Source organism: Rhizobium sp. YAF28 (genome assembly GCF_052113285.1).
In the GTDB taxonomy this organism is placed as follows: Bacteria; Pseudomonadota; Alphaproteobacteria; order Rhizobiales; family Rhizobiaceae; genus Rhizobium.
Window position 1 is genome coordinate 57,423 of sequence record NZ_JBFRCX010000017.1, and the last position, 56,238, is coordinate 113,660.

Here is a 56,238-nt window from a genome sequence, read left to right on the forward strand (position 1 = left end):
ATTCCGGACCGATCACTCTGGAGCTCGAGGATGCACCGGGCGCATCGCACTGGACCCATTTCCGGGAAGCCACGCCGGAATTCGATTCCGAAATGAAACGCGGCATCCGCTACCTGCGCGACTGCGCTGCCGAACTCGACATCATCATCGCCTGAGGAACACAAATGAGCGGGAACAGCCCCATGAAGGTCGGCATCGTCGGTGCCGGGAATATCAGCGCCACCTATGTCGCGACGCTGCATATGTTCGATTTCATTCGCGTGAAGTCGATCTATGATCTCTACCAAGAGCCCGCGCGCAAGCTTGCCGAGCAGTTCGGCGTCCAGTCGGTGTCGCTCGATTCAATGCTCGCCGACCCCGAAATCGGCCTCATCATCAACTTGACCACGCCGACCGCTCACTATTCGATCAGCAAGAAGGCGCTGCTTGCCGGCAAACACGTCTACTCCGAAAAGCCGCTCGGGGTTTCCATGGAAGAAGCCGAGGAACTGATGGCCCTTGCCCGCGCTGGCGATCTGCGGCTCGGCTGCGCGCCCGATACTTTCCTTGGCGGCGGTCATCAGCTGACGCGGCGTCTCTACGATGAAGGCCGCATCGGCACGGCGATTTCCGCAACCGCCATGCTGCTTCTGCCTGGTCACGAGCATTGGCATCCCAATCCGGCCTTCTTCTACGGTCGCGGCGGCGGGCCGATGCTCGATGTCGGCCCCTATTACGTCACCAATCTGATTGCTCTTCTCGGGCCGGTTCGCGAAGTCTTCGGCGCTGCCAAGGTCACCCGCATAGAGCGGACTGTGAAGACGCAGCCACGTTTCGGCGAGACGATCAAGGTGCTGACGCCGACGCATCTGACCGGCGTCATGGAGTTCCATAGCGGAGCGACGGTGACGATCGCCACGAGCTTTGACGTCATCAAACACAAGCACAACCAGATCGAAATCTACGGTTCCAAGGGCTCGATGGTAACGCCGGACCCGAACAACTTTACGGGCAAGGTCGAGATCTTCGCCGAGGGAAATGAGGCCTGGGAGGAGGTGGCGGTCGACCATCCCTATGTCGAAGGCGTTCCCGGTCACCTCGGCCTGAGAGGACTGGGTGCTGCCGAGATGGTGGATTCATTGCGTTCCGGCAGGCCACATCGCGTCTCGTCGGAACTCGCTTTTCATGCGCTCGAGGTGATGACCGCCTTTGAACGGTCTGCCCAGTCGAAACGCCCGGTTGCCATCCGCAGCAGCTGCGGGCGCCCAGATCCGATCCCGAAGCATTTGAAGGAAGGCAGGTTCACGTAGGGCTCCTCCCGGCCGGTCGGGCGATGCGCGAATGCACCGTCCGCCGAGGGAGAGGCCTTAGGCCGCTAGACGTCTATCGCTGTTTCGGGTTTGCCACCGTCTTCTGAGCCGAACGTTTTGGTGCAGGCTTCTCTGTGGCGAGCCCCGCCGCTGGCGCCGCGGGCGTTGCGGATCGGATATCGCTGGTGATCGATTGCGCTGCCGCGATCACCGCCTGTTTGATGTCTGCTACGCGCTTTTCGTCGACGCCTGTGACGAAAGGAACGCTGACAGCTGCAATGACGGTGTCCTGATGATCCCTGACCGGCGCTGCGATTGCGTGAACGCCGGACATCTGCTCGCCCATGTCCCGCGCCCAATTCTGCTTGCGGATCTGCGCAAGCTCTTCAAGCATCTGCTTGGGATCGGTAATCGTCTGGTTGGTGAAGCGCTCGAGCTTGGTCAGGCGCCGCTCGATGTCCTCCTGCAGTGAAAAGGCAAGCAGGATCTTGCCGGCGGCACCTGCATGAAACGGCAGGCGCTGGCCGGCCGTCGCCGATAGCGCATATTGGCCATGCCCCTGCGCCGAGGCGACAACCAGAATATTGTCGCCCGATGGTAGCGTCAGCTTGCTGCCTTCACCCAGAAGCTCGGAGATCTTGTTGAGATGCGGCTGCGCGATCGCCAGCAGGTCGTAACTCGCAACGGTCGGCGCGACATGGGCCGCAAGTGTCAGGAGGCGGCGGCCAAGCGTATAGCTTCCCGCTGGCGAGCGATGCACGAAATCGTAGGCGCTCAGCGTGTTGAGCATCCGGTAGACGGTGGTGCGTGACAGCCGTACCGCTTTGACCACGTCGCGGATCGTCGCGCCTTCCGGCGTTCGTTCCAGAAGCGCGAACACCTCCACCATCTGCTCGATGACGGGGATACGATATTTCTGCGCGGCGTCTTCACTAATGTCGGTCATTGAAAATCCTGCTAGGCCCATCAGGCAATGCTTCGCCTTCCATAAGCAATGCGTGGAGTTCACGCAATCGCGGCTCCTTTCGATTGACTCCGGCACGCGAATGCCGATAAATTCTTACGTGAACTTATATCAGTTCAAATACGAAACGTCACGTCGATTTATTCCGCACGCGGCGTTCCGAAAAGATGCCGGATCGGGAGGTTCGGCGAGTGGCTGCGCCAGTACGCGCCGTGAAACGGAAAGACGGAGGAGGATGCAATGAAGAGTGTGAAATCGATCGGACACGTGGCCGTCAGTGTGAAGAACATCGACAGCTCGCTCGACTTCTATGTCAACAAGCTCGGCTTCGACGAAATGTTCCGACTGGAGCGCGACGGCCGCCTGTGGATCGTTTATCTCAGGATCACCGACACGCAGTTCATCGAGCTGTTTCCGGAAGGTGTCGGCGACAGCGCGCCGCCTTTTGCCAATGTCGGCTATAACCATCTTTGCCTCGAAGTCGAGAATATCGACGAGGCGATCGCTGATATCACCAGCCGCGGCGTTGTCCTGACGGCTGAAAAGAAGCTCGGCGTCGACAACAACTATCAGGCCTGGATCGCCGACCCTGAAGGCAACCGCATCGAACTGATGCAGCTTGGCACAGATGCGATGCAGACGGCAGCCGTTCGCCGCATCAATGGACGGGGCTGAGCCATGGATCTTTTCAATCATCTCGGCCATATCGCATTGCGCGTCAACGACCTCGACAAGTCGCTGGCCTTTTATCAGAAGCTCGGCTTTCGCGAGATGACGCGCCTGCTCAACGATCAGGGCGAGGCATGGATCGTCTATCTGCGCATCAACGATGATCAATACCTCGAGCTTTTCCCGAAGGGCGTGAAGAGGCCGGAATCCGGCCCTGACGTCATCGGCATCTTCCATATCTGCCTCACCGTCGAAGATATCGACAAGACGTTCGAAGAGCTTGCGAAAGTTGGCATCCAGCCCAGCAAGCCAAGGCCGACCAAGCTCGGCATCGACGGTAATCGCGGCGCTTGGATCGAGGATCCCGATGGCACGCAGATCGAGGTCATGGAGATGGCGCCGGATTGCATTCAGCGGCAGGCCATCAAAAGACTGCATAAAGAATCAGTCTGAACCAACTGTTTCTGCGGTAGTGGCAAATAACGAGAGAGAACCCGGCAGTCACCTGCCGGGTTCTTTCGTTGCGAGATGTCAGAAGATCTGGTCGTAGGCGTCCTGCATCGCCTGCACGAACTCGTCATCCGTCCGCTTCGGATCGCTCCAATATTTGTCGGCTTCCTGCCAGATGGTGCGATACCAGTCAGCATCTGCCATATTGAAGGGGTTGGAAACCTGCTTCGTTGGATCCTTCAGCGTCTCCAGAACGAGCTTGTTGCAGGCATCAAGGTTCGTCGTATCGGCATCGGTGCGAACAGGGCTTGCACCCTTCTTCAAGACGAACTCGGCATTGAGCTTTGGATCGACATCGAGCTTGGCGAAGTCTTCCTGGGCTTTTGCGGTGTCAGCATTGTTGGTGTTGAGGAAGCCCCAGGAATCGACGGTAACGACGACAGCCTTGGTTCCCGGGATGTTGATGCAGTCGAAATCCTCGCCGAGCTTCTTCTGCGCGGCCATGAACTCGCCCTTCATCCAGTCGCCGTGGATCTGCAGCAGGGCCTTGCCGGTAATAACGAGATTGGTCGTGTCGTTCCACTGGCGGTTCGGGGAACCTGGATCGGTGTGGTCGGCGATCTGTCGGAAGCGTTTCAGCGCCGCCCGCATTTCCGGCGTATCGATCACCGTACGGTCGGGCTTTTCACCATAGAACCGATTGTAGATGTCAGGACCTTCTTCCGAGGCGATCAGGGCCTGCAGCAGATAGGCCTTTTGGAACTGATCGCCGCCCTGGGCGATCGGGATATAGCCGGCGGCCTTGACCTTGTCGAAGGCTGCGAAGAGGTCGTCGAGCGACTTCCAGGATTTCGGGTCGACGCCTGCGGCTTCGGCGACATGTTTGTTGTAGTAAACCATCCCGTCGATATGCACCGTTGCCGGCGCCTTCATGATCTCGCCGTCGACAGTAATGTTCTTGAGAACCGAGGGCGGGAAGTTCTTCGTGGCGCCGATGCTGTCGAACAGCTTGGTGAGCGGCACGCCGAGGCCCTGCTTGTTCAGATCCCTATAGATGCCGGGATCGGAATTCATGAAGATCGCAGGCGGATTGCCGCCGGTGATCATGTTCATCAGGCTGACATTGGCGCCGGAGTCATGCGCGATCGACAGGTCTTTCCATTGGTGACCGTCCTTTGCCCAGGCATCCCTGAGAACGCCGAGTGCGGCAATCTCGGATGGCTTGGACCAGGTGTGATAGACGACGACTTCATCTGCCCAGGCGTTCGCGGCAAGTGTGGTCGCGGCAAGCAGGAGCGATAGTCTCTTCAGCGATTTCCATTTTGTCATGCAACATTCCTCCCTTTGTAATCTCATCAGATTGTTCTGATCACAGGCGCTGGCCGGTCGGCGCATCGAAGACGTTGAGTTTGGTCAGCGGCAGATAAACGGGCAGAGCCGGCTGGCCGCGATAGCGGTTGGCATCGCGCCCATCGATGCGCACGGCGATGCTCTTTCCCGACATGGTCAGGAAGGCGAAAGCGTCAGGTCCGGATTTCTCGAAATATTCGACAGGGCAATCGAAGCGCACGGTATTGCCGGCATCCTGGCGCTCCTCGACCAGAAGCTCCTCTGCCCGGAAGCCAATCTTGACAGGCTTGCCTTCAGCAGCTTTTGTCTTCCACTTGTAGTCGCCGAGGCTGATGCGGATGCTGTCCTTCTCATCCACCGCAACGAGATCGCTGCCGTCACGCCTGACGACACAATCGAGCAAGTTCATGGCCGGCGAGCCGACAAAGTCGGCGACGAAGAGATTGGCCGGCTCGTTGTAGATCTCATCGGGTGTGCCGAATTGCTGGATGACGCCTTTGTTCATCACCGCAATCTTGGTCGCCATGGTCATGGCCTCGACCTGATCGTGGGTCACATAGACGACGGTATTTTTGAGCTGGTTGTGGAGTTTCTTGATCTCGATGCGCATCTCGTTGCGCAATTTGGCGTCGAGATTCGAAAGCGGCTCGTCAAACAGGCAGACGCCATATTGTTTGACCAGCGCCCGGCCGATCGCAACGCGCTGGCGCTGGCCGCCTGAAAGCTGGGACGGCTTGCGGTCAAGCAGGTGCTCGATCTGCAGCAGTTTGGACGCCCAGTCGATCCGCCTATCCGCCTCCGCCCGCGTAATGCCGCGGGAGGACAGCCCGAAATTCATGTTTCCGCGCACAGTTTTGGTGGGGTAGAGCGCATAGGACTGGAAAACCATGGCGAGGCCCCGATCCTTGGGATCGAGATAGCTCACATCCCGCTCATCGATGAGGATTTCTCCGTCGTCGATTTCGAGCAGCCCGGCCAGAAGATTGAGAAGCGTTGTCTTGCCGCAGCCGGAAGGTCCGAGCAGCACCAGAAACTCGCCGTCGCCAACGCTGAGGTTCAGGTTCTCGATGACCGTCAGCGCACCGAACTTCTTGACGATATTGTTGAATGCGATGGAAGGCATGCCTCTATCCCTTGATGGCGCCGGCAGTGATGCCCTGCACGAAAAATCTGCCGAGAACGAAGTAGATGACCAGCGGCGGCAACGCGGTGAGCAGAGCCGAGGCCATGTCGACCGCATAATTCTTGGCACCGGTCGTCGTCACCGTGATGTTATTGAGCACGACCGTCATCGGCTGCGTGTCCTGCGCGCCGAAGGTCAGACCGACCAGAAAGTCGTTCCAGATGCCCGTGATCATCAGGATCAGCACGACGATCATGATATTGCCGGACATCGGCAGGACGATCTCGAAGAAGATCCGCCAGAAGGAGCCGGAATCGATCATTGCCGCGGCGATGATCTGCGGCGGCATTCCCTTGAAATAATTGCGAAAGATCAATGTGAGGAAAGGCATCGACAAGACGCTGTGAATGACCGCGATGCCGAATGTCGTGCCGTAGATATGCAGTGAGCCGGTGATCTTGATCAGCGGATACATGATGATCTGAAACGGCACGAAGGCGCAGATGAAAAGCACGAAAAGAAAGGCGTTTGCCCATTTGACGTTCCAGAGCGCCAGCCCGTAGCCGGTGACGATCGAGAGCGAGATCGTCAGCACCAGACTGGGGGCAAGGATATAAAGCGAGTTGACGAAGCCGACGCGCACGCCGTTGCAGTTCATGCCGGAACAGGCCTGCATCCACGCATAAGACCAGGCATCGACCGTCCAGGGCGAGGGTAGCGAGAAAATCTGTCCCTCGCGGATCTGATCCATCGTCTTGAAGGATGTGACGACGACCACATAGAGTGGAACCGCGAAGAAGGCGGCTGCCATCAGCAGGAAGACGAAGATCACCACCCGGCTTGGCCGGATCAGCGGGCGCCGGCGCACTTTCGTCGCGCGGCCGGGTTGCGATGTAGCGGATATCGCCGTCATGCGTCCCTCCTTTGCCGGATTGCGGTGATGATGACGAGCGGCAGGAAGAGGACGAGTGTCGTCAAAAGCATGACGGTGGCACCCGCCGAGGCGAAGCCGAGATTTTGCTTCTGCCAATAAGCATCGATAACGAAATAGGCCGGCATGACCGATGCCCCGCCCGGTCCGCCATTGGTCATGGCGACGATGATGTCATAGGCCTTCACAACGCCGATGCAGAGCAGGATGATGCAGGTCAGGAAGGTGAGTTTCATCATGGGAATGATGACCTCGATGTATAGTCGCCAGAAGGGCACGCCATCGAGGCGCGCGGCCTGCCAGATCTCGGTATTGATCGACTTCAGGCCAGCCAACATGAGCGCCATGAAGAAGCCTGTCGATTGCCAGACCGCCGCCAGAATGACCCCGAACATGACGGTGTCCTGGCTCGCAAGCCAGTTGAAGGAGGCGCTCTCCCAGCCCATCGAGTGCAGAACATTTTCGACGCCAAGGCCCGGATTGAAGAGCCAGCGCCAGACGAGGCCGGTGACGATCAGCGAGACCGCAAGCGGATAGAGAAAAACCGTGCGGAAGATGCCTTCGCCATGCACCTCCTTGTCGATCAAGGCTGCGAGAATAAAGCCCATCACGATCGACAGCAGACTGCCGATGGCAAAGATGACGAGGTTCTGAAGCGACAGGGTCCAGGACGGATCGTGAAACAGCCGCCAATACTGCTTCCAGCCGACCAGTTCATAGTCGGGAAAGCGCCTGGATGCCGTGAAGGAGAGATAGACGGTCCAGCCTATCGCCCCAATGAAAAAGACAAGCGTCAACAGCGCAGCAGGCGTAACGGCCAGATGCGGAATGACGCGGCTCCATCGGATTCCCATGAGCCTCCTCCTCCTCCTCAGGTTGACAGCGCTCCGCTCCTCCGGATCGCTGCTATCCTGTTTCTATATGAACTATATGCAGTTCATAACGGATCAACTATAGGAATCAAAAAATTGCGATGTCAAATAACAATTGGCTGCGCCCTTCGGTATTGTTCGCGCTCAAGTTGGAAAGGTGAGGGCTCTCGGACCACCGATCAATCGAAGAACATCTGCTCTTCTTCCGCGAGATACTGTCTTGCCCGTTCGGGCACGAGGTCGACGCCCATGCCCGGCCGTTCGATCACATCGACAAAGCCATCCTTGACGATCGCCTGCGGCAGCCCTTCGACGATGTCGTACCACCAGTCCGGATCGCCGGTCGTATATTCGAAGGCGATGAAGTTACGAGGGAGGGTGGCGCAGACCCGGATGAGCACCGACGCCAAGCAGCACCTGGAACGAATTCATCTTCGCGCTCTGATTTGCGACGCATTCCTCGGTCAAGACCCTGCCGATCGGGCTTGCCGAATTCTCGACCGAGTTCAACACCGATTGGGGAGCGGTTATGGCCGCCTCCATGGTGATGACGGTGCCGATCGCTCTCCTGTTCCTCTTCTTCCAGAACCTTTTCGTCGGCGGGCTGACGGCAGGAGCGACCAAGGGCTAATTGGCCTTCTGCTCAGAGTGAGGATTGCGCGCGCTCGACAGGTTCGGCTTCAACCGAAAGCGCTTCGCCAATCGCATAGAAATGGCCACCCGCGACGTGGTGCAGGCTGCGCCATTCAGGGCCGGCCGTTTCAAAATGCCAGTGTCCATCGCGGAACACACGATCGTCTGCCCATGCCGCCGTTACTTCACCGATGAACAGGTCGTAGGCATGCTGGATATGAGGCTCATTGATCAGGTTGCAGGCGAGCCAGGCAGAGCAGCCTTCCACGAAGGGCAGGTCCTGTCCCGGCACGTCGAAAATAGAAACCCCCGACTTCTGCAGCTTGTCCGGCTCCTCAAACAGGCTGCGGTTCCCGACCTCGCGCGTCAGCGACAGCTGGGCAACCGTTGGCACCTGTATGAGGAAACGCCCGCTCGCCTCGATCAGCGTGCGCGTTTGGGCACTCTTGTCGACGACGACGGTGAGCTTCGGCGGATCGATGTCGAGCCCGCAGCACCATGCGGCAGCCATGACGTTGTCGATGCCGTCGTGGCGCGCCGAAACCAGGATCGTTGGCCCGTGGTTGATCAGGCGAAAGGCCTTCTTGAGTTCAACAGCCTTCATATGCTCGTTCATTTGAAGCCCACAGTGGTGAAGTTGTAGTTCGGGTATTTCTCCGCGCACTAAGACGATGTGAGGCGCTGCGAAATTGCGTGATTTCCTGATGACGTTTGGAGAATCTGATCGCAGTGCATCATAGCCGGTTTGCAAGGGTAGGGGATCAGGCTCCCTCGTGCAATTATGCCACGAACACCTCGGCCGGGGGTGCAGCGGAGGCGGGGAGGATGACATTCCGACTTTGCGAGATCAGGACATTCTAACTTTGCGGTGGAGAAGCTGTCGGCCAAAAGACGTCTGGCGATCTGCTCCGGTGACCAGTAAGTCTCCAGTTTCTCAATGACCAATGCGATGCAAATGCGGATGGCGCCGAAGCTTTCTCAAACGCCGTCGCCGTTCCCTGGCGATGCCATCGGCAACGATCGAGAAACAGGGGTCGAGGGGGCCTGCGGCTCTGGGACGAGGAAGAGAAATCCGACGAATTCCAGCCTCAGAACGAGCACCGGCGTCTTTCGAGAAATAGCAGCCAAGCGATCCCGAGAAGACCAGAGAGCGCACTGACCACCGCAGTGCCGGAATAGCTGGTGATGGCTGTGCCGGCGGCAAAGAGAAGGGCGCTCAGTCCGGCGCTGAGGAAGATGTTGACGGAAATCAGTGCGCTGCCGAGACCGGGCCGCTCGGCAATCAGATCCTGCAGATAGGTGATGGGAATAGAGATCAGTGACGCCGCGCCGATGCCACTGATCAAGGTGAGGGCATAGACATGCCAAGGCTCGTGGGCAAAAGCCAGAAGCAGCAGGTAGACGGCATAGATCAATGCCCCGGCTGCAAGGGCTGCGAGTTGGCTGATGCGGCGCAGCAGGCGCGACCAGACGATGATGAAGATCACCTCGAGGAGAGCGACGATCCCGACCAGAATACCGATATCAGCGACAGTGCCGCGGGCGGCGCCGGTTACGACGAGGGGGAAGATTGCATCGTTCACATGCAATGTGCTGCTGATCAGCGCGATGGCCGTGATCCGGCTGAAGATTTTCGGGGAAATCACCTGGCCGAGTGCGGCGAGATAGGAGAGATGGTGGGTGGCAGCGCGATCCGTGCCGCTCTGACGGGGCAATAGGAAGCCGACGAGCCCCACACAGACCAGACAGGAAATCGCGGCGAAGAGATAGGCTGGCAGCATGGTCGAAGAGGAGGAGAGCAAAACCCCCGTGAGCCCAGGAACCAGGACCCAGGAAAGCGAGATCATCGCCCGAACGCCGGAATTGACTGTCGCCACGTCAGCCGGCGCCATTCCATGGGCTGCGGCCCGGACATTGGCAAAGAGCAACGAGTTCAGGCAGCCATAGACCGGCAGTAGCAGAAGCGCGCTGAGGACAAATATGTCCTGCGTCGGGAAGAAGAAGACCGCGCCATAACCGACAACGCCGAAGGTCGCCGCAACAAGCATCATCGAACGATATTCACCGAGCCGGTCGGCAAGATTGCCAAGCAGAATGCTGACGATCACGTTGACCGCCGCTGCGGCGAAGATCAGCGCCGCATAGAGTTCATTCGACAGGCCGAGCTCGCGGATGCCGACCACGGACCGATAGGGGGTCGTCGTCGCTCCGGCAAATCCGAACGTGAAGATGGCGATCATGCTCACCCGGATTGCAGGATTACGGAAAACGTCGGGTATCAAGCGGTTCATTATCGTCGCCAGCTGGCTTTGAGGCGATCCTTGTGCGGAGGGGGAAACCGCGTCCGCACAAGGATCGTCATGATCAATCTCGGTCGCGCCTGAGGGTGGGAAGGCGCGCATGCGGCGTGTAGCCGAAATCCTGATTCAAGGGAAAGACAAAGCGGGCGGCCTGATGCTCATCCGATACTCGATGCCTTGACCGACCAAACCCTCGGTAAGGGCTGGCGATTATCACCCCGATGTCAATCTTCATCGTTGCCAGCTCAAAGCTTCGGGCTAAGCGCCACGATCGCAGCGAAACGGTCCCAATCCTTCGACGCTTTCGGGGTCCAGGCAGCTTCGGCAATTGCCGGAAGACGTGGGAAGACGAGGCGGTTGAAATAGCCGCGCGACAGGAAGTGCTCCGACCAGATGCAGGCCTGGACGCCTTTCAGCTTATGCTTCAATTCCTCCGGGAATTCGCCGGCTGCCTCATAGGCATAGGTGTGGGCCGGCGGCACCGTACCGGCCCAGCTCGCGCCCGGTTCTTGGAAGGCTTCGGCCTGGACCATGTCGAGATAGTAAGCCTGGCCCGGCGTCATGACGACGTCATAGCCTTGTTCGGCAAGCTCGATGCCAACCTGAGGATTTTCCCAGGCCATCAAGAGGCTGTCCTTTGCCGCGACCCCGCCGCCATGAGCGACCTCGTTCCAGCCCGCAAGCTTGCGGCGGCGCTTATCGAGCATCGTCTTGATCTGCTTCAGGAAGTAGGACTGCAGACCGAACGTGCCGGAAATGCCTTGTTCCGCCATCAGCCTCCTGGCAAGGGGCGAGGCGAGCCAGGAGCCGTTCGCCACTTCATCGCCGCCGATATGGATGTAGGATGAGGGGAACAGCTCGACCATTTCGTCGAAGACCTTTTCCAGGAATTCGTAGGTCAGCGGCACGGCCGGATTCAGCGCATTGTTCGGATAGCCCTGAACCGAATGGTAGCTCTCCGGTGCCTCCTGGCCATCAGTCAGTTCGGGCAAAGCAACCAAAGTCGCCGCGTTATGGCCGGGGATGTCGATCTCCGGCACGACCTCGACATGAAGGGCGCTTGCATGCGCGACGATGTCTCTGACATCGTCCTGCGAGTAGAAGCCGCCCACAGGCTCCGCGCCATTGCCAAGCTGCGGGAGCAGCGGTTCGTCCGGGCCCCGCAACACGCCCGTTGTCGTCAGCTGCGGATAGGCCTTGATCTCCAGACGCCAGGCCTCGTCATCGGTCAAATGCCAGTGGAAGATGTTGAGCTTGAACCAGGCAAGGATGTCGAGCAGCCGCTTGACGTCATCAACCGGATAAAACTGCCTGGAAACGTCGAGATGGCAGCCGCGCCAGCTATAGCGGGGCCGGTCGGAAATCGTTCCGGAAACCGGGAATTGGAATTTGCCCTTGCTGACCCGCGCCCCGTTCAGCATTTGCGCGAGCGAGGTCAGGCCATACTGGCGCCCAGCGGCGCCGGAATAGGAAAGTGTCACGCGATCGGCCGAGAAGGTCAGCCGGTAGGCTTCGGCGTCGAGCGAGGCGTCCTTGCTGAACGTAAGGGTGCGCCCCTGCGGCGAGGCGACCAGATTGAAAACTGAATGGTCGCTTTCGAAAAGGCGGCGGGTTAGCGAAATGCAGGCGGATATTGCCGACAATTCGTCTGCGCTGGCACCCTCCGGATAGAGAATGACCGGAAAACTATCGCCCGGTTTCGCATCGATTTCGGCCGGCCACGGCTGTAGCGCAAAAGGCAGATCGAGCCGGCCCTTGGGCAAAAGCGCGGGCGGAGGCTCGCTGGCGCGGCCCTCAAGCAGCAGATCGGAAACGGCGACCGGCACATGTTTACCGGATGACAATGTGAGATAGGCGGACTTTGCTCCATCAGTGCAATGCCGTGCCGGCCGATGCAGGCCGGCAACCGTAAAGATCCAGCTTTCGCCGGCAGTGAGGATCAGTCCGGCCGGCGGTTCGAATTCATGAAAATTGGCGTTGCGCCTTAGAAAGGTGGCATTGTCGCATGCGGCGGCATCGATCACCCGTGTGAGCGAGGTGTAGACAAGCTTGAAACCGGAAAGCGCCTTGCTGGAAAGATTGAAAAGCGTGAAAGTAAAGGCGCCATTCGGTCCGCCATTGGGGTTCCAGCTGCTTTCCAGGCGATAGTCGGCCGGTTTCATATCTCGTTCCTCTCGGTGTATCCTATGAATTTCAGTAGTGCTCGGACTGGGAAAAAGTACGGGCAAGCTCGGCCTGGCCGGCTGTCAGGCCGCAATCGACCGGCAGGCAGACGCCGGTAATCGCCGCAGCCTGGGGACTAGCCAGGAAGGCGACAGCATTGGCGACGTCTTTCGGATCGACCACGCGCTGCAGCGGATACCAGCGACGGGCATCCTCGAACACATTGGGATTGGCTGCAGCGCGAACTTCCCAAGCCTGCGTCTTCACCGTTCCGGGGGCAACGGCATTCGCGCGGATGCCGAATTTTCCATATTCAACGGCGACCAGCCGGGTGAAATGCAGAAGGCCGGCCTTGGCGGCGCTGTAGGCAGGATGCCCGAACACGTTCATACCGTTGACCGAGGCAATGTTGACCATGGAGCCCCGCGACGCTTTCAGCTGGTCTTCGACGGCGCGAAAACAGAGAAATGCCGCTTCGAGATTGAGTGCATTGTCGGCACGCCAGATCTCAGGCGTCGTATCATGCAGGCTGACGGCGCGGGCTGCACCCGCATTGTTGACGAGCGTGCGTAGGCTGCCGAGCTGAGCTGCGCGCCCGGCAAGAGCCGCAACGCTCGTCTCGCTGGTTACATCGCATTCGACGGCGACGAAACGATCGGCCGGTCCAAGCCTGCCGGCAACGGCTGCCGCAGTGGCGGGATCGATATCCGCAAGCAGAATGACGTCATGATCGGCGGCGAGTCGATCGGCGATCGCCGCGCCGATATCGCCTGCTGCTCCTGTCACAATGGCCACTGATTGCGTCATTGTCGCTCCCTCTTGTTGATCAGTCTCCTAGCAGCTGCTTGTCATCCCCATCGCGGTGTGTGACCAGCTGCTGCTTGATGCGTCTCAGCGTCGTCGCCGCCTTCGGTTGGATGGCGTAGGCGACGAGGCTCGCTAGGATATCGATGGTTGCGATATAGGCGATACGCGTCGATGTCGGGCGGAAGATGTTCGTTCCTTCCGGAAGATCGATCGGCACGACGATCCCGGCGGCTCTCGCGACCGGGCTGTCGGTTTGCGTCAGCGCAATGGTCCTGACCTTGGCCTCGCGTGCCAGTGCAAAGGCCCGCACCAGCTCGGCGTTGCGCCCTGAAAAGGACGAGCCGATGATCACATCGCCAGCCTTCGCTGCCGCCGCCATCATCAGCTGCATGCTATGGTCGGAACTGGAGGTGATCCTGAGACCAAGGCGAAAGAGCCGATTCTGTAGTTCATCGGCGATCATCGAAGAATTGCCGCCCGATCCGAAGGCGTAGATCATCTCCGCTTTGGCGATCTGCGCAACAGCGGCCTCGATTGCGGTCAGGTCCAGCGAGCGGTGCAACAGAAAAAGGGCGTTCTGCGCCTTGGTGATGATATCCTGAGCGACATCGGCCGGATCGCTGCTCTTTGATTCCGGCTTCAGGTAACGCACGCCGACATGGGCGGTGCGGGCAAGCTGTACCTTGAAATCGGAAAAGCTGTCGCAGCCGAGGCGGCGGCAGAAACGTGTGACCGTCGGTGGCGAGACTTCTGCGCGTTCGGCAAGCTCGATGATCGAGGCATTCACGGCGAATTCGAAATCGTTGACGATGATGTCGGCGATGCGGCTCTCGGAGGCGGAGAGGCGGCTCCTGTCTTCCTGCAATGTGGAAAAAATATCCAAGCCTGTCCTCCCGCCGATCCGTCAGTCAACTCTTCTTCTTGTAGGCAACGCAGTCGATTTCGACCTTGCAATCCACCATCATGGACGATTGGACGCAGGCGCGGGCCGGCGGATGTGCGCCGAAATAGTCCTGATAGATTTTGTTGAATGTCCAGAAATCGCGCGGATCGTCCAGCCAGACGCCGACGCGCACCACGTCCTCGACGCCGTATCCGGCCTCGTCGAGAATGGCGAGCACATTGGCGATCGTCTTGTGCGTCTGGGCAATGATATTGCCGTCGATAATCTCGCCGTTTTCCATCGCCACCTGACCGGAAACATAGAGCCAGCCATCAGCCTCGACCGCGCGCGCGAAAGGCAGCGCCTTGCCGCCGGCGCCGGTCTGAACAGTGCCATATCGCTTGATGGACATGTCGGGATCCCTGCAAATTATTTTCTTGATAAGTTGACAAGGGACCATAGAAAGCAGATTTTGACCAGTGAAAAACGCCATTTATGAAAAGAATTTAAATCGGGAGCGAAGATGCGTGATCCTTTCAAGAATCCTTTTCCGTCCTCCGATACTGCACGGCACGCCATCTGGGAGATGCTAGTGCCCCGCGACATCGACGCATTTCTGGCAGCCGACTGGTCGATGGTCGAAGATGATTTCGTTGAGGAAGGCTTCATCGGCATCGATGGCCGCAAGCAAGTCAGCCCCGACAGGTGGCGTCTGGCGTTTCCCGCACTTTCGGCCTATCGCGACGAGTGGCTGAGACAGGCAAAGGATTTTGCCACACAGAGCTTCGCGGAGGATACCCGCACCGCGATCTTCACCACCACGACGCTCGAGGACATCGAGATCGAGGGCGACATGGCGCTTGTCCGCAAGAAGTTCGACGGAGGCCTGACGAAGAGTGATGGCACCCGCGATATTATGCAGTGGCAGACGCTCTACTATTGCAGGCTCCACGAGGGGCGGTGGAAGATCTGCGGATTTACCGGCTACCTGCCGAACCCGATGGGTTGAGGCGGGACCGCAAAACAAGGCCAACTCATTTGCGCATTTTCACGGCAGCACTGGCGACCGAAACCAATACGTTTTCCCCGATCTGTGTGGATCGCCGCGCTTTCGAAGCGTCTCTTTATGCCCCACCCGGCCAGCATCCGGAAACGCCCACACTCTGCACCGCGCCGATCACTGTCGGTCGCCGCGTCGCCGCTGAAAAGGGCTGGGAGCTGATCGAGGGCACGGCAGCCTGGGCAGACCCGGCCGGCCTCGTCAACCGTCAGGCCTATGAAGGGCTGCGGGACGAAATTCTCGACCAGCTCCGCGCCGCAATGCCTGTCGATGCCGTGGTGATGGGGCTGCATGGGGCAATGGTGGCCGCGGGATATGAGGACACGGAAGGCGATCTCCTGACGCGCATCCGCGACATCGTTGGGCCTGACGTATTGATCTGCGCTGAACTCGATCCGCATAGCCATCTGACCCGGAAGCGCATCGCGGCGCTGAATTTCGCGATTTATTTCAAGGAATTTCCGCATACGGATTTCGTCGACCGCGCCGAGGATCTCTGGCGCATCGCCGTCGATGCGCTTGAGGGCAGGGTCGAGCCGGTCAATTCCGTATTCGACTGCCGGATGATCGATGTCTTCCCGACCTCGCGCGATCCGATGCGTTCCTTCGTCGACAAGATCATGCGGATCGAGAAGGAAGATCCGGAAATTCTGTCGATCTCCGTAGTCCACGGCTTCATGGTCGGCGATGTGCCCGAGATGGGCACCAAGCTGCTTGTCGTCACCGATAACAATCCGGAAAAGGGTGCGGCGCTCGCGCGCGACCTCGGCATGGAGCTGTTTTCCAAGCGCGGCACCTTCATGGTGCCGCAGATCGACGAGAAGGAAGCTGTATCGCGAGCGATGGCTGCCAAAGCCTGGCCGGTCGTCATTGCCGATGTCTGGGACAATCCGGGTGGCGGCACCGCCGGCGACGCCACCGTCATTCTCGAAGAACTTTTGGCCCGCGGTGTGCAAAGTGCTGCTGTCGGTACGATCTGGGATCCGATCGCCGTTCAGATCTGTTTTGCCGCAGGCGAGGGGGCCGAAATTCCCCTGCGGTTTGGCGCAAAATCAGCGCCCGGGACCGGTAATCCCATCGACGGGATGGTGAAGGTCGTCAAACTGGTGAAGAATGCCGAAATGCAGTTCGGCGAAAGCCTGGCACCTTTCGGGGATGCGGCCCATATCGTTCTTGATGGTATCGATATCATTCTGAACTCGACGCGGGCGCAGAGCTTCGATCCGAGCCTGTTTTCGGTGATGGGTATCGATCCGACCAAGCAGAAGATCCTGGTGATCAAATCGACCAACCATTTCTTCGCATCCTTCTCGAAGATCGCTGCTGAAATCCTGTACTGTTCGGCAGGAACCCCCTATCCCAACAATCCGGCGACGACCCACTATCGCCGTGCGCCGAAGACCATCTGGCCGATCGCGGCCGATCCTCATGGAACCGAACGCGGAGCTGCCTGAGATGCATGACAACCGGTTTGCCGTCATCGCCAAGGCTGGAGACAGGATCGCCGATCTTTCCACGCCCCGCCCGATCATCGACGAAGACAAGCTGGCCGCCAACATATCCAGGGTCCAGTCTTATATGGACGAGCATGGGCTGAATTTCCGCCCTCATATCAAGACGCATAAGATACCGGCGCTCGCAGCGGCCCAGGTCGCGGCCGGCGCCAAGGGCATCAATTGCCAGAAGGTGACAGAGGCAGAGGTCTTTGCCGAAGCCGGTTTCGAAGACATCCTGATCACCTTCAATATAATCGGAACCCCGAAGCTCAAACGGCTCGCTGCCCTGAACGATCGCATTTCGGGTCTCAAGGTCGTTGCCGACAGCGACGTGACGGTCGACGGCCTGTCTTCACATTTTTCCGGCCGCAAACCGCTGACCGTCCTCGTCGAATGCGATACCGGCGGCGCGCGCTGCGGCGTCCAGACGCCCGAACAGGCGGTCTCGCTCGCCGGACGCATCGTTGCGGCCGATGGGCTGACATTCGGTGGTATCCTCACCTATCCGAAGCCGCAGGCTGCCGATGCCGTCGAGGCTTTCATCCAGGCTACGCTGAAACAGCTGGCGGAAGAGGGAATTGCCTGCCCGATCGTCAGCAATGGCGGCACGCCCAGTCTCTTTCAGGCGCATCTGGTCAAATCGGCGACGGAGCATCGGGCAGGGACCTATATCTACAATGACCGTCAGATGATCCGGATGGGACATTGCACAGAAGACGATTGCGCAATGCACGTCTTGGCAACCGTCGTATCGCGGCCGAATGCCGATCGCGCCATCATCGACGCAGGCTCGAAGGCGCTGACCTCCGATCTTCAGGGCTTTGCCGATTTCGGCCTGGTCGTCGGATATCCCGAGGCGAAAATAACCAGCCTCTCGGAAGAGCACGGCGTCATTGACCTTTCGGCCTGCACCGGTGCGCGGCCCCAGATCGGCGAAAAGCTCTTCATCATCCCGAACCACACATGCGTGGTGTCGAACCTGTTCGACACTATGGTCTTCCATCGCAACGGCATCGTCACGCGCGTCGAGGACGTCGCCGCGCGCGGGCTCGTCTGGTAACTGATCAATCGACCGTTCAGGCCGTTGCAGGTGCCAGCAGGTTCATGTCGATATCGGTAAGCTCGACGCGACGGTCGAAGGCGACACCGTCTTCATCAAAGAGATGGCAATCGGTAGCGTTGATGCCGACGGCAACCGGCGCGTCTGCGCGGATGCCGACACTGCCGGGCAGCATGGCGCAGAAGTTCTCTGTCTCGCTACCGAGCGCAGCATAAGCCACAGTATTGGCGCCGAGCCGTTCGATGACGCTCGGTGTCACCGTCAGCGAAACGTCGCCGGAGCTGAGCTGGATATGTTCCGGCCGGATGCCGAGCGTCAGCGGCTTGCCGACCATGCCGTCGCGCGGCGCTACCGGCAGTGTCGCGGTCTGGCCGCGATAGTCCACGGTCACGCCTGCCTCGCTTGCGGATGTGCAGGTGACAGGCAGGAAATTCATTTTCGGATTGCCGATGAAGCCGGCAACAAACTGGTTGGCGGGCTTGTGATAGAGCTCGAGCGGCGCACCGGTCTGGGAAATATTGCCGGCATCCAGCACGACGATGCGGTCGGCCATCGTCATGGCTTCCACCTGGTCGTGCGTTACATAGATCATGGTCGCCTTCAACTGCCGGTGCAGCTTGGCAAGTTCGATGCGCATGTCGGCGCGAAGGGCGGCGTCAAGATTGGACAGCGGCTCGTCAAACAGGAAGATTTTCGGCTCGCGGACGATGGCGCGGCCGATCGCCACGCGTTGACGCTGTCCGCCGGAAAGCATGCCGGGTTTCTGCTGCAGCCTCGTTTCGAGATGCAGGATACGTGCAGCATTCTCGACCTTGGCCTTGAGCTTTTCCTCCTCCATCTTTTCCACACGAAGAGGGAAGGCGATGTTTTCGAAAACCGTCATGTGCGGGTAGAGCGCATAGGACTGGAAGACCATGGCGATGCCGCGCTTGACCGGCGGCAGGTCGTTGACCCTGACGCCATTGATGATGATGTCGCCCTTGGTTGTCGCGTCAAGACCTGCGATCATGCGCAGGAGGGTGGACTTGCCACATCCCGAAGGCCCGACGAAGACAACGAACTCGCCGTCCCTGACGTCGAGCTCGACGCCTTTGAGAACTTCGTAGTCGCCATAGAATTTTTGAACCTTGTTGAGCTGAAGCTGTCCCAAAAATCTGTCTCCGGTCCCGGCCTGAACGCGCATGAATTGGTCGGTGAGGATCGCAGATCGTCAACCTGCGATCCTCGACGTCGATTTACTTGAAGGCCTCGATCTCGCCTGCAGCCTTCTTCAGAGCGGCTTCAGGCTCGGCCTTGCCGGTGACGACGGACTGGACCATCTCGATCATCGAATTCTGGAAGCCCTTGTAGTCGGTGAAGAGCGGCTCGGGACCACCGTAGCTGATGCCCTCAATGAACGGCTTCCAGAAGGGGTCCTTGGCAACGAATTCGTCGACCTTTGCGGACGGACGCAGCGGGGTGAGGCCTGCGCCGCCTTGCAGCTCGTATTCACCCTGGATGTCGGGTGAGGTGATGTACTTGGCGAATTCGATCGCCTTGTCCTCGACGCCCGAGCCCTTGAAGATTGCAAGGCTGTCCGTGATCAGCAGCGTGCCTGCACCCTTGGCGTCAGGACCGAGCGGCAGCGTGGTGACACCCCAGTTGATCTTCGTATCCTTCAGGCGATAGGCGGCACCTGAGCCAGCCTGGATCATCGCGACCTTGCCATCGAGGAAGATGGCGCGGACTTCATTCTGTTCATAGGCGGTCGGGCCTTCTTCGGCAGAGGCCGAAATGTCCTTATATGCCTTCAGCGCTGCCAGGATCTGCGGGCTGTCGAGCGTGATCTTGCCTTCGGCATCCGTCACGGCGCCATTGTTGGTGTAAACCCAATGCATGAACTGATGCATCGTGTTGTCGAAGGTCTTGGCAGAAAGACCGAAGCCCGGAATGCCGGTCTTTTCCTTGATGGTCTTTGCCATCTGGATTTCTTCGGCCCAGGTCTTCGGCGGCGTCTCGGGGTCGAGGCCGGCCTGCTTGAAGAGGTCCTTGTTCCAGTAAAGCGCCTTGGTGGAGAAGGCGATCGGAACGCCCCACTGGTTACCGTCGAAGGTGACCGTGTCGACGATATGCGGGTAATAGCCCTTCTTCTCGTCATCGGCCATCGGAACGGGAACGATGAGGTCGTTCTGCGCGAACTCCTTCAGCGTGCGCGAGCCGACATAGGCCATGGCGACCGGCGTGCCGGCGGCAGCCAGCGTCGTTGCCTTGTCCTGGCACTGGGCCCAGCCGACGACTTCCGGCGAAACCTTCCAGCCGGCGTTCTTCGCTTCCCATTCCTTGATATATTTGGTGTGGATCGGGTCGATCGTGTCGCCGCAATAGATCCAGCTGATTTCCTTGTCGGCTGCCTGGGCCGTGACCGCGGTCAGTGCCGTCGAACCAAGCAGGGCGAGCGCCATAAGGCCAGTCTTGATGGTAATGCTCACGTCGTTACTCCCATTCTCGTTGTTAGCTGTTCACTCTTTATTGTTGGTCTTATTGTTTCACCGCACCGGCGGTCAGGCCGCCGACGAGATAGCGCTGAAGGAAGAAGATGACGATCATCGCCGGCGCAATGCCGACGAAGGAGGCCGCCATCAGTTCGTTCCAGATGACCTCCTGCTTGCCGAAATAAGCGAAGAGTCCCACCGGCAGGGGCATGTATTCAGTCTTCGAGTTGAAGGTCAGCGCGAAGATGAACTGCTGGGCATAGGCGCCGATGAAGGTGGTGATCGCGACGACGATAATCCCCGGCATCGCAATGGGCAGAATGACACGACGCAGCGTATAAAAATGGCTGGCGCCATCCATGTAGGCCGCTTCGTTGAGTTCCTGTGGAATGCGGATCATGTAGGTGCGCAGCAGCCAGATCGCCGAAGGGATCAGGAAGGCGACGCCCGGCACGATCATCGCAAGATAGGTGTTCAAAACACCGATGCTGCGCATCAGGCGGAAGAGCGGGATGAGCAGGACGGCGCCGGAGAACATGTTCACCGTCAGGAAGGCACCGAGCAGGATGCCCATGCCCCTGAACTCGAACTTCGCAAACGCATAAGATGCCGGAATGACGAGGCAGAGCACGATCACGGTGACGATGATCGAGATGAAGAACGAGTTGAAGATGTAGCGACCGAAGCCCGGTACGCTGATCCACATCGTCCGGTAGGCCTCGAAGGAGCCGTTTTCCGGCCAGAAGCGGTAGGGCGAGGAGAAGAGCTGGCTGAGCGGCTTCAGCGAGACCAGGAAGCCTTCGACGAATGGCGACAGCACGAAGAACAGGAAGAGCGCTATACCGCAGTAAATGAGAATGATTTCCCACCAGCTGTAGCGATCGATCATGGGACGGCTGCTCATGCGCGCTTCTCCGGATTGAGGCGGCGGGTGACGCGGAAATAGGCGAAGCAGAAGAGCGACAGGAAGATGCAGATCAGCACAGCGCGCGCTGCCCCTTCGCCATATTTCTTCGAGCCGATCGCCGTCTGATAGGTATCGATGATCATCGTCGTCGTTTCGCCGCTCGGACCACCCTGTGTCAGGATCCAGATGATGTCGAAGGAATTGAAGGTCGCAATCAGCGACAGCATCGACATGGTGATGATGGCCGGAACCATCAGCGGCAGCGTGATGCGGCGGAACCGGTACCAGCGGCCGGCGCCGTCGGTCCATGCTGCTTCATAGAGATCCTTCGGGATCGACTGGATCGCGGCGAGGAAGTAGATCGTCACCAGCGGGACGCCGATCCAGACGTCGGTCACGATCGTTGCCCAGAAGGCGGTGCTGCCATAGGCGAGGAAGGCGACCGGACCGTCGACGAGGCCGAAGCGCTGCAGCAATCCGGAAATCATCCCGAACTGGCCATTATACATCCAACCCCACATGAAGATGCCGATTGCCATCGGCACGATCCATGGCGGCATGGTGAGCAGTCGAAACAATGAACGGCCGGGCACGGCGGCGTTCAGCATGGAGGCGCCGAAGGTGCCGATGATCATCTTCAGGGCGACCGAAAAGAAGGTCCAGATGAAGGTTCGGACAATGACTTCCGCAAAGGTGGAATTGAAGATCTTCTCGTAGTTGACCCAGCCGACCCAGTTCGTGACCTTGCGTAGCGATGCATCCGTGAACGACAGGATGAACGTATCGACCAGTGGATAGGCGACGATCGCGAGCACATAGAGGACGGCCGGAAGGAGAAGGATCCAGGCGAAGATGACGGCACTTTTCTGAGCACTCATCTTGCCGTTCTCCTCAGGCCGCTCTGGCGTGTAGCGCCTCGTCGAACCGGTCCCATATGGGACGAAGGTCGATCACGGCCTTCTTCATGCGAGCCTCATCCATGGCAAGTGCCAGGATGCCTGCCTCCAATGCGTTCAGCGTAGAGACCGGCAGATCCGACCCGGAGCGCACGCTTTGCAGAATATCGGCCGCCATCTGCTCGTCGGCCCCGTAATGCTGCGACAATTCGGTCGCGGCATATTTGTTTTCGACGATCTTGTTGCCGGTCAGCTGCTCGTGGACATCGAGATAGCCGCGGACGAAGTCGCCCTCGGCCATGCCGCGCGAGCCCATGATGGCGAAGCGGCGGAACTGGTCGGGAACGTTCAGGTTGGTGTGGAAATTCATGCCGACGCCATTCGCGTATTCGACGATCGCCACCTGATAATCGATGATGTCGGCGTCGCTGTCGAACACCTTGTCCGAGCCCATCCAGCCGCTTGGCTTGCGGTGGAAGAGTTCCAGATCGTTGATGCCTTCGCGCGCCGGGTCATTGGCGGGAATGAAGCTCTTGCGGCCGCCGAAGCTTGCGACGCGTTCGGGGCGGGCGCCGATCACACCATTATAAAGGTCGAGGTCATGGCAGCATTTTTCCAGCATGAAACTGCCGGAATAGCGCTCGTAGCGGCGCCAGTCGCGCATGAAGAAGGCGCCGTGATAGGGTTCGATATGTTCAGAGGCTTCGATGGAGACGATATGGCCAAGCTTGCCTTCGGCCTGGATGGCGCGCAGATCCTTGTAAAGAGGAGAGTAGCGCAGCACGAGGCCGACCATCAGCCGCTCATGGCCGAACTTGGCCATCAGATGGGCAAGTTCGATGCTTTCGGCGATCGTGGTGACAATCGGCTTTTCGCAGAAGACCTTGAGACCAGCCTCAAGACCGAGGCGGATATGATCGAGATGCATGTGGTTGGGAGAGCCGATCATCAGGAGATCGAGCTTGTCGGAGGCGAGGAGCTCTTGCGGTGAAGCATAGGCCTTGCCGACAGAGACGCCCTTTTCCATCAGTCCGGGAAGTCCCGCGGGCTCCGGATCGACGTAACCGACGATCTCGAAGCTGCTGTCGATAGCCTTGAAAACATAGCCAAGATAGCCGAGCCGGAATCCCAGCCCTATGATTCCCACTTTCATGCCAACAATGTTCCCAATTCGTAATTTATTTTCTTCAAGTTGGGACAAAAAACAAGGGCCGTCAACTGAAAACGGGGTTCAGAGCGGATTGATGAAATTAATTTTCATCAATCCGCTCCACCCCCGATGTGACCGGTTGCAAGATCAGATCGGGCGGCTCGAGTACACCCTTCGGCTTTGGCTTCGAGACTATGCGATCGGCGGTTCACTCCGCAGCGTTCGCGTGACGGAGAGAACACAAGGCGGGCTTTAGGGTTTCAAGTCATAGGCTTGGTGAGATGCACGAAGCTCTGCCAAAGTCTTGCCGACGCAACTGCCGCCACTTGCGCCGCCGGTTGCCTTCGCCTGACCGTCCAGGGTGATCGTACCGCCCATGCGTTCGGATGCCACATAGGTTGCGACACCGTCCTCTGAAATACGTGATATGTAGAAAACGTGATAGGTTTCCTTGTACTTGCATTGGATAAGTATTGGAAATTGGTCAAACGGAGAGGTCTGTGCCTCCGCGGCCGCGAGTGGAAGGCCCGTTAGCGCTATCAGGCTTGCGAGGACCGCTTTGGCTGATGCGTTCAATCTTCGACCGGATGCATGCGTCATCGTTCAATCCCCTTTTTCAAGATCGACCTTCGAAATCCGCTGCAGCTAGATCGTCAGTGCGACGAGCGCATCACGGTCGAGAAGTCGGACAATGCGTTGCAGTTTGCCGTTGAGACAAAGAATTCGTTTTTCGCGTAGTTTCGTAAAGCAACGGGCGACGGTCTCGACCGTCAGCCCGAGATAGTCGGCAATATCGCTGCGCGACATCATCATATCGAATTCGCAATCTCCGGGATAACGATCAGCCGTTTCATAAACAAAGGCGGCGACCCGCTTCAGCGCGCTTTGCTCGGTGATGACGAGCTGTTTGTGCTGTGCCTTCGCGAGGTTCGTCAGGGCAATGTGGAGAAGGTCTATGGGGACGACTGCCTCCTGATTGGCGCGAAAGGGCTTTATACAGGTTTCACAGACTGCCTCTGCAAAATCGGTTCGTACATTGCCCGTCTCGAGCCCGAACCATTCACCCTTGCCGCAAAAGGACAGAATATATCGCTGCCCGCTTGCCGTGAGGCGGTAAATCCGCACCGCGCCCGCTTCGACCTGATAGATCGCAAACGCGTGTTCACCTTCGCTATAGATCGTCTCGTCGGCCTTGAGCCGGATCGATTGATCCTTAGCCGTTCCGGCAACGCTGCCATAGCGATGGCCAGGAAACGTCGTGTGCTTTGCGATCGTTTGGTTTTGAAGCATATGCGTCGCTCCCATTCGTATCTCAGCATAGGCAATCGCTGTCCGCCCCGGTATTCGAGATATCCCTTACGTATCGCTACGGAAGCCCAGAACCACCAATAGGTGTATAAAGCCATTCCCCCTGATGAGAGCGATACGAAGGTATCGAGGGAGGTCTGGATGGTATCGGAAGAGGGAGGGGAAAACCGCGCACTTCAAGACTCTGCAAGCGTGCGTGCGCAGCTTGACCTTATACTCGCCAGTCCGGAATTCCTTGCCCCGGAGCGCGGGCGCCGCTTCCTGCAATATATCGTTGAAGAGACACTTGAAGGGCGCAGCGAACAGCTCAAGGCCTATACGATTGCACAAGCGGTTTTTGGCCGTGATGCATCCTTCGATGCACAGAATGATCCAGTTGTCCGCATCGAGGCGGGGCGGATCCGTCGAGCGCTCGAACGATACTACCTGGTCTGCGGAAGCAGTGATCCAATCCGGATTACTGTCCCCAAAGGAGGTTATGCGCCGCACTTTTCGAGCGCAGAAGACAGTTCGTATGTAGCAGAAATTTCCGCCCCGCAGAACCGCGAGAGCAAGCGGCGCGCCCCCGGGCAGGAGCGGGCGGTGAGCTATCGTGATCTCCTGTTGCCGATCGGCGTCCCCGCGCTGTTCGGGGCAATGGCCATACTCGCTCTTGTTCGTCCGCTTGAAGCCTATCTCTCCCCACCAGAGACGTCGCCGGCGCCTGCCGCATCAAAGTCGGAGAGCAAGGTCAGGGTTGCGGTCGAACCCTTCGTCGCTCTCGGCGGCAGTGCGCAGGGAGCTGATTTCGTGAAGGGATTGGCCGATCAGCTGATTGCAAAGCTCATGAAGGTGGAGAGCCTTACTGTGCTTGCTCCAGGCCGATCCGGGGCGGAAATGACCGGTTCGTTTTTCAGCCTGCAGGGAAGCGCTCTCATCGAGGGTACGATCCTTCATCTGCATGTCCGCCTGATAAATGCCGCCGATGGCGCGGTCACCTGGGCAAATCAATATGATCGAGACCTGCGCGGCCAGGCCATTCTCGACGTCGAGGACGAGATCGCCACACAAATCGCGGTGACTATTTCGAACAACCACGGGCTGAACGACGCGGGCGCCGACCCGTAGCTGCCTTATCTTGCTGACAGGGGGCTGATAACCAATCCCGAGGCGCGCAGCCCGTTCAGGAACCGCTCCTGGTCCTCCGGCCGCTGCAGGCGGAGCGAGACTTCCTGGCGTATGTCAGTCATCAAAATGGGCGCGTGAATATTGAGCCAATCCTTTTCCAGCATGGCTTCATCAGTCTTTCCGGCAGCACCGAGAATGGACAGCAGCACAAGGCGATGCATGGGATTATCATCGAGATCGGACCTTCGCGACCACTTCTCCGCCTCTTCTAGATCTCCTTCCATGAATGCGCACAAAGCCATACCGACCTCGTAGTAACCTTTGGTACCGACACCCTTATTGAGGGCGATCGACAGCAACTCGCAGCCTGACTGCCATTTCCCAGACATCGCCAATCGCAAGCCGTACTCGCCTGCGACTTCCACATCATCAGGGTTTGCAGCATAGGCTGCGGTGCCTGCCTTTAAGGCTTCGTCGGTATCCCCTCTAAAGAAGCTCACCAGCATCTGCGCCTGTAGCACGCGTGGATTGTGCGGCGCGAGCGATGCTGCCCGCTTCACCGCAGCGCTCGCCAGCGCGAGAGGCTGGGTCGACGATAATGTACCGAGCGTATGGCGGAATCTGATTTCGTCGAGATAGACCATGGACAGCAGCGCCCAGGACGTCGCATTGTCGGGAAAACGCCGGGTGGCCTGTTGCAGGCATTCGCGCGCCGCGCTGTGACTTTGCCCTGTCATGGTCTGACGATAGCTGGAATAGACGAGTGTACATTCATGGGCACTTCGGTCTTCCATCTGTGCCGTTCGCGCTATCATATCCGTGTCGGTCTGAAAGATGGCGCCATAGGGCTGTGCGATCGCATTGGCGATTTTTCGTGCGAAATTGCCTTGAATCACAAGCTGGTTCTGGTCCTGAAGGTCCCCATCGAAATTATTGGCCCAGATGACGGCTCCATCCACTTGGTGCACCAGCCTGACAGCAGCACGCAGCCTGCTTCCATCGATCTGGACATTACCCTGGAGTATGTAGTCGGCAACTGAGACGTGCTCATCACGGAACGGATCTGCGACGACAACGATGTCATCGAACTGGGCGAGTTGTCCGATAATATCGTCCCTCAGGCCTCGCCCGATATCCGAGCCAACGTCAGCAGGGCTGCTTTCGGCAAAGAATTCGACGATCACCTTTGGCTCAGGACGTGTCGGCGGCAATGCTGCGGTCGGAGCATCACGCAAAGACAATGCGAACGTGAGGGCTAGAAGAAGAAGAGCGAGGACGACGGCCAGCGCAGTCCCGAGACCAATAAGGGTGACCAATCCCGGCCGACGTGTTTCCTCAAGCGAATGACTTTGATCTTGGTACTCAACATTCTGCGGATTGTCTGAGGTCTCGATGGGCTCAGTCGGAGCAAGCGCACCCCGCGCATATTCGAAATGCGGGACATATCCGCCTTTGGGCACAGTAATGACGACGTCGTCCCTCTCGCCTGCGACGAGATAATAACGCTCGAGCGACTTTCGTATTCGGCCGGCCTCGATCCGGACAACAGGATCATTCTGCGGATCGAATGAAGCTTCCCGGCCAAACACCACATTTGCTATCGTAAATGCCTTCAAGAAGTCCGATCGACCGGCAAGCGTCTCGTTGACGACAAATTCCAGGAAATTTCGCCCGCGCTTCGGCGCGTGAAACTCCTCGCTTGTAAGGATTCGTTCGACCTGTCGGCAAACTTCGTCCGTCGTCGGCCCAAAACTGCGGAAAGTATTGACCTTTGCGCTTCTCATGATCGACCCTACGACAAAGATCACGCAGTTATATAAGTCAATTCTAACGCATCATACCCCACAAGTCCGAGGTTGCAAGATTTGCTTTAAGGCTATCGAATATAAGTTGACCCGCTGCCGATCGGCAAAGCCTTTGCGGTTTCAGGCGATTGCGTCGCAGCGTCAATGGTAATGGCCATGCGCATGAGCTCTGCCAGATTGCGCGCGCCCATTTTAGCCATCACATTGGCGCGGTGGACCTCCACCGTGCGCGAGCTGATCCCAAGTTGATACGCAATCATCTTGTTCTGTAAGCCATCGAGTACGCTGATCAGAACCTGGTGTTCGCGCTCCGTGAGCTGGCGGAGCCGTGTGGCGACGCTTCCGGAATCAGGTAAAACGCTGCCGGCCCGCCTCTGTCCCATCGCTCCGTTGATGGCGGCAATAAGCACGTCCTCCTTCAGAGGTTTTTCCAGGAAATCGAATGCCCCCGCCTTCATTGCCTGTACAGCCGCGGCAATATCTCCCTGGCCGGTAATGACGATCGCCGGCACGTCTATACTGAGACGTCGCAGGCGATAGAGTAATTCGATGCCGTTAATATGCGGCATGCACAGATCAGTGACCAGACAACTTCGCCCCGACAGCGGCAGAAGTTCTAGGAAGGCTTTCGCACAGCTATGTGCGCGAACAGCAAAGCCTGCCGACACCAGCAAAAACGTTAGAGAGCGCCGGAGCGACTCCTCGTCGTCGACGAGATGGATCGTAAGGTCATTCGCCATCGATTGGGGTCTCCGCCAGCGGAAGCGAAAATGAGAGGATCGAGCCTCCCTGTATTCCCTTGCGCGCGCTGATGTGGCCTCCATGCGCTTCGATGATGCGTTTGGACAATGCCAGGCCCATGCCAAGTCCGCGCGGTTTACTGGTCACGAAGGGACGAAACAGCGCCTCTTCGATCTCGGCGGCAATTCCGCAGCCATTGTCGGATACGTCGACAAACAGATGCGAGAAATCGTCGGTCCTGGTGTGGATCGCGATAGTCGGCTGCTCGACGCCGTCGGTCGCTTCCACGGCATTATGAAGAAGATTGATCAGCACCTGGACGATCTGGACGCGATCTGCGACCACGATGTCCCGCTCGGATTCGAGCCGCAAATCGATGTGAAGGCCTTTCCGGGCCGATCCGGTGAGCCCAAGCGTCGTCGCTTCGGGGATCAACGCGTGCATCGCCTCCAGTCGTTTCTCGCCGGCGCCGCGCTTTGCAAATTCCCGGACGTTCTCGACGATCGTTCCCGCCCACAAGGCGTGCTGCGTGATTTCCGACAAGGCCTCACGAAGCTCCACGCCGTGCCGCCGGCAGTCGTTCGTCACAAGGCGCTTGCAACCTTCAGAGTAAGCGGCGATCGAGGACAGCGGTTGGGACAGTTCGTGTGCCAGCGTCGCTGTCATTTCCCCAAGCGCGACTATTCTTGCAAGACGCGCCAGCTCACGTTGAAGCTCCTGAACCTGCTGCAATGTCTCGCGCTCTGTCCGGAAGTCCTCAAAGATCGCCGCAACGAAGGTTCGTCCTTCGCCTTGTTCTCGGATGATGGTCAGGGCAGTTGGAAACTGAACGCCGGTTTTGGTCGTCGCCAGACCAGCACGCACCGCGCCCTGGTCTGCCCAGCGTCCCTTGATCTGAACATCCGGCGTTGAAGACCAGACAAAGTCGATCTTGCGGTCGAGCAGTTCACCTTCTTCATAACCGAACAGGGTCACCGCAGCCCCATTACAGGCTGAAATTCTATTGTTGTCCGTCATGAAAAACACTGCGTCAGGCATGTGTTCGTAGAGTTGTCGAATCCAGTTCGCCTGTGGCCCGTTCTTTTTGCACGAACCTCGCGCGGACTTATGGCGTGCTGTTAGCGAGCCGATGAACGAGGTTCGTCCCGTCAGGCTTGAGACAAGGGAACTGAATTCGGTAACATGCGGCGCCTCCATCTTGGTGGACATGATGGTCTCCTCCGCCCTTTGAGAAGTGATCCAGTGCCTCGACGGCCCTTCCTCCTCAACAATGACAAGAGTTTACCATCTTTGGATGGGGGATCAGTGTAGTATCGCGTAGACTCTATTGGTCTTTTTCTTCAACGGGACCTGCTGAAAGTCCGGCGAGCCGGCGCTTTGGGCCGGCCTCATCTCCATTGATCCGGCTCAATGCCTCTGGCTCGTTGTTCCGCTACTCTGGGACGCGATGGGTTTACAGCCATTTTGAGGGAGCTGGAAGATGAGGAAGTTTGCTCTTGCTATTGCTATTGCGACCGCTGCGTCGGTCGTGACCCCTGTCGGCGCCCAGGAGAACCGCAAGGAATTCCGGCGCATGAACTGGGCCGAAAACCTGCCGGAGCACATCAGAGCCTATCACGACAAGCGGTTCTCCATTGTCAGTTTTCGAACCGCAGTCGAAGTCGGCGCGATGCCGAGGCCGGGCAGCGCTGAACATGTCAAGGAAATCCGCACGGCCATCCGCTCCAACGCATGGCTCGTTCAGCAACTGAAGGCCAAGAAATTGACACCCAACCAGATCGAATGGGTGACGCGCGCCCGCAACGGCAATCTGACGTTCTACATCGAATGAGCGGGCACGCAGGGTTCCCACGAAGAAGGCCGCGCTGTCGCGAATCCATCGAAAGGCAGGTCGTAGCGGAGGTCTTTGCGGCATCCGCGCTATTAGGAAAATCACGCCGGCCGAGTGACTGGCACGCCGAAACAATAGCCTCTTGTCGGTCGACACTCGTGCATCGTCGGGAAGGGTCGGTGATGTGGCGGTTGGTCGTCGAAGCTCCGTTCGAAGAGGATATAGAACTCGCCGTCATTGACGACGAAGGCGTCCATGCCTTGGTTTTTCCCTGCCAGCGTCTGCCTGGCGGATGGGCAAATGCCCTGACCGGCGAGATGCTCGATCTCCACCCGACCCATTGGCGCGCATGGCAGATGCAGCGATGCAACACGTCTGACCTTCACTGAACAGGCTGCATTCTCCTCATCCCGGATGGTCGGAAATTGCAAATGCTGCACCGCACCTTGTCTGCAATCAATGACATCGCCGTGTCTGCCCAAGTAGGCTTTCAAACAGGCTGGATGTGTTCAAGGGCCGGCGGCGGCGCCGTCATCCTTTGGGGCTGGAAGGAGGACCTCATGCGTGGTTTCGGTGTTCATTCTGAGGTCGGAAAGCTGAGAACCGTCATGGTCTGCCGACCGTCTCTGGCGCACCAGCGGCTGACGCCCGCGAATTGCCATGACCTTCTTTTCGACGATGTCTTGTGGGTGCATGAGGCCCAGAAGGATCACTATGATTTTGTCCTGAAGATGCAGGAAAGAGGGGTCGAAGTTCTTGAGACCCATGACCTGCTTGACCAGACGTTTTCAAACAAACAAGCGCGCGATTTCATACTGGATCGACGCATCACCCCGAACGTGCTCGGCTCCCAGATCGCCGAGGCGATGCGGCCATGGCTCGACGAGATGCCGGCCAAACAGCTTGCCGCCTTCATGATCGGCGGCATTGCGATCTCCGACCTGCCCGACGTCAAAGCGAAGTCGCTGATGCTGAGTGCCCTTCCGGAAACCGATTTCGTCATCCCGCCGATCCCCAACACCCTATTCCAGCGCGACCCCTCGTGCTGGATCTATGGCGGGGTGACCTGCAACCCGATGTTCTGGCCGGCCAGACGCGCCGAGACGCTGATCCAGCGCGCGATCTACAAGTTTCACCCTATATTCCACGGCGGCGATTTCCGGATCTGGTGGGGCGATTCCGATAATCAGTTTGCCAATGCCTCGATGGAGGGCGGTGACGTCATGCCGATCGGCAATGGCACTGTTCTGATCGGCATGGGCGAACGAACTACCTATCAGGCCGTTGGCCAGGTGGCGCAGGCCCTGTTCAAAAACAAGGCCGCAAAGCGAGTGATCGCCTGCCTGATGCCGAAGAGCCGCGCAGCCATGCATCTCGATACGGTTTTCAGCTTTTGTGATCGCGATCTTGTCACGCTCTTTGCCGAGGTCGTCGATCAGATCCGCTGCTACAGCATGTATCCGGTAGATGACGACGGCACATTCGAGATCCATCCCGAAAGCCAGCCGATGCTCGATGTCGTCGCCGAAGCGCTCGATCTGCCGCTAATACGCACGGTCGAAACAGGCGGCAATTCCTATCAGGCCGAACGCGAGCAATGGGACGACGGCAACAATGTCGTCGCGCTCGAACCCGGTGTCGTCGTCGCCTACGACCGGAATACCTATACGAATACGCTGCTGCGCAAGGCGGGCGTCGAGGTCATCACCATCCGCGGTTCCGAACTCGGTCGCGGCCGCGGTGGCGGGCACTGCATGACGTGCCCTATCTGGCGCGACCCGGCTTACTGACGTTTTCACCCACCAAACAGACTGACGGAGCAAGACCATGAGCTTCAATCTGCGCAATCGCTCGCTTCTGACCGTGCAGGATTACACCCCGCGGGAGTTCCGCTATCTCCTCGATCTCGCGCGCGATCTGAAGCGGGCCAAATATTCCCGCACCGAGCAGGAGCATCTGAAAGGCAAGGAAATCTGCCTGATCTTCGAGAAAACCTCGACGAGAACGAGATGCGCGTTCGAAGTCGCCTGCTCGGACCAAGGCGCCAACGTCACCTATCTCGATCCGTCCGGCTCGCAGATCGGGCACAAGGAATCGTTCAAGGATACGGCGCGGGTGCTCGGCCGCATGTATGATGCGATCGAATATCGCGGCTCCGAGCAGAAGGGTGTGGAAACGCTGGCACGCTACGCCGGCGTGCCCGTCTATAACGGCCTGACAGATGAATATCATCCGACGCAGATGATTGCCGACGTCATGACCATGCGTGAACACAGCGACAAGCCGATCGCCGCCATCAAATATGCCTATGTCGGCGACACGCGCTCGAATATGGGGCATTCACTGCTGATCGTGGGCTGCCTGCTCGGCATGGACGTGCGCATCTGCGGCCCAAGATCGCTTTGGCCGTCTGAGGAATATATGAAGATCGCCAAGGATCTGCAGCAGGCCTCGGGCGCACGCCTGCTGGTCACCGAGGATCCCAGAGAGGCAGTCAAGGACGTCGATTTCATCCACACGGATGTCTGGGTTTCGATGGGCGAGCCAAAAGATGTCTGGCGTGAACGCATCAAACTGCTTACCCCCTACCAGGTCAATCAGGACCTGATGAAAGCGACCGGTAATCCGCAGACCAAGTTCATGCATTGCCTGCCGGCATTCCACGATACCGAAACCACGCTTGGCAAGCAGATCGCCGAAGACTACGGCATGGCGAACGGCCTCGAAGTCACGAACGACGTCTTCGAGTCCGAGGCCAATGTTGCCTTCGAGCAGGCGGAAAACCGCCTGCATACGATCAAGGCCCTGCTTGTGGCTACCTTGGGAGATTGACATGCGTGTCGTCATTGCGCTGGGCGGCAATGCGCTTCTTCGGCGCGGCGAGCCTATGACTGCCGATACCCAGAGGCGAAATGCGCGCACCGCGGCTGAGGCGATCGCGCCCCTGGCGGCTGAACACGAGCTCGTCATAACACACGGCAACGGGCCACAGGTCGGGCTGCTTGCGCTGCAGGGGGCGGCCTATAAACCCGAGGAAGCCTATCCGCTCGATGTTCTGGGCGCCGAGACCGAAGGCATGATCGGCTACATGCTGGAGCAAGAGCTCGGCAATCTCCTGCCGTTCGAGCAGCCCCTGGCGACACTCCTCACCATGGTCGAAGTCGATGCTGACGATCCCGGCTTTCAGAACCCGACAAAATTCGTCGGACCGGTCTACGACAAATCCGAGGCGGACCGGATACGCACGGAAAAGGGTTGGGTCTTCAAGCAGGATGGCGAAAAATGGCGTCGCGTCGTCGCCTCGCCGGCGCCGAAACGCATCTTCGAGATCCGCCCGGTCCGCTGGCTCCTGGAACAGCGCACGATTGTTGTCTGTGCAGGCGGTGGCGGCATACCGACCATGTATGAAAAGGGTGCCGATCGGAAGCTGATCGGCGTCGAAGCCGTGATCGACAAGGATCTCTGCTCGGAGCTTCTGGCCCGCGAGCTTTATGCCGATCTCCTGATCATGGCGACCGATGCCGAGGCCGTCTATACCGATTGGGGCAAGCCGTCCCAGAAGGCGATCCATCGCGCTCGTCCCGATGATCTGAAGCAGTTTTCCTTCCCGGCCGGCTCGATGGGGCCGAAGGTGGAGGCGGCCTGTCATTTCGCCCGTGCCAACGGCAAGGCGGCGGCGATAGGCTCACTTGCCGACATTGCCGGAATGGTGCGCGGCGAGCGCGGGACGATCATCGATGGCGGCTTTGATGGCCTGAGCTGGCACTGATCCTTCAAGATGCCCTATCTTGAGACGGCCGGGTGTGTTGTTGCGCCTGATGCCGTCCCTTTGTCTGTCGCTTCAGCAGCATTTCGCCTTTGCCAGACATAGACGGGGATACCGAGCATCAAGAGTACCAGACCATACAGCACCGGTTCGGCGCCGGAGCCGTAAAGGGTGAAGATCGCAAAGACAAAGGCGATGACTTCGATCACGCTGACCCTTGGCATCCGCCCATCCGTCGCGCCTGCAATGAGGATTCTGGCAAGCGAACAGAAGGCATAGGGAACGACGGCAGCCATCGTGCTCAACCCGACCATCAGACGATAGACCGCGGCAAAACCTTCCGAGCCAAGCGCCTGGACGAGCACCAGGATCGTCGCAAACGAGGCAGAGATGACCATCCCCCATGCCGGCACGCCTCGCTGGGACACTCGGGCAAACAGCGGCGGAAACAGTCCATCGCGCGCAGCCGCCATTGGAACCTGCCCCATCAGCAGGGTCCAGCCGTTCAGCGCGCCGATCGAGGAGACCAGCACCGCGATCGAGATCACCAATTCACCCGACCGTCCCCACATGACTCCGGCAGCCTGAGAGAAGGGCGCGACGGAGTGAATGAGCTCTTCGCGGGGAACGAGGCCCATCACCACGACGGTGCCGAGTACGTAAAGAGTGGCGGCGATCGAGATCCCAAGGACTGTTGAACGGGGAATGGTCCGTTCTGCATTCTCCACATCGCCGGCAGGAACGGTCGCCGATTCCAACCCCAGATAGGCAAACATTGTCAGCGGCGCCAGCGTTGCAAATGACTGCAGCAGCGGCTGGCCACTCGGATTGAATTCCGAGAAATGCGATGTGTCGATGTAGAGAAGGCCGATGATGGCAACGGCGCCGAACGGGAGAAGCTTGGCATATGTCGTCACCTGTGCGAACAGACCCGCCGCGTGAACACCGCGAAGATTGACGAGCACGATCGCCCAGATCACGCCGAGCGTCAGCACAGTCGCAGTGAAGCGGTTACTGAGGGCAGGGAAGAGGTCGACCATCACGCCGGTGAAGGCGATCGCGATGACCGGCAGTGACGTCCAGATCGAAATCCAGTAACCCCAGGCGATCAGAAAGCCGGCAAAATCGCCGTAGGCGAGCCTGGTATAGGCGTAGGGGCCGCCGACAGCGGGCACCAGTCTCGCCAGCCGGGCGAAGGTGAGGCCGAGGCAGATCGCGCCGGCACCCATGAGGATCCAGACGATGATCGCCAGGTTGCCGTAGGGCGCCACTGCTGCCGGCGAAAGATAGAAGCCCGATCCCACCATGTTTCCGACCACGATAGCGGTGCAGGCGGCAAGTCCGAGGCTTTTGCCATTCGACGAGTTTGTCATGACGCCCCTCCCGTGAGTCGGCTTCCGGGAGCCGATGGCTCTTCGGCCTGCGATTGTCGTTGCAAAAACGGGCTGCCGCAATCCGGATCAATGCGTAGTCTGCCGGACTGGTCTAGCCTTCACCATCGAGATAAAGCAGCTAGAATGACGGGGCTGGAGGTGAAGCGATGATGTTGGGCGAGCAGGGTTTTCTCAGGATCTCCATTGCAGCGACCGTCGTCGTCGCGACGCTCGGCGTTGTCTTCGGCATACTCTCGGGCTCGTTCTCGATCGCCTTCGATGGCGTTTATTCGCTGGCGGATGCGGTGATGACCGGATTTGCGCTCTGGGTCTCAAGCCTCATCATCAAATCGACGCAGAGCGATGCCGAGTCTGGCAGAATTCGTAACCGTTTTACCATGGGCTTCTGGCATCTGGAGCCAATTGTCCTCATGCTCAATGGCTGTTTGCTGATGACGGTCGGCGTCTACGCGTTGATCGGCGCGATCATCAGCATCCTGAATGGCGGCCATGAACTGCAATTCGGCATGGCGGTGGCCTATTCCGCGGCAACCATGCTCGTATGCGCTGTCATGGCCTTCATTGGCATCAGCCTGAACCGCAGCATCAAATCCGATTTCATCTCGCTCGACATCAAGGCCTGGATCATGTCGGGTGGGATCGCGTTTGCGCTGCTCATCGCGTTTTTGATCGGCATGGCCGTACAGGCGACATCAGTTGCCTGGCTTGCCAGCTACATGGATCCGGCGGTCCTCGCTCTCGTCTGTCTCGTCATGATCCCGCTCCCGATCAGTACCGTCTGGAAGGCGCTGAGCGAAATCCTGCTGATTGCCCCTGTCGATCTGCAGGAACACGTCGATCGCGTTGCCTCGGACACGGTTCGCCGCCTCGGCTTCCTGTCGCACCGTGCCTACGTCGCCCAGGTCGGCCGCGCAAAGCAGATCGAACTCTATTTCATCGTGCCCGAAGGGCTTCCCGCAAAGACCGTGGAGGAGTGGGACGCACTCCGCGACGAGATCGGGCATGCGATCGGCGACGAGAGTGCCAATCGCTGGTTGACGATTGCCTTCACCGCCGATCAGGAATGGGCGGAGTAGCCGGTGCGCGCATCCACGCGCCACCAACGGCGTTGAAATGCTTCGCGTCACGTTGATTGCAATCAACGACGCTGCACTACCCGTCATGTACGATCCCTCCGACCTGAGATGCATGCGACTGCTTGGCGGCCGCAGCCTTTGACATCAGGGTTCTGGAGGAACGCATGGATTTCCAGACGGCATTTCCGATCGCTGTTATTGATGAGGATTTTGACGGCAAGAGCGCTGCCGGCCGTGGCATGCGCGATCTCGCCGCAGCCATTGAAAGGGAAGGATTCCGGATCGTCTCCGGTGTTTCCTACGAGGACGCTCGTCGTCTGGTCCATGTCTTCAACACCGAATCCTGCTGGCTGGTCTCCGTGGACGGAACCGAGGACAAGGCCACGCGCTGGCAGGTGCTGGGAGAGGTCCTGGCCGCAAAACGTCAGCGAAATGACCGACTGCCGATCTTCCTCTTCGGCGACGATACAACCGCCGAAGACGTTCCGGCCTCAGTGCTGCGCCACGCCAATGCATTTTTCCGGCTATTCGAGGATTCCGCGGAATTCATGGCGCGCGCGATCGCGCAGGCCGCCCGCAACTATCTCGACCGGCTGCCGCCGCCGATGTTCAAGGCGCTGATGGATTATACGCTGGAAGGCGCCTATTCCTGGCATACACCCGGCCACGGCGGCGGTGTCGCTTTCCGCAAAAGCCCGGTCGGCCAGCTCTTCTACACGTTCTTCGGCGAGAACACGCTGCGCTCCGATATTTCCGTATCGGTGGGCAGCGTTGGCTCGCTTCTCGATCATGTCGGTCCTATCGCCGAGGGTGAGCGAAATGCGGCGCGAATATTCGGCACGGATGAGACCCTGTTCGTCGTTGGCGGCACTTCGACCGCAAACAAGATCGTCTGGCATGGCATGGTCGGGCGCGGTGATCTCGTGCTCTGCGACCGCAACTGCCACAAGTCGATCCTGCACTCTCTCATCATGACGGGTGCAACGCCCATCTATCTGACGCCGTCTCGCAACGGGCTCGGCATTATCGGTCCGATCTCGAAGGACCAGTTCACGCCCGAGGCAATCGCCAGCAAAGTCGCCGCAAGTCCTTTTGCAGGGCAGACGAGCGGCAAGGTCCGGCTGATGGTCATCACCAACTCGACCTATGACGGGCTCTGCTACAATGTCGATGCGATCAAGGCGTCGCTGGGTGACGCGGTCGAGGTGCTGCACTTCGACGAGGCCTGGTATGCTTATGCCAATTTCCACGAATTCTATGATGGCTTCCACGGAATTTCGTCGAACCAACCCGCGCGCTCGCAAAACGCCATCACCTTTGCAACGCAGTCGACTCACAAGCTGCTGGCCGCCCTTTCTCAAGCATCGATGATCCATATCCAGCATGCCGAGAACAAGCGTCTCGACAGTACGCGCTTCAACGAAGCCTTCATGATGCACACCTCGACCTCGCCGCAATATGGCATCATTGCCTCCTGCGATGTCGCGGCTGCCATGATGGAGCAGCCGGCCGGACGTGCCCTGGTGCAGGAGACGATCGACGAGGCGATCAGCTTCCGCCGGGCGATGAATGCGGTTAGAAAACAAACAGAGGGCAGTTGGTGGTTCGACGTCTGGGAGCCGACGGTTGCCGAGCAGACCCCGAGCGATACCCATGCCGACTGGGTTCTGAAGCCGGATGATGCCTGGCATGGCTTTACCGGGCTTGCCGAAAATCATGTCATGGTTGACCCGATCAAGGTTACCATCTTGTCGCCGGGCCTCTCGGCAAGCGGCGTCATGGACGAACATGGCATACCGGCCGCCGTCATTACTAAGTTCCTGTCATCTCGACGCATCGAGATCGAAAAGACCGGCCTCTATTCGTTTCTCGTGCTCTTCTCCATGGGTATTACCCGCGGCAAGTGGAGCACGCTCGTCACCGAGCTGCTCAATTTCAAGGATCTCTACGACGCCAACGCGCCACTGACCCGGGCGCTGCCGGCGCTGGCAGCTGCCCATCCGGAAGCCTATGCCGGCATGGGACTGAAAGATCTCTGCGAGAAAATTCATGCGATCTATCGCAAGGACGATGTGCCGAAGGCGCAGCGTGAGATGTACACCGTCCTGCCCGAAATGGCATTGCGGCCCGCCGACGCTTACGATCGACTGGTCAAGGGCGGGATCGAGAGTGTCGAGATCGACAATCTCATGGATCGCATCCTCGCTGTCATGATCGTTCCCTATCCGCCCGGAATCCCGCTGATCATGCCAGGCGAGCGGATCACGCAGTCGACGAAGTCCATTCAGGACTACCTGCTCTACGCCCGTGACTTCGACAGCAAGTTCCCCGGGTTCGAAACCGATATTCACGGCCTTCGCTTCGCGCCCAGTGACGGCGGACGTCGCTATCTTGTCGATTGCATCGCAGGGGAGGAGCAGCAATGATCCCGCGCGACGTGAAGTCTCCGACGGTTGCCATACCGTTTCACAAGATGCTGAAAATCGTCGCTGTCATAGATCGCGATAATTCTCAGGCTCAGGCGCTGGTGTCACAGATCACCGCCCAGGGTTTCGAGGTGGAGGTGCGCGACGACTATTCGGCCGACGTATCTGAGGATGCTGACGTCGGTGCCTATATCGGCTCGGTCGAAGGCGGGCAGTTACCGGCGGCACGAAGCTTCCTTCGCTCCGTGAGGGATATCGGCTTTCGCACGCCGATCTGGGCGATGGCCGATACGCTGACGATTGCTGATATGGATGTCGTGGAAATGGCGGGCGAGGTGGATGGTTTCGTCTATCTCGGCCAGCAGACGCCAACCTTCTATGCCAAGCAGATCGTCTCCAGCGCGGTCAACTACGGCAGGTCGCTCCTGCCACCGTTTTTCGGCGGCATGATGGCCTATGACGGCGAGGCGAACATCGCCTTCGATTGTCCAGGGCATCAGGGCGGCCAGTTCTATCGAAAGTCGCCGGCCGGACAGCTCTTCTTCAAGTATTTCGGGGAGAGCATTTTCCGCAACGACCTCTGCAACGCGGATGTCGATCTCGGCGATCTCCTGATCCATGAAGGCCCTGCCGTCGAAGCACAGAAACAGGCGGCCCGCATCTTCGGGGCGGATCGTACCTATTTTATCCTCAACGGAACGAGCACCTCCAACAAGGTCGTTGCCAACGCGGTGCTGCGCAGCGGCGATCTCGTGCTCTTCGACCGCAACAATCACAAATCCCTGCATCAGGGCGCTCTTGTGCAGGCTGGCGCTATCCCGATCTATCTGCCGACTGCCCGCAATTCCTTCGGCATGATCGGCGCCGTCGATTGGGCGGCGTGGGACGAGGCATGGCTGAGGCAAAAGATAGAGGAGCATCCGCTCGTCGCAGACAAGAGCCGTGCGAAGGCGGAACGACCTTTCCGCCTGGCCTGCATCCAGCTCGCGACCTATGACGGCACGATCTACAATGTCAGCCAAGTGATGGAGAAGATCGGCCATCTCTGTGACTACGTGCTCTGGGACGAGGCCTGGATCGGCTACAATGCCTTCCACCCGCTCTTCGAGGGCCATAGCCCGATGCGGCTAAACGAATTGTCGGCTGATATGCCGGGGTTGTTTTCCACCCAGTCGGTTCACAAGCAGGGCGCAGGCTTTTCCCAGGCATCGCAGATCCACAAGCGGGACGAACATATCAGCGGCCAGCGCAGGTTCGTCGAACACAAGCGTTTCAATGAATCGCTGCTGATGCATGTATCGACCTCTCCTTTCTATCCGCTTTTCGCCTCCCTCGATGTCAACGCCAAGGTGCATGAGGGCAAGGCCGGTGAGATGCTCTGGGACCGCTGCATCGAACTCGGGATCGAGGTGCGCAAGAAGCTGCGCGGCTTCGTGGATCATTACGAGACCAAAGCCGCAAGCGCAGAAGAACAGTGGTTCTTCGATCCCTTCGTGCCAGACAGGGTCTCGGTCTCAGGCTCGAAACATACCGGCGATCTCGCCGACACCAGATGGGAAGATGTCCCAACGCAGATACTGAAACGCGAGCAGCAATGCTGGCGGTTCGATCCGGAGGCAAAATGGCATGGTTATGCAGGCTATGCGCCCGGCTACACCATGGTCGACCCCAACAAGCTCACAATACTCACACCCGGCATTGACCGGAAGACTGGCGGCTATCGCGAATTCGGTATCCCGGCGACTGTCGTCGCCAACTATCTGCGCGAACAGCGGGTCGTGCCAGAAAAATGCGACTTGAACAGTCTCCTGTTCCTGCTGACCCCGGCCGAGGACGAAAGCAAGCTGAACACGCTCGTTGCCAAGCTCGTCAAGTTCAAGAACTTGTGGGACCGCGACGCGCCGCTGCAGGAAGTGCTGCCGACCGTATATGCGGCCAACCGCGAGCGCTATGCCGGTTATACGGTCCGTCAGGTCTGCCTGGAGATGCATTCCTTTTACCGAGAGGCCGGCGTCAAGGAACTGCAGCGCCTTTGCTTCCGCTCCGAGAGCTTCCCGGAGCCGGCAATCGCCCCCAAGCGGGCCTATGAGGCGCTGGTCGCCAACAATGTCGACTATGTGCCGCTGACGGAGGCCGCCGGCCGCATTTCCGCGACGTTGGCACTGATCTATCCGCCGGGCATCGGCGTGATCGTGCCAGGCGAGCGCTGGGACGACAGAGCGCAGCCGATGCGGGACTATTTCCTGGCCTTCGAAGAATCCTTCAACCGGTTTCCGGGCTTCAATTACGAGGTCCAGGGCGTGTTCCAGGAGCGGATCGATGGGCGGATCAAATTCCACACATATGTCGTGCGCGAGTAGGGGTTGGGGAGGATTTCATCATGACAGACAACACCATGCATCTTGCAACTGACGCTACGGCCAAGAAGAAGATGAACCTCGTGCAGCTCACCTTCATCGTTGCTGTCAACATGATGGGATCGGGCATCATCATGCTGCCCGCCAACATGGCGCAGGTCGGCGCAATCTCGCTCCTTTCCTGGCTCGTGACCGCCATCGGCTCGATGGCAATCGCCTATGGCTTCGCTCAGGCCGGGCTGTTCAATCAGCGCCCCGGGGGCATGTCCGCCTATGCGGAAGATGCCTATGGGAAAGACGGCTACTTCATGGTGTTCTTCCTCTATTTCCTCTCACTTGCCGTCGGCAACGTGGCGATCGGCATTTCAGCCGTCGGTTATCTGGCGGGGTTCTTTCCGGTGCTGACCTCGACACCCATCATGACCTGCCTGGCGCTGATCGTGCTTCTGTGGCTGACCACGGCCGCCAATTTCGGTGGTCCGCGCATCACCGGCCGCATCGGCTCCATCACGGTCTGGGGTGTCATCCTTCCCGTTGGTCTGCTGTCGATCATCGGCTGGCTTTGGTTCAGTTCCAGCACCTTTGCCGCAGCCTGGAATCCGAAAGGGCTGACGCTGGGGCAAGGGATGGGATCGAGCATCTCGCTGACGCTCTGGGCCTTCCTAGGCATGGAGTCTGCCGCACAGAATTCCGATGCCGTCGAAAACCCGAAGCGCGACGTGCCGCTTGCCTGCATGTTCGGCACGCTGGGTGCTGCTGTCATCTACATCCTGTCGACGACGGTCATTCAGGGCATCGTGCCGAATGCGGATCTCGCCACCTCCACCGGGCCGTTTGCGCTCGCCTATGCCACCATGTTCAATTCGACGATCGGTTCGATCGTCATGGCGCTGGCGGTATTGGCCTGCCTCGGCTCGCTGCTTGGCTGGCAGTTTACGATCGCCCAGACAGCGAAAACCGCTGCCGATGAGCGGATGTTCCCATCGATATTCTCGCGCGTGAACGAAATGGGAGCGCCTGTGCGCGGCATGATCATTCTTGGCATCCTGCAGACCTGTCTTGCCCTGATGACCATATCGCCGACGCTGAGCGAGCAGTTTTCCGCGCTCGTCAACCTCGCTGTTGTCACCAATGTGCTGCCTTACATCATCGCTCTGTCGGCGCTGTTCGTCATGATGAAGACGGCCCGTGTGCCTCAGGCGAAATACCGGCTGAACGCTACGATCGCACTTATCGGCATGGCCTATAGCGTGTTTGCCATCTACGCCTCCGGCAAGGACGCCGTGCTCGGCGGTATGATCGTCACAGGTATTGGTTTCATCATTTACGGCCTGATCGCTCCGCGTTTCGCCAATGGCGTGAGCGGGGCGCCGACCAAGTAACGGAGGGAGGACCAGACATGTCAAGAAGAAATGGTCGTTGGACGGTCATTGCCGTCTCTGTCCTCACCGCGACGGCTGCTATCAGCACACCCGCGTGGGCGCAGACGCTTGACCGCGTCAGAACAAACAGTGCGTTGAAGCTCGGCTACGATGCGGATGCCAGGCCATTTTCCTTCAACGCCGAACAGGGCAAGCCCGACGGCTACGCTGTTGCCCTCTGCAACAAGATTGCCGATAGCCTGCGAGCACAGCTAAACCTGTCAAAGCTCGATGTGGAATGGGTTTCCCTGTCGGGCGACGCCAAAACGCAAGCCATAGAGAGCGGCGCGGCGGACCTTGTCTGCGGCGCGGAACCGGTGACGCTGACGCGCAGGCAGCAGGTCTCGTTCTCCATCCCTATCTTCCCGAGCGGTACCGGCGCGCTCCTCAGCGCGAGCTCTCCGCTGGCGCTACGCGAAGTGCTGCAATATGGCGAACCGTCGAGCCGTCCCGTCTGGCGCGGTTCACCGGCCCGCACGATCCTGGAGCACAAGACCTTCTCCTCGATTGCGGGCACGACGAGCGAAGGCTGGCTGACCGACAGGATCAAGACTTTCCAGCTCTCTGCAACGGCGACGCCCGTCAATAGCTACCAGCAGGGGATCGAACGCGTGCTGGATGGCAGTTCGGCGGTGCTCTTCGGTGACATGCCGATCCTCATGGATGCTGCCGCCCGCAGCGACAATTCCGGCAACCTCATCGTTCTGCAGCGTCATTTCACGTACGAACCGCTTGGTCTCGAGCTGGCACGCGGCGACGAGGACTTTCGTCTCGCCGTCGACCGTGCGCTGAGCCAAGCCTATGCCGCGCAGGATTTCCGGACATTCTTCACCACTTGGTTCGGGCCGCCGGATGAAGCGACCGTGACATTCTTCCGGCAGACGGCGCTGCCGGAATAGCACTGCGCATTGCGACCGATCATCGACGGTCGAAGAGGGTGGCGCGCTCCGGAGCAGGTCAACCTGACTTGTAACCCGTCTGTATGCCGAAGCTACAAACATGGATTCAGATTACCGGATGGGAGTGGTGGGGTGAGCCTCCTTTGGAAAGAAATTCGTGACAATCCGATGCTGTGGCTGCTCGTCGCGGTACCCGTGGTCTTTGTCGCTGCCAGCGTCGCCCCCGAGGCTCATACTCTGCTTTTCATCCTGTCGGTGCTTGCTGTGATACCGCTCGCCGGTCTCCTGAGCCACGCGACCGAATCCGTTGCGGCAAAAACGGGCGACGCCGCTGGCGGGCTGCTCAACGCCACGCTTGGAAACCTGACAGAACTCGTCATAGCGCTGACTGCGCTTCGCGCCGGACAGTATACCCTCGTAAAATCATCCGTCGCCGGTGCGATTGTCACGAACACGCTGTTCATGCTGGGGGCGTCGTTTTTGCTCGGCGGCCTCAAGCATCACAGTCAGGAGTTCAATCGAGCCAATGCGCGCCTTCAGGCGGGTCTGCTCTTCCTCGCCACGATCGGCCTGCTGATGCCGTCGGCGGTTGCTTCGATGGATTCGGCGTCGGCGACTGCAGTCATCCAAAAGCTCAGCTTCGGCCTGGCGATCCTGCTCATCGTCGGATATGGGTTGGGGCTGTTGTTCACTCTCAAAACACATCGCGAGTCCTTTGCCGCAGCCGAGCACGCCCAGGCGGAGGAAGCGCCGTGGCCGATTGGTACGGCCCTCGCCACACTTGCCGGTGTCACGATACTGGTCGCGCTGGTCAGCGAGATCTTCGTCGAGTCCGTGCAGGAGGCAGCCAAGGTTTTCGGGATGACGCCTGCCTTTGTCGGCTTCATCGTCGTCGCACTGGTCGGCGGCGCCGCCGAAATGGCTTCGGCATTTTCCGGTGCGCGCAAGAACCGCCTCGACCTGAGCGTGGGTATTGCCCTCGGCAGCGCGTCGCAGATCGCGCTGTTTGTCGCCCCCGTGCTGGTATTGTTGAGCTATCTGATCGGTCCGACACCGATGGATCTGCAGTTTGCACCTGGCGTCGTGGTCATGGTTTTCCTGGCGACAATCACGGCGATGTTTGTCACCAATAGCGGGCGCTCGGCATGGTTCATCGGCGTGTTAGTGCTGATGGTTTATATGATCTTCGCCATGACGCTGTATGTTTTGCCCGACCGAACGTAATGGGGCGCATCTGCGGGGAGGGGGCGGTCGTGGACGCGCCTTTGGCAACTGTCGTATGTGAAATGGCCTCTCAGCAGATAGACCCGTGAAACTAGGGCGGAAGATTTGGTGCCGCAACCTACACTTATCCCTGGCCCGAACCGCAGGGAGGTCAACGACGTGCCCTTAAAACCTGACCATAAATTGACCCACAGGGAGATGCGGCGCCTGTTCTTCGTCGCGCTCGCAAGGCAGCTTCGTGTGATCTGGCCAATCCTGTCGGGGATCGTCTCGGTGATGATCGTGTCCGGGCTTATAATCTGGCGCATAGAAAATTGGCGCATCGATGAAGCTGTCTATTTCACTTTCGTCACGGGCCTGACCATCGGCTACGGCGATTTTACCCCCAAACATGTTTCGTCGCGAATATTGTCGTTGGTGATCGGCTTTGCGGGAATTGTGCTGACCGGCATTGTCGCTGCCGTCACTGTAAAAGCTTTGAATGCCGACGATTGGGAACCTTGATTCCGCGTTCGGCTGCGCTCTTACCCTCGGGATCGCGCAATTCAATCTGGTGTGAAGTGATCCAATCGAACCGTCCTTGCGAATAACAAGGGCAGTTCATCAGGAATGAGCGGCGTTCCACTGAGTTCGTACGATTTGCAGGGGGTGAGCAGATATACGGAGCTACTTTATGAGCCGAGAGCGTGGACGAAGGAAATTGATGCTCCGACTTCCCGACATCCGTCATCATCTTGTTGGCATAACCAGCGAGACGCTGGGGGAAATGTTTGAGGCCTACGATCTTGCCGTCGATGCGCTGGACCGTTTCCGAACCCAGCATCCGGGAGAAGACAAACTGATTACCGAATATGAGCAGCTTTGCCTAGAAATAGAGCGGGAGGTTCTCGTCTATTGCGCTGACCGCTGAACCTGTCCGTCGAAACCGGTGGCAGGATCATGCCCTGCTCCGCTTGCTGCGGTCGCAGGCCAGGCCCAGGCTCGCAACAATTCATAGAAGACGCTGAGGACCACCGGTCCCAGGAACAGGCCGAGAAGCCCGTGCGAGAGCGTGCCGCCGATGACCCCGATCAGGATGACGGGCATCGGGGTCGAGAGACCGCGCGCCATCAGTATGGGCTTCAGGACATTGTCGACAACTGTGATCGGTATCGCGAGACAGGTAAAGACAAGAGCGACGGCCGACGGCCAGGAAAACCATGCCCAGATGATCATGGGCAGAAGCACCAGCCCGGGACCCAGCTGCATCACGCAGAGCATGAAGACCGCGAAGGTTAGCGCACCGCGTGCCGGAATGTCGAAGAAGGCAAAGCACAATCCGCAAAGCAGCGTCTGCAGGAAGGCGACGCCGATGACGCCCCGCGAGACATTCCGCACTGTCGTTCCTGCAAGCCTGGCAAAGCCGACACCCTTCTCGCCGGCGATCCGGTTTGCCAGCAGCTGCGTTGCGGCCGCCAGTCGTGTGGCCCGTGTGAGAAACAGGCCGGAGAGCATGATCGAGGCGACGAAGCTCAAGACACCGCCGCCAATCGAGGCGAGCTTTGCGACGACAGCGCCCATCACCTCGCGAATGGGCGCCTGAAACTTGAGGATAGTGGACGCCATGTCGCCGGCAATCTGGTTCCAGGTATTGTGAAGCCGCTCCCCAATGACGGGCCATTCCTTGATGGCTAGCGGTGCTGCAGGCAAGGTGAACTCTCCCGTCCACACCTTGCTGATCAACGCCTGCACAGTGTCTGCGAAATTGACCGCGACCAGGGCGAGCGGCGCGATGATCAGGACGAGGCAACCAACGACGATGACGACCGCCGCAATCACTGGCCTGTTGCCGATCAGCCGCGAGAGTGCATCGAACATTGGAAACAGCGCCACCGCAAGAATGGCTGACCAGATGACGATCAACGCGAAGGGAGCGATAAGCTCCAGGGTCCAATAGGCGAAAAGCCCGATGATGCCCAGTCGGACGAGGTCGCTGACGCGTGCCTCTACCGAAATCTGGCCCGCACCGCTCCTTTGCGGGGTTTCATCGTTGACATGCTCCATGGCTGCATCCATCCCGGCCTGTCTAACCGGACCCATCGTCATGACGTCGTGTCGGGGACCACATGCCGGATAGCGCTATCCTCGACATAGGCCGATGGGCGTTTCTGGCGTTTTCCAAGGTCTGGCGCTTCGAACTTCACGCGTTCATAGGGGATCGATTGCAGGATGTGCGAGATGCAGTTGACCCGCGCCCGCTTCTTGTCATCGGAAGGTACGATCCACCACGGTGCGTGGTTGCTGTCCGTCATCCTCAGCATCTCGTCATAGACGCGCGTATAGTCCCACCAGCGCTGGTAGGATTCGACATCCATGGGGCTGAGCTTCCATTGCCGTAGCGGATCGTCGATCCGGCGCTTGAAACGCCGTTCCTGCTCTTCCTCGCTGACCGTCAGAAAATACTTGAGCAGAATGACGCCGCTCTCGACGATTGCAGCCTCGAAACGAGGTGCCAGCTCAAGGAAGCGTTGCGCTTTCTTATCGCTGCAGAAGCCCATGACCCGATCGACGCCGGCGCGGTTATACCAGCTGCGATCGAAAATCACGATTTCGCCGGCGGCCGGCAGATAGGCGATGTAGCGCTGCATATAGATCTGCGATTTCTCACGGTCGGTCGGTGCGGGCAGGGCGATCACGCGAAAGACACGCGGACTGACCCTTTCCGTTATGCGCTTGATCATCCCACCCTTGCCGGCGGCATCGCGCCCCTCGAAGACGATGACGATCCGTGCACCGGATTTCTTGACCCAGGCCTGAAGATGGGCCAGTTCCACCTGCAGACGGGTGATTTCCTTCTCGTAATCCCACGACTTCTTTTTCTTTTTGCCCTTGCCGGTGCTGGATGCTTCACCATCGGCTAGTTTGGCCTCGTAGTTCTCGTCCATGTCTCCCTCCTCCTGTCATTAAGGGGCAGTACCCGCCGGTGCGGCATCGCCGATCTGGTCGATATCGCCAATCAGCGTCCGCAGGGCTTCTTCTCTGCCATTGAAAATATTCTCGGCTCCAACAGTCTTGAGGACCCCGGCCCGTTCGAGAATGGCGCGGCTCTCATCACTGAGATCGGCGAATGCGAAGATGATGTCTCGCGTCACGAGGATTTCGGCGACGGCTTCGAGCGCAGTCGCGCCGGTGCTGTCGATCTGCGTGATGGCGCTGGCGTCGAGCACCAGGCATTTGGTGTCGGCGGGAAGCGCCTTTGCGACTGACATCAGCCGGATACGGACATAATCTGCGTTATAGAACAGTATACTGCCCTGGACCGCGAAAACCGCGGCGCCCGGGACGGGGCGGGCTTCCGGGTAGCGCTGAAGATCGAAGAAACCGTGCCGACCTTCGATGCGGCCAAGCAGGCCGTCGCGTGGAAACATGGTCTGACGCAGTAGGTAGGCGAAGGTTGCGGCGACGGCGACGATCACGCCGTTGAGAACGCCGAAGCTGATCGCTCCCCACATGGCTATGAGTGCGAAGACGAATTCCATGCGGCTGATACGCCAGATCTTCTTGAGTTCGTGAATATCGATGAGGCTGATGGCAGCCGCCACAAGAATTGCCGCAAGCGCAGGAATCGGAAGAACCCGCAATGCGCCATTCAGGAAAACCAGCGCCGCAATCAGTGTAGCTGCCGAAACGAGCCCGGCGAGCTGCGAAACGCCGCCCGTCGATAGATTTATGGCAGTGCGGGAATCCGACGCGCTGATCGGAAACGAACCGAAAAGGCCAGGCGCGATATTGGCAGCACCGAGTCCGATCAGTTCCTGATTGGCATCAACCTCCTCGCCGGTCCGCGACCCGAAGCTGCGGGCCGTTACGATGCCGGCGCCGAAGCTGACCAGAAAGATCGTGGCCGAGCCGAGCACGATCTTGTCGATCGGCATCTTATAGAATGCCGGCAGCGAAAAGCTCGGCATCCCGCTCGGCAAGTCGCCGACGACAGCGATGCCACGGCCCTGAAAGTCGAAGATCGCTGACAGGATGACCGAGACGACGACGACCAGAACCGGGCCTGGAACTTTCAAATTAAAGCCACGGACGATCCAGAGCAAAGCGAACATCGCAAGCCCGAGAGTGAGCGAAGGCCAGTGGATCAGGTTGCTCTTGGCAAACAATTCGACCAGCGGCGAGATCAATCCCTCGGATTCGATTTTTACACCGGTGAACCGGCCGATCTGTCCGACAAGGATTGAAAGCGACACGCCGGCGAAAAAGCCGACCAGGATCGGACGGGAGAGGAAGCTTGCGAGGACACCGAGCCTCAGTAGCTTCGCGGCGATGCAGCAGATGCCAACCCCCAGCGCAAGCGCCGAAGCGATGGCCACCCGGTCGACATCCGTCCCTGCGGGTTCGGCTATGATGATGGTGCCCATCGCCGCCGCAAGCACAGTCATCGTCGCAGCATCGGGCCCGACAATCAGCAGCCTGGAAGGCCCGAAAATCGCATAGGCGATCGGCGCGACAATGCTCGCATAAATGCCGGTCTCAGGAGGCAGACCGGCAATGGCAGGATAGGCGATCGCACTCGGCAGGCCGACGGCGGCGATCGACAGCCCGGCCGGGATATCGCTCCGGAACCAGGCCTTGTTGAAACCGGCCAAGCCTCGCAACACTGGAAGACTGCTTATCACCGCGGACTCCTCTTGCTTCCTCAAGCTTCTCCGGCATCAAATCGCTGGCGGAGAAACGATCGACGCCTCCCAGCTGCGATCCTCCCGGCGGAAGGCGGGCCAGATGAACAGGAACGGCCAGATTTCATGCAGGATGAACACGCTCACCCATCCGGCGACACGGATGGCGGCCTCATGGGGATGATTTCTTGCCTTAGCCATGAGTTGAGGAATGTCGTGGATTTCGATCACCGCGTAGGAAAGAGTGACGACGACAAAGACCAGCACGCCTAAGGCAAAACAGTCGAGAAACACAGTCGCTCCCTTCGGGCTGGCCTTGCCGAGCCGTTTGATCGCTATCGACAGCGGTATATTAAGCTCGTTTTGGTGCTGAGGCCCGTAGCATCGCGTAAGCTCTATTGAAGCACTGGAAGTTCTGCCGTTTGCGGAGATCATCTCTGCGTGAAGGGAAAGAGGGCGGGATCAAAGAGGCAGCGGTCATGGCGGCGTTCGCGCCGGGGATGCCGGCAGCCTTTCGAAAGCCGGCTAACGTAAGATCGTGTATTTTACGTCTGCTGCCGATCGTTCTGATATATACTTTTTCTCGTCTGCTTAGCGCAATTTGACAGCGGGGCGGGGATGGTGCCGGGAGAACAAGGTTCGACATTTTTGTCCGCCCTGGAGACGGCTGAGACTTATTTTCCCGACCAGAAGCGGCTGGTGCAGCGGCTTTTTTATGTAAACGAGCAATTTCACAGCATGTGTGAGGATCTCACTGCTGCGGCACAGGCTTTGGCGCACGTTGAGCGCTTACCGGAGGAGCTTCGGGAAGCGCGGCGGCTGGAATATGCGGGTCTCGTCGATGCCCTGTTGAAAGAGATGGGGGAGGCGATTGCCCAGTCGAAAATTGTGGTGCTCAGGCCGTTCCCGCAGACCGGCCCCAAATCTTCGTAAGCGTATCTATCATTCAATGGTCCAAGGGAGTTACGTGCGTGATGAAAGCAATATCCCGCAAACTGCTTGGTGGATTCTCTGCGCTGGCGATTATTGCGTTGCAACCGGTGCTCCCAGCGCGAGCACAGACGCAGGTCCCTCTACCAACGGCGGCTCCCGCGCAGGCGAGTGCCGACCAGCCCGCAGCTGCGCTTCTTTCCGATGACGAGCTTGAAGTGCTCGTAGCGCGGATCGCGCTCTATCCGGATGAGCTGGTTGCGGCAATTTCGGCAGCCTCGCTCTTTCCTCTGCAGATCGTCGAGGCGCAGCGCTTCCTGGAGGCAAAGAAGAAAAATTCTGACCTCAAACCCAAGAGCGATTGGGACGGCAGCGTCGTCTCGCTGCTCAATTATCCTGACATCGTCAAGATGATGAGCGAGGATCTCGACTGGACCCAGTCCCTTGCCGATGCGCTCACCAATCAGCAGAAGGATGTCCTGATCGCCATCCAGCAGCTTCGCGACGAAGCGGTGGAAAAGAACATTATCAAAACGGATGACAAGGTCACCGTCGTCACCGAAAACGACAACATCATCATCCGGCCGACCGATCCGGAGAAGATCTATATCCCGCAGTATCCGCCAGAAATGCTGTATGAACCGGGTTATGTGTCGGCGCCGATCTCCTATTATCCCGATTATTACGACAACTATTATTACCCCGGGGCGGCGTTCTTTGCGGGCGCTGTGACCGGCCTTGCCTGGGCGGCCGTCGTTAACTGGGATGACTGGGGTGTATGGGGCGGCCGCTGGGATGGCGATATCGACATTGACTGCAACAATTGCCTAAACGACCGTAACTTCAACGGAAAGATGAAGTGGAACGACGTCGACTGGAGCAATGTCGACCGCAGCAAATTGAACATCAGCAAGGACCAACTTGCGAAAATCGACCGGTCGGCGATCAAGTCCGGCCTGCAAGGCGATAATCGCAACCAGCTGCGCAACAAGGCCAAGGACATCCAGGCGAGCCAGTTGCCCGGCAATCGGGCCAACGCGGCACGTGCGCAGGATATTCGGAAAAACACGGCGCAGGGCCTGAAGGATAGACCGCAGGCAAATCGGCCAACGGCAGGAAATCGACCGGCGGCGGCCAATCGCCCAACGGCTGCAAATCGACCCGAGGCTCGTCCTGAGAGAGCAGCCAATCGTCCATCCAAGCCTGCGCAGAAATCCGTCAAGAAGCCCAACAAGCCGCAAATGGCCTCCAGACCCGACAATCGCGGTCGGCAACCAAGCGCACTTGGCAACGTCCAGTCCGGTCGCCGTGAAGCTGTCGCCTCGAAACGGGGAGCACAGAGCATGGGCGCCCATCGCCAGTCAGCTCGCCCCGCCCAGCATCGGCCGCGCCCGCAGGGTGGCGGCGGTCGTGGCGGCGGTGGCGGCCGTGGTGGCGGACGGCGGTGAGACCTCTTTCCAGCTCAGGGAGCTACATGATGAGACGCCAATCGACCATAATTCCGCTCATGTTGGCAGCAGCGCTTTGCGCGATGCCAGCTGCGCCGGCGCTTTCGCAAGCGCAGACAAATCTCGCCGAATACAAAGCGGCAACGTCCTCACCGAAATTCGACAGTCCGGAGCTCGCGCTCGACAAGCTGAAATCGGTGCTGGGCTCCAGCAATATCGACGATCTTGCCGCTCTGCTGGGCCTTAAGGCGGACAAGCTGCGCTCCAGCAACGAGGCGATGATCGCTTACGGATTGATCCGCGAGGGCGCCGAGCGGCAGGCGGTCTTGCGGGATTTCGAAGGCATGAGGATTGTTGCGATCGGCGATCGGCTCTGGCCGTTGCCGTTTCCGCTGACCGAAGGCAAGGACGGCAAATGGTCCTTCGACACTGAGCGCGGCCTCGAAGAGATCGTCAATCGCCGCATTGGCGAAAACGAACTCGCCACCATCGACACCATACATGAATATGTGGCGGCCCAGTATCAATATGCATCGGAGGATCGCGACGGCGATGGCATCTATGAATTCGCAAAGAAATTGATCAGCAGTCCTGGCAAGCTTGACGGGTTGTATTGGGATCCGAACCTCTATCCTGAGGAAAGTCCGGCAAGCGCGCTCGTCGAGACGGCAGCCTTCGGTGCCGCCAAGCGCGGGGAGGGCTATTTCGGCTACCGTTACCGCATCCTAACATCTCAGGGTGACAACGTACTTGGTGGCAAGCAAAGCTACGTCATCAACGGTTATATGACCGGCGGCTTTGCGCTGATTGCCTGGCCGGTCAAATACAGGGTCACGGGCGTACAGACATTCATGGTCAATGGCGCAAACGTCATCTACCAGAGTGATCTTGGGGCCCAAACGGACGCGCGCGCGGCAGCGATCAAGGATTTCAACCCGGACGCCAGTTGGACCGTGGTAAGCGAATAGAATTCAGCCGGCACGGCTCTGCGCCGCCGGCGAAAGACGCAAGGCAGCCGCCATGGCGCGGTTGGAGTATCGCTTCTTGCCCGCAACTTCGAGCCCCAGCCATTGAGGCAGGTTCGGTTGCTCATCCTCGACCGCCTTTCGGTCTCGGCGAGTGTCAGCCCCTCATAGGCGCCGGCAAAGACATCCACATCCCAACTCTTGCCATCATGGAGAACGCGATAGCGGGTTTTTTCGATGATACGGCCTCCCGCGCGGAGCAAGAGATCGCGCGGGCCTCCTCGACCGGAATCTCATACTCATATTCCTGCCGGGCAAGGCCCGGCGCACGAAATTTGATCGTTAGGCGCGCCGAGCACCCATCGATCAGGCGGACACGGATAGGGTTTTGATCGCGCCGGCAAAGATAGGCCCGTTGCAGCACATGCGGCTCGCCGGCGCAAACGCGCCAGCTGTCGTTGTGGACCAGGAACTTTCGCTCGATCTCGGTCGCCTTCAATTCGATATTCCTTCGCTCATGCCTGCTGTTGCCGGTCAGTTGACAGGCGGTTCCCAGGTGAGGAAGAAGCCTACATCTCCGAGCATGCCATCGGGAAAATTGATGATCATCGCCTTGAGCCCGTAACCCTGCGGTTTGGCGACCTCCTCGAACAGTTCGAGAAGCTCCTTTGCTTTGCCCTGTAATGTCTTCTGCCAGCCGGGCAGGTTGTTATTGATGGCGCGACCGCTATCCGTGCAGAAAGTCGATGGAAAACTGTAGATCAGCGCCTCGTATTTACCGTCTGCGGCCGCTTTCGTAACCAGCCGTTTAACGACCGCGCGTTCCGTTTCCCCGATCTGTTTGCGGAAAAAATCCTCGACGAATTCGGCATGTTTCTTTGCCTCACGTGCTCTGATCTTTTCGTTGCGCTCCATTTCCAGAAGCTGGAGTTCCAGAGCATGTTTGCGCAGGTCCTCTGCGCTCGTCATAGATTGGGATGTGGGCGTCCCACTTAATGTCATCGCCGGCTCCTCCAGAATGAGGATGATGATAGAGCGCACGGGAAGACGAGGGCAGTAAAATACACGTCCATTGCGGTAGGATACGGTATTTTACGCTGGCTTATGTCCAGCTGTAGTCACCCTAACGATCATGCGATCGATTTCCGAAATCCTTCCCTTAAATTAGCCTTTTCTACTAAATGTCGTTGCCGTCATGGCGACATGGGACTATCGTCGACGACCGCATACTGCAGGTTGTGATCAATCGGATTCGGGGGGACCGATGGCAAATGCAGGCGTTGACAGAGCTTGCGGCAGCGCATCTTCGCAGGAGGAGGTGCTGCAGCAACTTGAGCGCATTCTATCCAGCCCGGAGTTTCGACTTCCCGAGCGGGCGGGGCGATTCCTTGAATTTATTGTAAACGAAACACTTGCGGGCCGGCGCGAGTATCTGAAGGCCTTTACCATAGCACAGGCTGTTTTCGGCAGGGATGCAAACTTCGATGCCCAGCAGGATCCCTGTGTCCGCATCGAGGCCGGCCGGCTGAGGCGGGAGCTGGAACACTATTACCTAACCGCCGGCAGCACTGACCGGATCATCATCACGGTTCCCCGCGGCGGCTATGTACCGGTCTTCGACGTCAGACAGGATATCGAGCACGCGGATATCTCAAGCTTCGGACGAGCCCCTCGGCCTATATCCGGACGAGATGACGCTGAGCAGGTCAATGTCATCAGGAACACGACCAGCCGAGCCGGGGCGGGCAGGCATCTTTCGCGCCTCCGATATTGGCTTCTTGCGGGAGGCGTGGGGATCGTCCTTGTCTTGATGGCAGCGATGCTTCAGCATGCCAACTTGTTCGACACGGAAACCAAAGCGGTGAGGGGAGTAACCAGTCGCCCAACGATCGTTGTCGAGCATTTTGAAAGTGCCTCTGATGGCGGGCATGCATCCGATATTTCTCGAGGTATCACAGACGATATCATCGAAAAGCTCGTCCCTTTCAACGATATTATCGTGGTCGCCCCCCTGCCGCGCAATCGAGCGGGCCAGGCGTCGTCGCAGCCACTCTATGCTCTCCAGGGAAGCGTGCGGTTGGAAGGCAACACCTTGCGCTCAACGGCAAGGCTCGTGCGACGGGTGGATGGAGTTGTCATCTGGGCAAACAATTACGATGCCGACATGAAAGTGCTGGGTATCCTGCAAGCGCAAGCGAGCCTTGCAGAACACATCGCGACGGCAGTGGCGCGGCCGTTCGGCGTCATGTTCAAGGCGGACACCGCAAGCATTGCCGGAGGTCCGGACGCTTTTTCCTGCATCCTGTCCTACTATAGCTATCGCAGCGAGATGACCGTGAAGGCCCATGAGGTTGCGAAGTCCTGTCTGCAGCGGGCCGTCGAGAAGACGCCCGACGACTCCAATGTTGCTGCCTTCCTTTCGCTGGTTCATCTCGATGAGTTCCGCTTTCCGTATCAATTGAATACCAAGCCGACCGCCGCCACGCTCAATCTTGCAAAGGAGCTTGCCGAACGCGCCGTGCAGCTCGACCAGAAGAATGCGCGCGCCCTTCAAGCGCTAATGCTCGCCAACTTTTTCAGCAATGACATGGTCGCAGCCCTGCGCGCCGGCGAGGCCGCCTATGCCAGCAATCCGAATGACACGGAAGTGGCAGGTGAATACGGCTTGCGTCTGTCGATGTCGGGAGAATGGAGCAGAGGCTGTGAACTGATTTCCGAGGCCATCAGCAGGAACGCCGGGCCGCGCGGCTATTACGAGGTCGGGATGGCGCTCTGTGCCTTCATGCGGGGTGACACGCAAGCCGCGGAACTTTGGTCGCGCATGTCGGACTTGAACTACAACCCGATGCATCGCCTCGTCTTGCTCTCTATTCTCGGCACCCTTGGAAAGACGGCCGAAGCAAAGGAGCAACTCGATTGGATCCAGCTTCGGTCACCCGCACTGATCCCGAACGTCAGGCGAGAAGTCGCCAAGCGGCTGGCCCGGGCCGAGGACCAGGAGCGTTTCCTTGCCGGCTTGAAGGCCGCCGGACTGCCTGTTTCAGATGACAAAGCGTCCCTTAATTGAAGTGGGTATCGCGTATTGCTGTGACAGCAGCACTCAGGCAACCGTTCTCCAGTGAGCAATCTTGCGGCGTTCGTCCAATCCAATCTGAGAGTAGGTGCGCTTCATTGCGTCGTCCTCGCGATTGGTAACCCGTTGGCATCATTCGCAAGTCGCACTTCATTCTAGAATCCACCCGGGCCCGCATAATGTGGTGGAGAAGCTAACCCAAGTGCATCATGGCCGCCTTGGAGGGTAGGGCATCAGCCACCCTCGCGCAAATAGGCAGCAAAGGCTTCGGCGGGGGTCCGGTATCCGAGGCATTTGCGAGGCTGTGAGTTTAGATGATGCGCCAACTCGGT

At 58.8% G+C, this 56,238-nt stretch carries 51 protein-coding genes and 4 pseudogenes (1 of these 55 cut by a window edge); 25 read left to right on the forward strand and 30 right to left on the reverse strand.

What is annotated here, in order from left to right:
• Both AB4Z13_RS29430 and AB4Z13_RS29435 read left to right on the forward strand, forming a co-directional pair.
• Positions 1-155: the end of a sugar phosphate isomerase/epimerase family protein gene (locus tag AB4Z13_RS29430; protein ID WP_113321694.1), read on the forward strand. 775 nt of this gene lie to the left of the window's left edge; 155 of the gene's 930 nt are visible here — the last part of the coding sequence; its start codon lies off the left edge, out of view; it ends in the stop codon at positions 153-155.
• A 9-nt stretch (positions 156-164) separates the two neighbouring features.
• Positions 165-1,289, forward strand: coding sequence for a Gfo/Idh/MocA family protein (locus AB4Z13_RS29435; RefSeq protein ID WP_442207475.1), 1,125 nt, complete (start codon positions 165-167; stop codon positions 1,287-1,289).
• A 73-nt stretch (positions 1,290-1,362) separates the two neighbouring features.
• On the opposite strand, the gene AB4Z13_RS29440 is transcribed toward AB4Z13_RS29435, so the two are convergent.
• Positions 1,363-2,235, reverse strand: a complete 873-nt coding sequence (locus tag AB4Z13_RS29440) for an IclR family transcriptional regulator (RefSeq protein WP_442207476.1) — start codon at positions 2,233-2,235, stop codon at positions 1,363-1,365.
• Between the two features lie 258 nt (positions 2,236-2,493).
• On the opposite strand from AB4Z13_RS29440, the gene AB4Z13_RS29445 reads away from it, so the two are divergent.
• Both AB4Z13_RS29445 and AB4Z13_RS29450 read left to right on the forward strand, forming a co-directional pair.
• The gene (locus tag AB4Z13_RS29445; RefSeq protein WP_310389007.1) at positions 2,494-2,928 is read left to right on the forward strand and encodes a VOC family protein; all 435 of its coding nucleotides are present in this window, start codon (positions 2,494-2,496) and stop codon (positions 2,926-2,928) included.
• 3 nt (positions 2,929-2,931) lie between these two features.
• The gene (locus tag AB4Z13_RS29450; protein WP_442207477.1) at positions 2,932-3,375 is read left to right on the forward strand and encodes a VOC family protein; all 444 of its coding nucleotides are present in this window, start codon (positions 2,932-2,934) and stop codon (positions 3,373-3,375) included.
• A 78-nt stretch (positions 3,376-3,453) separates the two neighbouring features.
• Here the strand turns inward: AB4Z13_RS29450 and AB4Z13_RS29455 are convergent, their stop codons facing one another.
• From AB4Z13_RS29455 to AB4Z13_RS29510, 12 genes and pseudogenes are all read right to left on the reverse strand, one after another.
• The gene (locus tag AB4Z13_RS29455) at positions 3,454-4,701 is read right to left on the reverse strand and encodes an ABC transporter substrate-binding protein (RefSeq protein ID WP_113321689.1); all 1,248 of its coding nucleotides are present in this window, start codon (positions 4,699-4,701) and stop codon (positions 3,454-3,456) included.
• Between the two features lie 40 nt (positions 4,702-4,741).
• On the reverse strand, positions 4,742-5,845 hold the full coding sequence (locus AB4Z13_RS29460) for an ABC transporter ATP-binding protein (protein WP_442207478.1): 1,104 nt from the start codon (positions 5,843-5,845) through the stop codon (positions 4,742-4,744).
• A 4-nt stretch (positions 5,846-5,849) separates the two neighbouring features.
• Positions 5,850-6,758 carry a carbohydrate ABC transporter permease gene (locus AB4Z13_RS29465; RefSeq protein ID WP_113321687.1) on the reverse strand — a complete coding sequence of 303 codons (909 nt, stop codon included), beginning with the start codon at positions 6,756-6,758 and terminating at the stop codon, positions 5,850-5,852.
• A complete protein-coding gene (locus AB4Z13_RS29470) occupies positions 6,755-7,630 on the reverse strand; it encodes a carbohydrate ABC transporter permease (RefSeq protein WP_442207479.1) in 876 nt (291 codons plus the stop codon). Before AB4Z13_RS29470 ends, AB4Z13_RS29465 begins: the two co-directional genes overlap by 4 nt.
• Before the next feature lie 197 nt (positions 7,631-7,827).
• Positions 7,828-8,046, reverse strand: a pseudogene (locus AB4Z13_RS29475) (mandelate racemase/muconate lactonizing enzyme family protein); the annotation flags it as partial.
• Between the two features lie 245 nt (positions 8,047-8,291).
• Entirely contained in the window at positions 8,292-8,885 is a 594-nt protein-coding gene (locus tag AB4Z13_RS29480; protein ID WP_442207480.1) for a flavin reductase family protein, read from the reverse strand.
• Between the two features lie 254 nt (positions 8,886-9,139).
• Positions 9,140-9,308 (reverse strand): annotated as a pseudogene (locus AB4Z13_RS29485) (IS30 family transposase); the annotation flags it as partial.
• A 61-nt stretch (positions 9,309-9,369) separates the two neighbouring features.
• Positions 9,370-10,572, reverse strand: a complete 1,203-nt coding sequence (locus tag AB4Z13_RS29490; RefSeq protein WP_442207481.1) for an MFS transporter — start codon at positions 10,570-10,572, stop codon at positions 9,370-9,372.
• 254 nt (positions 10,573-10,826) lie between these two features.
• Positions 10,827-12,743, reverse strand: a complete 1,917-nt coding sequence (locus AB4Z13_RS29495; RefSeq protein WP_442207482.1) for a beta-N-acetylhexosaminidase — start codon at positions 12,741-12,743, stop codon at positions 10,827-10,829.
• 31 nt (positions 12,744-12,774) lie between these two features.
• The gene (locus AB4Z13_RS29500; RefSeq protein WP_442207483.1) at positions 12,775-13,551 is read right to left on the reverse strand and encodes an SDR family oxidoreductase; all 777 of its coding nucleotides are present in this window, start codon (positions 13,549-13,551) and stop codon (positions 12,775-12,777) included.
• 19 nt (positions 13,552-13,570) lie between these two features.
• Positions 13,571-14,434: a MurR/RpiR family transcriptional regulator gene (locus AB4Z13_RS29505; protein WP_442207484.1), complete on the reverse strand. Its 864-nt coding sequence runs from the start codon at positions 14,432-14,434 to the stop codon at positions 13,571-13,573.
• A gap of 25 nt (positions 14,435-14,459) precedes the next feature.
• A complete protein-coding gene (locus AB4Z13_RS29510; RefSeq protein ID WP_113325728.1) occupies positions 14,460-14,846 on the reverse strand; it encodes a RidA family protein in 387 nt (128 codons plus the stop codon).
• 111 nt (positions 14,847-14,957) lie between these two features.
• Here AB4Z13_RS29510 and AB4Z13_RS29515 point away from each other — a divergent pair, with 111 nt between their 5' ends.
• Genes AB4Z13_RS29515 through AB4Z13_RS29525 form a run of 3 tightly spaced genes read left to right on the forward strand, consistent with a single transcriptional unit; the run spans position 14,958 to position 18,050 of the window.
• Positions 14,958-15,443 carry a hypothetical protein gene (locus tag AB4Z13_RS29515; protein ID WP_442207485.1) on the forward strand — a complete coding sequence of 162 codons (486 nt, stop codon included), beginning with the start codon at positions 14,958-14,960 and terminating at the stop codon, positions 15,441-15,443.
• A gap of 29 nt (positions 15,444-15,472) precedes the next feature.
• Complete coding sequence (locus AB4Z13_RS29520) at positions 15,473-16,948, forward strand: M81 family metallopeptidase (protein ID WP_442207486.1); 1,476 nt, start codon at positions 15,473-15,475, stop codon at positions 16,946-16,948.
• 1 nt (position 16,949) lies between these two features.
• Entirely contained in the window at positions 16,950-18,050 is a 1,101-nt protein-coding gene (locus AB4Z13_RS29525; RefSeq protein ID WP_442207487.1) for a D-TA family PLP-dependent enzyme, read from the forward strand.
• Between the two features lie 16 nt (positions 18,051-18,066).
• Here the strand turns inward: AB4Z13_RS29525 and AB4Z13_RS29530 are convergent, their stop codons facing one another.
• From AB4Z13_RS29530 to AB4Z13_RS29560, 7 genes are all read right to left on the reverse strand, one after another.
• On the reverse strand, positions 18,067-19,200 hold the full coding sequence (locus AB4Z13_RS29530) for an ABC transporter ATP-binding protein (protein WP_442207488.1): 1,134 nt from the start codon (positions 19,198-19,200) through the stop codon (positions 18,067-18,069).
• A gap of 85 nt (positions 19,201-19,285) precedes the next feature.
• A complete protein-coding gene (locus tag AB4Z13_RS29535) occupies positions 19,286-20,491 on the reverse strand; it encodes an ABC transporter substrate-binding protein (protein WP_442207504.1) in 1,206 nt (401 codons plus the stop codon).
• A gap of 76 nt (positions 20,492-20,567) precedes the next feature.
• Entirely contained in the window at positions 20,568-21,425 is an 858-nt protein-coding gene (locus tag AB4Z13_RS29540; RefSeq protein WP_025669759.1) for a carbohydrate ABC transporter permease, read from the reverse strand.
• Positions 21,422-22,306, reverse strand: a complete 885-nt coding sequence (locus AB4Z13_RS29545; protein WP_025669760.1) for a carbohydrate ABC transporter permease — start codon at positions 22,304-22,306, stop codon at positions 21,422-21,424. The genes AB4Z13_RS29540 and AB4Z13_RS29545 overlap by 4 nt, the downstream gene beginning before the upstream one ends.
• Positions 22,307-22,319: 13 nt before the next feature.
• On the reverse strand, positions 22,320-23,477 hold the full coding sequence (locus AB4Z13_RS29550) for a Gfo/Idh/MocA family protein (RefSeq protein WP_439017994.1): 1,158 nt from the start codon (positions 23,475-23,477) through the stop codon (positions 22,320-22,322).
• A 249-nt stretch (positions 23,478-23,726) separates the two neighbouring features.
• A complete protein-coding gene (locus AB4Z13_RS29555; protein ID WP_113319956.1) occupies positions 23,727-24,074 on the reverse strand; it encodes a hypothetical protein in 348 nt (115 codons plus the stop codon).
• Between the two features lie 45 nt (positions 24,075-24,119).
• Positions 24,120-24,764, reverse strand: coding sequence for a helix-turn-helix domain-containing protein (locus AB4Z13_RS29560; protein ID WP_439017993.1), 645 nt, complete (start codon positions 24,762-24,764; stop codon positions 24,120-24,122).
• Positions 24,765-24,923: 159 nt separating this feature from the next.
• Between AB4Z13_RS29560 and AB4Z13_RS29565 the strand changes: the two genes are divergently transcribed.
• Positions 24,924-25,889 (forward strand): hypothetical protein, encoded by a 966-nt coding sequence (locus tag AB4Z13_RS29565; protein ID WP_439017992.1) that lies wholly within the window; start codon positions 24,924-24,926, stop codon positions 25,887-25,889.
• A 5-nt stretch (positions 25,890-25,894) separates the two neighbouring features.
• Here AB4Z13_RS29565 and AB4Z13_RS29570 read toward each other — a convergent pair whose 3' ends face one another.
• The 3 genes from AB4Z13_RS29570 to AB4Z13_RS29580 form a co-directional block, all read right to left on the reverse strand.
• On the reverse strand, positions 25,895-27,673 hold the full coding sequence (locus AB4Z13_RS29570; protein WP_442207489.1) for a hypothetical protein: 1,779 nt from the start codon (positions 27,671-27,673) through the stop codon (positions 25,895-25,897).
• Positions 27,674-27,765: 92 nt separating this feature from the next.
• Positions 27,766-28,434 carry a response regulator transcription factor gene (locus AB4Z13_RS29575; RefSeq protein WP_439017990.1) on the reverse strand — a complete coding sequence of 223 codons (669 nt, stop codon included), beginning with the start codon at positions 28,432-28,434 and terminating at the stop codon, positions 27,766-27,768.
• Positions 28,424-29,644 carry a sensor histidine kinase gene (locus AB4Z13_RS29580; RefSeq protein ID WP_442207490.1) on the reverse strand — a complete coding sequence of 407 codons (1,221 nt, stop codon included), beginning with the start codon at positions 29,642-29,644 and terminating at the stop codon, positions 28,424-28,426. The genes AB4Z13_RS29575 and AB4Z13_RS29580 overlap by 11 nt, the downstream gene beginning before the upstream one ends.
• A 271-nt stretch (positions 29,645-29,915) precedes the next feature.
• On the opposite strand from AB4Z13_RS29580, the gene AB4Z13_RS29585 reads away from it, so the two are divergent.
• From AB4Z13_RS29585 to arcC, 5 genes are all read left to right on the forward strand, one after another.
• Positions 29,916-30,266, forward strand: coding sequence for a hypothetical protein (locus AB4Z13_RS29585; protein WP_439017988.1), 351 nt, complete (start codon positions 29,916-29,918; stop codon positions 30,264-30,266).
• A gap of 182 nt (positions 30,267-30,448) precedes the next feature.
• Entirely contained in the window at positions 30,449-30,655 is a 207-nt protein-coding gene (locus AB4Z13_RS29590; protein WP_007813158.1) for a hypothetical protein, read from the forward strand.
• A 171-nt stretch (positions 30,656-30,826) separates the two neighbouring features.
• On the forward strand, positions 30,827-32,056 hold the full coding sequence (gene arcA, locus AB4Z13_RS29595) for an arginine deiminase (protein WP_113320166.1): 1,230 nt from the start codon (positions 30,827-30,829) through the stop codon (positions 32,054-32,056).
• Positions 32,057-32,093: 37 nt separating this feature from the next.
• Complete coding sequence (locus AB4Z13_RS29600; RefSeq protein ID WP_442207491.1) at positions 32,094-33,098, forward strand: ornithine carbamoyltransferase; 1,005 nt, start codon at positions 32,094-32,096, stop codon at positions 33,096-33,098.
• A 1-nt stretch (position 33,099) separates the two neighbouring features.
• Positions 33,100-34,035, forward strand: coding sequence for a carbamate kinase (gene arcC / locus AB4Z13_RS29605; protein ID WP_310389065.1), 936 nt, complete (start codon positions 33,100-33,102; stop codon positions 34,033-34,035).
• Positions 34,036-34,049: 14 nt separating this feature from the next.
• On the opposite strand, the gene AB4Z13_RS29610 is transcribed toward arcC, so the two are convergent.
• Complete coding sequence (locus AB4Z13_RS29610) at positions 34,050-35,405, reverse strand: amino acid permease (RefSeq protein ID WP_442207492.1); 1,356 nt, start codon at positions 35,403-35,405, stop codon at positions 34,050-34,052.
• A 170-nt stretch (positions 35,406-35,575) separates the two neighbouring features.
• On the opposite strand from AB4Z13_RS29610, the gene AB4Z13_RS29615 reads away from it, so the two are divergent.
• From AB4Z13_RS29615 to AB4Z13_RS29650, 8 genes are all read left to right on the forward strand, one after another.
• Positions 35,576-36,502: a cation diffusion facilitator family transporter gene (locus tag AB4Z13_RS29615; RefSeq protein WP_439018874.1), complete on the forward strand. Its 927-nt coding sequence runs from the start codon at positions 35,576-35,578 to the stop codon at positions 36,500-36,502.
• A gap of 164 nt (positions 36,503-36,666) precedes the next feature.
• A complete protein-coding gene (locus AB4Z13_RS29620) occupies positions 36,667-38,928 on the forward strand; it encodes an Orn/Lys/Arg decarboxylase N-terminal domain-containing protein (protein ID WP_442207493.1) in 2,262 nt (753 codons plus the stop codon).
• Positions 38,925-41,288 carry an ornithine decarboxylase gene (gene speC / locus AB4Z13_RS29625; protein WP_442207494.1) on the forward strand — a complete coding sequence of 788 codons (2,364 nt, stop codon included), beginning with the start codon at positions 38,925-38,927 and terminating at the stop codon, positions 41,286-41,288. The genes AB4Z13_RS29620 and speC overlap by 4 nt, the downstream gene beginning before the upstream one ends.
• Before the next feature lie 20 nt (positions 41,289-41,308).
• Positions 41,309-42,667: a putrescine-ornithine antiporter gene (potE, locus tag AB4Z13_RS29630; RefSeq protein WP_310389072.1), complete on the forward strand. Its 1,359-nt coding sequence runs from the start codon at positions 41,309-41,311 to the stop codon at positions 42,665-42,667.
• Between the two features lie 17 nt (positions 42,668-42,684).
• Positions 42,685-43,605 (forward strand): amino acid ABC transporter substrate-binding protein, encoded by a 921-nt coding sequence (locus AB4Z13_RS29635; RefSeq protein WP_442207495.1) that lies wholly within the window; start codon positions 42,685-42,687, stop codon positions 43,603-43,605.
• A 132-nt stretch (positions 43,606-43,737) separates the two neighbouring features.
• Positions 43,738-44,829 carry a calcium/proton exchanger gene (gene cax, locus AB4Z13_RS29640; protein ID WP_442207496.1) on the forward strand — a complete coding sequence of 364 codons (1,092 nt, stop codon included), beginning with the start codon at positions 43,738-43,740 and terminating at the stop codon, positions 44,827-44,829.
• Positions 44,830-45,027: 198 nt separating this feature from the next.
• Positions 45,028-45,333: a potassium channel family protein gene (locus tag AB4Z13_RS29645; RefSeq protein WP_310389172.1), complete on the forward strand. Its 306-nt coding sequence runs from the start codon at positions 45,028-45,030 to the stop codon at positions 45,331-45,333.
• 169 nt (positions 45,334-45,502) lie between these two features.
• Positions 45,503-45,739: a hypothetical protein gene (locus AB4Z13_RS29650; RefSeq protein ID WP_113319972.1), complete on the forward strand. Its 237-nt coding sequence runs from the start codon at positions 45,503-45,505 to the stop codon at positions 45,737-45,739.
• Here the strand turns inward: AB4Z13_RS29650 and AB4Z13_RS29655 are convergent.
• The 4 genes and pseudogenes from AB4Z13_RS29655 to AB4Z13_RS29670 form a co-directional block, all read right to left on the reverse strand.
• Positions 45,721-46,872 (reverse strand): AI-2E family transporter, encoded by a 1,152-nt coding sequence (locus tag AB4Z13_RS29655; RefSeq protein WP_442207497.1) that lies wholly within the window; start codon positions 46,870-46,872, stop codon positions 45,721-45,723. The genes AB4Z13_RS29650 and AB4Z13_RS29655 overlap by 19 nt on opposite strands.
• Before the next feature lie 38 nt (positions 46,873-46,910).
• Positions 46,911-47,753: a polyphosphate kinase 2 gene (gene ppk2 / locus AB4Z13_RS29660; protein WP_439017980.1), complete on the reverse strand. Its 843-nt coding sequence runs from the start codon at positions 47,751-47,753 to the stop codon at positions 46,911-46,913.
• Between the two features lie 18 nt (positions 47,754-47,771).
• Entirely contained in the window at positions 47,772-49,490 is a 1,719-nt protein-coding gene (locus AB4Z13_RS29665) for a SulP family inorganic anion transporter (protein ID WP_439017979.1), read from the reverse strand.
• A gap of 69 nt (positions 49,491-49,559) precedes the next feature.
• Positions 49,560-49,784: pseudogene (locus AB4Z13_RS29670) on the reverse strand (DUF3302 domain-containing protein); the annotation flags it as partial.
• A 324-nt stretch (positions 49,785-50,108) separates the two neighbouring features.
• Between AB4Z13_RS29670 and AB4Z13_RS29675 the strand changes: the two are divergent.
• From AB4Z13_RS29675 to AB4Z13_RS29685, 3 genes are read left to right on the forward strand one after another with little or no spacing between them, the layout of a single operon-like run.
• On the forward strand, positions 50,109-50,423 hold the full coding sequence (locus AB4Z13_RS29675; protein ID WP_113319977.1) for a hypothetical protein: 315 nt from the start codon (positions 50,109-50,111) through the stop codon (positions 50,421-50,423).
• 41 nt (positions 50,424-50,464) lie between these two features.
• Entirely contained in the window at positions 50,465-51,868 is a 1,404-nt protein-coding gene (locus tag AB4Z13_RS29680; protein WP_442207505.1) for a DUF3300 domain-containing protein, read from the forward strand.
• A 29-nt stretch (positions 51,869-51,897) separates the two neighbouring features.
• Positions 51,898-52,836 (forward strand): DUF2950 family protein, encoded by a 939-nt coding sequence (locus tag AB4Z13_RS29685; RefSeq protein WP_442207506.1) that lies wholly within the window; start codon positions 51,898-51,900, stop codon positions 52,834-52,836.
• Between the two features lie 3 nt (positions 52,837-52,839).
• Here the strand turns inward: AB4Z13_RS29685 and AB4Z13_RS29690 are convergent.
• Both AB4Z13_RS29690 and AB4Z13_RS29695 read right to left on the reverse strand, forming a co-directional pair.
• Positions 52,840-53,332, reverse strand: a pseudogene (locus AB4Z13_RS29690) (CYTH domain-containing protein).
• A 35-nt stretch (positions 53,333-53,367) separates the two neighbouring features.
• Positions 53,368-53,835: a hypothetical protein gene (locus tag AB4Z13_RS29695; protein WP_442207498.1), complete on the reverse strand. Its 468-nt coding sequence runs from the start codon at positions 53,833-53,835 to the stop codon at positions 53,368-53,370.
• Between the two features lie 262 nt (positions 53,836-54,097).
• On the opposite strand from AB4Z13_RS29695, the gene AB4Z13_RS29700 reads away from it, so the two are divergent.
• On the forward strand, positions 54,098-55,900 hold the full coding sequence (locus AB4Z13_RS29700) for a hypothetical protein (protein WP_442207499.1): 1,803 nt from the start codon (positions 54,098-54,100) through the stop codon (positions 55,898-55,900).
• Positions 55,901-56,238: the final 338 nt, after the last annotated feature.

What these genes read in the sequence shown, in the direction of transcription:
- AB4Z13_RS29435 (WP_442207475.1), top strand. Translation starts at nt 165, where the DNA reads ATGAGCGGGAACAGCCCCATGAAGGTCGGCATCGTCGGTGCCGGGAAT.
- AB4Z13_RS29440 (WP_442207476.1), bottom strand. Translation starts at nt 2,235, where the DNA reads ATGACCGACATTAGTGAAGACGCCGCGCAGAAATATCGTATCCCCGTC.
- AB4Z13_RS29445 (WP_310389007.1), top strand. Translation starts at nt 2,494, where the DNA reads ATGAAGAGTGTGAAATCGATCGGACACGTGGCCGTCAGTGTGAAGAAC.
- AB4Z13_RS29450 (WP_442207477.1), top strand. Translation starts at nt 2,932, where the DNA reads ATGGATCTTTTCAATCATCTCGGCCATATCGCATTGCGCGTCAACGAC.
- AB4Z13_RS29455 (WP_113321689.1), bottom strand. Translation starts at nt 4,701, where the DNA reads ATGACAAAATGGAAATCGCTGAAGAGACTATCGCTCCTGCTTGCCGCG.
- AB4Z13_RS29460 (WP_442207478.1), bottom strand. Translation starts at nt 5,845, where the DNA reads ATGCCTTCCATCGCATTCAACAATATCGTCAAGAAGTTCGGTGCGCTG.
- AB4Z13_RS29465 (WP_113321687.1), bottom strand. Translation starts at nt 6,758, where the DNA reads ATGACGGCGATATCCGCTACATCGCAACCCGGCCGCGCGACGAAAGTG.
- AB4Z13_RS29470 (WP_442207479.1), bottom strand. Translation starts at nt 7,630, where the DNA reads ATGGGAATCCGATGGAGCCGCGTCATTCCGCATCTGGCCGTTACGCCT.
- AB4Z13_RS29480 (WP_442207480.1), bottom strand. Translation starts at nt 8,885, where the DNA reads ATGAAGGCTGTTGAACTCAAGAAGGCCTTTCGCCTGATCAACCACGGG.
- AB4Z13_RS29490 (WP_442207481.1), bottom strand. Translation starts at nt 10,572, where the DNA reads ATGAACCGCTTGATACCCGACGTTTTCCGTAATCCTGCAATCCGGGTG.
- AB4Z13_RS29495 (WP_442207482.1), bottom strand. Translation starts at nt 12,743, where the DNA reads ATGAAACCGGCCGACTATCGCCTGGAAAGCAGCTGGAACCCCAATGGC.
- AB4Z13_RS29500 (WP_442207483.1), bottom strand. Translation starts at nt 13,551, where the DNA reads ATGACGCAATCAGTGGCCATTGTGACAGGAGCAGCAGGCGATATCGGC.
- AB4Z13_RS29510 (WP_113325728.1), bottom strand. Translation starts at nt 14,846, where the DNA reads ATGTCCATCAAGCGATATGGCACTGTTCAGACCGGCGCCGGCGGCAAG.
- AB4Z13_RS29515 (WP_442207485.1), top strand. Translation starts at nt 14,958, where the DNA reads ATGCGTGATCCTTTCAAGAATCCTTTTCCGTCCTCCGATACTGCACGG.
- AB4Z13_RS29525 (WP_442207487.1), top strand. Translation starts at nt 16,950, where the DNA reads ATGCATGACAACCGGTTTGCCGTCATCGCCAAGGCTGGAGACAGGATC.
- AB4Z13_RS29535 (WP_442207504.1), bottom strand. Translation starts at nt 20,491, where the DNA reads ATGGCGCTCGCCCTGCTTGGTTCGACGGCACTGACCGCGGTCACGGCC.
- AB4Z13_RS29540 (WP_025669759.1), bottom strand. Translation starts at nt 21,425, where the DNA reads ATGAGCAGCCGTCCCATGATCGATCGCTACAGCTGGTGGGAAATCATT.
- AB4Z13_RS29545 (WP_025669760.1), bottom strand. Translation starts at nt 22,306, where the DNA reads ATGAGTGCTCAGAAAAGTGCCGTCATCTTCGCCTGGATCCTTCTCCTT.
- AB4Z13_RS29550 (WP_439017994.1), bottom strand. Translation starts at nt 23,477, where the DNA reads ATGAAAGTGGGAATCATAGGGCTGGGATTCCGGCTCGGCTATCTTGGC.
- AB4Z13_RS29555 (WP_113319956.1), bottom strand. Translation starts at nt 24,074, where the DNA reads ATGACGCATGCATCCGGTCGAAGATTGAACGCATCAGCCAAAGCGGTC.
- AB4Z13_RS29560 (WP_439017993.1), bottom strand. Translation starts at nt 24,764, where the DNA reads ATGCTTCAAAACCAAACGATCGCAAAGCACACGACGTTTCCTGGCCAT.
- AB4Z13_RS29565 (WP_439017992.1), top strand. Translation starts at nt 24,924, where the DNA reads ATGGTATCGGAAGAGGGAGGGGAAAACCGCGCACTTCAAGACTCTGCA.
- AB4Z13_RS29570 (WP_442207489.1), bottom strand. Translation starts at nt 27,673, where the DNA reads ATGAGAAGCGCAAAGGTCAATACTTTCCGCAGTTTTGGGCCGACGACG.
- AB4Z13_RS29575 (WP_439017990.1), bottom strand. Translation starts at nt 28,434, where the DNA reads ATGGCGAATGACCTTACGATCCATCTCGTCGACGACGAGGAGTCGCTC.
- AB4Z13_RS29580 (WP_442207490.1), bottom strand. Translation starts at nt 29,644, where the DNA reads ATGTCCACCAAGATGGAGGCGCCGCATGTTACCGAATTCAGTTCCCTT.
- AB4Z13_RS29585 (WP_439017988.1), top strand. Translation starts at nt 29,916, where the DNA reads ATGAGGAAGTTTGCTCTTGCTATTGCTATTGCGACCGCTGCGTCGGTC.
- AB4Z13_RS29590 (WP_007813158.1), top strand. Translation starts at nt 30,449, where the DNA reads ATGTGGCGGTTGGTCGTCGAAGCTCCGTTCGAAGAGGATATAGAACTC.
- arcA (WP_113320166.1), top strand. Translation starts at nt 30,827, where the DNA reads ATGCGTGGTTTCGGTGTTCATTCTGAGGTCGGAAAGCTGAGAACCGTC.
- AB4Z13_RS29600 (WP_442207491.1), top strand. Translation starts at nt 32,094, where the DNA reads ATGAGCTTCAATCTGCGCAATCGCTCGCTTCTGACCGTGCAGGATTAC.
- arcC (WP_310389065.1), top strand. Translation starts at nt 33,100, where the DNA reads ATGCGTGTCGTCATTGCGCTGGGCGGCAATGCGCTTCTTCGGCGCGGC.
- AB4Z13_RS29610 (WP_442207492.1), bottom strand. Translation starts at nt 35,405, where the DNA reads ATGACAAACTCGTCGAATGGCAAAAGCCTCGGACTTGCCGCCTGCACC.
- AB4Z13_RS29615 (WP_439018874.1), top strand. Translation starts at nt 35,576, where the DNA reads ATGTTGGGCGAGCAGGGTTTTCTCAGGATCTCCATTGCAGCGACCGTC.
- AB4Z13_RS29620 (WP_442207493.1), top strand. Translation starts at nt 36,667, where the DNA reads ATGGATTTCCAGACGGCATTTCCGATCGCTGTTATTGATGAGGATTTT.
- speC (WP_442207494.1), top strand. Translation starts at nt 38,925, where the DNA reads ATGATCCCGCGCGACGTGAAGTCTCCGACGGTTGCCATACCGTTTCAC.
- potE (WP_310389072.1), top strand. Translation starts at nt 41,309, where the DNA reads ATGACAGACAACACCATGCATCTTGCAACTGACGCTACGGCCAAGAAG.
- AB4Z13_RS29635 (WP_442207495.1), top strand. Translation starts at nt 42,685, where the DNA reads ATGTCAAGAAGAAATGGTCGTTGGACGGTCATTGCCGTCTCTGTCCTC.
- AB4Z13_RS29645 (WP_310389172.1), top strand. Translation starts at nt 45,028, where the DNA reads ATGCGGCGCCTGTTCTTCGTCGCGCTCGCAAGGCAGCTTCGTGTGATC.
- AB4Z13_RS29650 (WP_113319972.1), top strand. Translation starts at nt 45,503, where the DNA reads ATGAGCCGAGAGCGTGGACGAAGGAAATTGATGCTCCGACTTCCCGAC.
- AB4Z13_RS29655 (WP_442207497.1), bottom strand. Translation starts at nt 46,872, where the DNA reads ATGGAGCATGTCAACGATGAAACCCCGCAAAGGAGCGGTGCGGGCCAG.
- ppk2 (WP_439017980.1), bottom strand. Translation starts at nt 47,753, where the DNA reads ATGGACGAGAACTACGAGGCCAAACTAGCCGATGGTGAAGCATCCAGC.
- AB4Z13_RS29675 (WP_113319977.1), top strand. Translation starts at nt 50,109, where the DNA reads ATGGTGCCGGGAGAACAAGGTTCGACATTTTTGTCCGCCCTGGAGACG.
- AB4Z13_RS29680 (WP_442207505.1), top strand. Translation starts at nt 50,465, where the DNA reads ATGAAAGCAATATCCCGCAAACTGCTTGGTGGATTCTCTGCGCTGGCG.
- AB4Z13_RS29685 (WP_442207506.1), top strand. Translation starts at nt 51,898, where the DNA reads ATGAGACGCCAATCGACCATAATTCCGCTCATGTTGGCAGCAGCGCTT.
- AB4Z13_RS29695 (WP_442207498.1), bottom strand. Translation starts at nt 53,835, where the DNA reads ATGACATTAAGTGGGACGCCCACATCCCAATCTATGACGAGCGCAGAG.
- AB4Z13_RS29700 (WP_442207499.1), top strand. Translation starts at nt 54,098, where the DNA reads ATGGCAAATGCAGGCGTTGACAGAGCTTGCGGCAGCGCATCTTCGCAG.